Source organism: Pseudomonas sp. P5_109 (genome assembly GCF_034009455.1).
In the GTDB taxonomy this organism is placed as follows: Bacteria; Pseudomonadota; Gammaproteobacteria; order Pseudomonadales; family Pseudomonadaceae; genus Aquipseudomonas.
This window is the reverse complement of sequence record NZ_CP125380.1, coordinates 1-57140: the sequence shown is the minus strand read 5'-3', so window position 1 is coordinate 57140 and position 57140 is coordinate 1. Positions and strand designations below refer to the sequence as shown.

The window sequence follows — 57140 nt, the reverse complement described above, 5'->3', positions numbered from 1 at the left end:
TAGTGACCATGCCGAGCGTGGCGATGATCGGCCATTTGCTCTGGGCGGGAACGTAATAATGTTCATGAGTTGCCATTTATTGTTCTCCTTATCGGGCACGCTCAGCCGCCAGTGTTTACAGCTACCGGTGGATGTCGGGCGGTGATATCGAACAGCGTGTAAGACAGCGTCAGGTGCTTCACATCCTTGGGCATGTCACGGTCAACGATGAAACGTACCGGCATCTCGATCCGCTGACCGGGCTGCAGCACTTGCTGGGTAAAGCAGAAACATTCGGTCTTGTGGAAGTACGCCGCCGCGGTGCTAGGCGCGATACTCGGCACGGCTTGCGCACTCATCGGCTTATCGGTGGGGTTGTGGGCGATGAAGATCATTTCGTTCACCGCCCCGGGGTTGGCCGTCAGTTCATCGTGCTTGGGATAGAAATCCCAAGGCATGTCGGCAGTGTTGGTCGACAGAAACTGCACGCGCACCTGCCGCGAGGTATCGACCGTTTGCTCACCCTCGTACTGCCCGCCGGTCTTGCCATTGATGCCGAAAGCCTTGCACATCACGTCGTAGATCGGCACCAACGCAAACCCGAACACAAACATCGCCACCACCGCGATCAGCAAACGCGTGACCAGTTTCTTCAACGAAATTGAGTCAGCCATGATTCCAAACCTCTACGCATAACCCTGTAGGAGCCGGCTTGCTGGCGATGCAAACACCTCGGTGTATCGGCAACACCGCGTTATCGTTCATCGCCAGCAAGCCGGCTCCTACGAGGGCTTTGTTCATTTCACTTCCGGCGGCGTGGTGAAGGTGTGATACGGCGCTGGCGACGGGATGCTCCACTCCAGGCCTTCAGCCCCATCCCACGGTTTGGCCGGTGCTGGCGGACCGCCGCGAATGGTCTTGATCACTATGAACAGGAAGAAGATCTGCGTCGCACCGAACATGAATGCGCCGATCGACGACACCATGTTGAAGTCGGCGAATTGCAGGTTGTAGTCCGGAATCCGCCGCGGCATGCCCGCCAGGCCCACGAAGTGCATCGGGAAGAAGGCCATGTTCATGCCGATGAACGACAGCCAGAAATGCAACTTGCCGAGGGTTTCGTCGTACATGTGGCCGGTCCATTTCGGCATCCAGTAATAGGCCGAGGCGAAGATCCCGAAGATCGCCCCCGGCACCAGCACATAGTGGAAGTGCGCGACCACGAAGTAGGTGTCCTGGTACTGGAAGTCCGCCGGGGCGATGGCCAGCATCAACCCGGAGAAACCGCCAATGGAAAACAGGATCACGAACGCCACGGCGAACAGCATCGGCGTCTCGAAGGTCAGCGAGCCTTGCCACATGGTGCTGGCCCAGTTGAACACCTTCACGCCCGTTGGCACCGCAATCAGCAGCGTGGCGTACATGAAGAACAGCTCGCCCACCAACGGAATGCCGACCACGAACATGTGGTGCGCCCAGACGATGAACGACAGGAACGCGATACTCGCCGTGGCGTAGACCATCGAGGTGTAGCCGAACAATGGCTTGCGCGAAAACGCCGGAATGATCGAGCTGACGGCACCGAACGCCGGCAGGATCATGATGTACACCTCGGGGTGACCGAAGAACCAGAACACATGCTGGAACAGCACCGGGTCACCGCCACCGGCGGCACTGAAGAAGCTGGTGCCGAAGTGGATGTCCATCAGCATCATCGTCACGCAACCGGCCAGTACCGGCATCACCGCAATCAACAGGAACGCGGTGATCAGCCAGGTCCAGACAAACAGCGGCATTTTCATCAACGTCATGCCGGGGGCGCGCAGGTTGAGGATGGTCGCGATCACGTTGATCGCCCCCATGATCGAACTGATCCCCATCAAGTGAATGGCGAAGATGAAGAAAGTCACGCTTTCCGGCGCGTAGGTCGTCGACAGCGGTGCATAGAAGGTCCAGCCGAAGTTCGGCCCGCCGCCAGCGGTGAACAGGGTCGAAACCAGCAGCAGGAACGCCGCCGGCAACAGCCAGAAGCTGAAGTTGTTCATCCGCGGCAAGGCCATGTCCGGCGCGCCGATCATCAGCGGAATCATCCAGTTGGCGAGACCGACGAAGGCCGGCATCACCGCACCAAAGACCATCACCAAGCCGTGCATGGTGGTCATCTGGTTGAAGAATTCCGGCTGGACGATTTGCAGCCCGGGTTGGAACAACTCGGCGCGAATCACCATCGCGAACGAGCCGCCGAGCAGGAACATGGAGAATGCAAACCACAGGTACAGCGTACCGATGTCCTTGTGGTTGGTGGTCAGCACCCAGCGCATCAGGCCTTTGGCGGGGCCATGGGCGTGGTCGGTGGCGGTATGAACATGTTCATCGATTACAGCAGTCATGTCCTGTCTCCTGCAAACAGATGGGCTGGGCAGGCCGGGATGCATAGCCCCGACCGGTTCCTTACGTGCGCAATAGACCGGGTCATTTGCTTTCCGCCTGTTTCAGCTCCAGCACTTCTTTAGGCGTGACCATGTCGCCCTTGTTGTTGCCCCAGGCATTACGTTCATAGGTCACGACTGCCGCGATATCGACTTCCGAGAGTTGCTTGCCGAACGCCGCCATCGCGGTGCCGGGCTTGCCGTGGAAGACAAGGCTCAGGTGAGCGTCTTTCGGTCCGGTGGCGATTTTCGAGCCCTTGAGCGCCGGGAACATCGGCGGCAGGCCCTGGCCTTCGGCCTGGTGACAGGCCACGCAGGTGGTGTGGTAGATCTTGTCGCCGCGATCCTTGAGCTCGTCGAGCGTCCATTCCTTGCTGGTCAGCTCTTTGAGCTGCGCAGCCTCGACCTTGCGATCGGCCAGCCATTTTTCGTAATCGGCCTTTTCCTTGACCTCGACCACGGTCGGCATGAAGCCGTGATCCTTGCCGCACAACTCGGCGCACTGGCCACGGTAGATGCCGGGCTTGTCGATGCGGGTCCAGGCTTCATTGACGAAGCCCGGGATCGCATCGCGCTTGACCGCGAAGGCCGGCACCCACCAGGAGTGGATCACATCGGCGGAGGTCACCAAAAAGCGCACCTTGGTGCCGACCGGCAGCACCAGGGGCTTGTCGACTTCGAGCAGGTAGTGCTCGCCCTTGGTTTCCTTGTTGTGGATCTGGTCTTGAGGAGTGGTCAGGTTGCTGAAGAACTCGACGTCCTGGCCCAGGTACTTGTAGTGCCACTTCCACTGATAGCCGGTGACCTGGATATCGATTTCCGGCTCGCTGGCGTCGTACATCTTGATCAGGGTCGCGGTAGCGGGAACCGCCATGGCCACCAGGATCAGGAAGGGCACGATGGTCCAGAGGATTTCAACGGTGGTGCTTTCATGAAATTTTGCGGCCACCTGCCCGGTCGAGCGGCGGTGGAGAATCATCGACCAGAACATGGCACCAAAAACGATGATGCCGATCACCACACAGATCCAGAAAATGGTCATGTGCAGGTCGAATACTGCGTGACTGATTTCAGTCGCTCCAGGCGCCATATTCACAGTCCAGGCCGCTTGCGCCTGACTGAAAATCGACCACAACAGGAGGCCCATCCAGACATGTGGATGTCGCATCATTGCGGGTTCCCCTTATCGTTCTTGTTATCCCGCCGGCTTTCACCTGCGGCAAGGGAGCGGCTGCATCAGACTACGAACTTGAATCGCCGGGCCTTGCTGCACATGCAGTCGGGCGTCATCAGCTAACTCCATTCCACCCCGAGTATAGACAGCACCTCCGACCTCGCAACGCGAAGGCGTAAATCATCTGAAACAGCATTAACTTGCATTGCAGGGCACGAATGGAGAAGGATGCAGACGAGTGGTGGCAAATCGATATAACGGGGGCGTCTCAAGGATGAAATAATTATGACAAATGCGTCTTAGCATTTTTCGTAAGCCAGCTAAGTTATGTCTTCCCTATTTCATTGCCTTGTTCCCTGGAGTTTTCATGAACACCGCCGCATTGCGCGAGCAGATCCAAAAAGCCCAACAACACGAAGCCGAGACTGGCCTGCTGACACGTCAGCTGGAAAGCAAACTGCCGCATCTACACCCGTCGATCCAATTGCCGGAGACCGATACCAACGGCGTGCTGACGCGATTTGTCGCCGCCTACATCGAAGAAGTGCCCGATCTGCTGGACGCAGCCAATGAAGTCGCCAGGGAAGCGGGCATTGAGTCACAGATCAAACCGGTGCTGAAAATCGCCGAGCAGTACTTCCTCCAGCCGCCAGCCATCATGGCCGGCCATGTCGGGCTCGACAGCCTGCTGGACGAGGCCTACCTGGCACATCGGTTTGTCGAAGAGGTCAACGACCTGTACATCAAGCATTTCGGCCAGCCACTGATCCCCCTGGACATGACTGTCGCCAACTTGATTGCTCACCAATTGATCGGTGAGTCGTTCGCCAACCAACTGGACGAAGTCGTGCATCACGCCTTCGAAGAGATGCTCAATGACGAAAACTTCGCCCTGGAATCGGTAGAAGCCTACCGTGACAAGCTCAATAGCCCGGACACCGGCGCCGCGTGGAAACGCTGGCCGTGCATGTCCCGCCGCCTGGGCGTAGGCCTGAAGCTGGATCAGCCAGCGGCTTGATCCATCGATAAACACAATCCCCCTGTGGGAGCGGGCTTGCTCGCGAAGAGGGAGTGTCAGACGACATCAATGTTGCCTGACCCACCGCTTTCGCGAGCAAGCCCGCTCCCACACTGTTATCTACCCGGCCGCGCCGACGCCGGTGTTCGTTCGCACGCGTCCCTCGAGCCTGCGCTTCAATCCCCGCGACTCAATCAACAGCCTCGACCCCTTGGCTGCATTCGCCCGTCCCCACTCTTCCAGCAACTCCAGACACGAGTGATCGATGTAGCTCAGGTTATTGAGCGGCACATGCACTGTCGTGCCCGGAGCAATACTGCCCAACACCCGGGTCAGCGCCGGCACCTTGAGGAAGGTCGCCGCACCCATCAGGCGCAACTCCATTTGCCCTTCCTGAGGCAGGTCGATCAGGCTGATTTTCAAGCGAGAGGCTTTCAGCGCCAGTTTCACCAGCGTCAGGCCGAAGCCAATCAGCACGCCGGTCAGCAGGTCCGTGAAAACGATGGCGAGCGCAGTTGCCGCATAAGTGAACATCGGCGCCCGACCATACCGGCCCAAACCACGCAAGACCTTGAGATCCACCAATTTGAAGCCGGTGTACACCAGTACGCCCGCCAGGCTTGCCACCGGAATGCTTTGCAGCACGCTGGACAGCAACAGCACGAACGCCAGCAGCCAAAGGCCATGGAAAATGGTTGAAAAACGCGTGGTTGCTCCCGCCTGAACATTCGCCGAACTGCGCACGATAACGCCCGTCATCGGCAACGCCCCAAGCAGGCCACACAACATGTTGCCGATGCCTTGCGCCGAGAGTTCCCGGTCGAAGTCCGAACGCTGGCCGCTGTGCATGCGATCCACCGCCGCGGCTGAAAGCAAGGTTTCGGCACTGGCGATGAAGGCCACGGCAAATGCGGCAATCAGCAGGGCCGGATCAGCCAGGTTGAGCAGATCCGTCGGCTTCAGCCAGTCGATGGCTTCCGCCAGGTTGGCCGGCACCTGGACCCGTTTGACCTGCAACGTCAACACCAGGCTGGCAAGCGTAGCCAGGCCGACGCCCAGTAGCGCCCCGGGAATGAAGCGCAGGGATTGTGGACGGAGTTTTTCCCACAGCCACATGACGGCAATCGTCGACAAACCTAACAAGCCCGCTTGCCAACCAAACGTGGGCAACGCCTGAGCCAGCGCTGCCGGGAAGGCTGCCAGGTTATCCAGCCCCGAGGGTTTGGGCACGGCATCCAGCATCACATGCACCTGAGACAGGACGATCAACACGCCAATCCCGGCCAGCATGCCGTACACCACCGCAGGCGCCGTCACCCGAAACCAGCAGCCCAGCTTCAAGCGACCGGCCACCAGTTGCAGAAACCCCGCCAACAACAATATGGGCCCGAGCATGGTGATACCGTGCTGGCGGACCAGTTCGAATACCAGAACGGCCAGCCCAGCCGCCGGGCCACTGACCTGTAGCGGCGAGCCGGCCAGCCAACCGACGACCAGACCACCGATGATGCCGGTGATCAGACCTTTGGCCGGCGGCAGGCCAGAGGCAATCGCGATGCCCATGCATAGGGGCAGGGCGACCAGAAACACAACCACCGAAGCCAGCAGCTCCCGTGGCAGAACAGCTTTGAGTCGAGCAGCACGCATGGTGAGTCTCCCGAAGTTTTCTTCAGGCATGGCAAAGCCAGGCTGCCTGAACGGCAGCCTCGGCTGAACCACACAACGATTTAGGAGGATTTAGAAGCGCGCTTTGGGCGTCGCCACGGGAATGGGCAGGCTGCCATTGAGCGGCAGGAAACAGCCTTGATCAGCGTCGTAGGCTTTGATTTCGCTGGTTTCGATGTTGTAGACCCAGCCGTGGATAAACAGCTGACCGTTGGCCATGCGCGAGGCCACCGACGGATGGGTGCGCAGATGCTGCAATTGGGCGATCACATTCTCTTCGGTGAGGATGTGCATGCTTTCGCTTTCACTAGAGCAGTTGCAGTTCTCCTGCACCATGGTCTTGGCCACTTCGGCATGACGCAGCCAGGCTTTGACCGTGGGCATTTTTTCCAGACTGTCCGGGTTGAGCACCGCGCGCATGGCGCCGCAGTCGGAATGCCCGCAAATGATGATGTGATGCACCCCCAAAGCCAGTACGGCGTACTCGATGGCCGTGGAAACACCACCGTTCATTTGCCCGTAAGGCGGTACGACGTTACCGACGTTACGGGTCACGAACAGGTCGCCAGGGGAGCTTTGGGTAATCAACTCGGGAACGATGCGCGAATCGGCGCAGGCGATGAACATCGCTCGTGGCCGCTGGGCCGTGGCGAGTTTCTTGAAGAGCTCTTCCTGCTGGGGAAAGATCTCATGATGAAAATGCAAAAAGCCGTCAACGATGTGCTGCAACGCTGCATCGGCGGTTTCAGCCTCGGGTTGGGCTGAAGCCGACGCAGCCAACGGCTGTTTATCCTTGTCACTCATGAATTCATCCTCATTGGCGGGCTCGGAAAGTCATCCCGTGGGGTCCGGTGTGGAGCCAGTGGCTGGTTAAAAAACATCCGGGCCAAACATCTCGACCCATCAGTCACTCGATGAACAAGGTAGCGGCCGAATCTTAATTGAAACTGAATAAAACGCTCTAGAATGCGTGTTACAGGTCACAAAAAACGTGACCAGCCTAATGCGTGAGCGCACTCTTCAGTACTCAACCATAGGCCAATTGTCCTCAAATCAACGACATTTGGCGACCCGGCGGACAAAAGGCGTCGCAGTCCAGATTGAACCCCTCCCGGTGATTGATACCCAGCCGTTTGATCGCTTTGGCAAAGCGCTGTGCCAGCAAGTCCGCAAACGGACCTTCGCCGCGCATTCGAGCGCCAAAGCGGCTGTCATAAAGTTCACCGCCACGGCTCTGGCGAATCAGGCTCAGTACGTGCGCGGCCCGTTGCGGATAATGGGCGCCCAGCCATTCCTCGAACAGCGGCGCCACTTCCAACGGCAAGCGCAACATCATGTAGGCAGCGCTTTGCGCCCCGGCCGCATGGGCCTCGTTCAGCAGGTTTTCGAGCTCGCTGTCGTTGATCATGGGGATCATCGGTGAACACAGTACGCCCACCGGAATGCCTGCCTCGCGCATGACCCGGATCGCCCGCAACCGTGCCTTGGGCGCTGCAGCGCGGGGTTCGAGGATGCGCTTGAGTTCGTCGTCGAGGGTGGTCAGGCTGATCATCACCGCCACCAGCCTCTGCCGGGCAAGTTCGGCCAGCAGGTCCAGGTCGCGCAGAATCAGCGAGCCCTTGGTGACGATGGTCACCGGATGTCGATAGCGCAGCAGCACCTCAAGTGTCTTGCGGGTGATCTGGTATTCGCGCTCGATCGGCTGGTAAGGGTCAGTGTTGGAACCGAGGTTGATCGGCGCACATTGATAACCACGTTTAGACAGCTGCTCCTCAAGCACATCCACGGCGTTGGTCTTGGCGATCAGTTTTGTCTCGAAATCCAGCCCCGGCGACATGTCCCAATAGGCGTGGCTTGGCCTTGCGTAGCAGTAGATGCAACCGTGCTCGCAACCGCGATAGGGATTGATCGAACGATCGAAGGGCAGGTCCGGCGACGTATTGCGGGTGATGATGGTTTTCGCGGTCTCGATGCGCACCTCGGTGCCCTGGGTGACCGGCACTTCCTGGTACCAACCATCGTCTTCAGCCACCGAACGGTTCGGGGCGAATCGGTTGTGCGGATTGGTCGCGGTGCCGCGGCCACGTGGGGGCAATGGCGTGTGCATGGGGGGGAATCCTGATTGCTGTATGCCCATACAGTATAACGACAATGATCTGCCGGCCAGTGCCGTTCGGCATTTAGCTCGCCGTCGAGTCTTGGAAGAGAATGAAGAGCAATCAAGAGATACACATTACAACTGGCCACTCAATATTAATCATCGCTATCGTTACCTCCCCAACAAACACAAACATGGATATTAATTAAAAGGATTTAATAATGTCGTTTTTCAATCTTCGCGGTATTTTCCTGCAAAAACTTGGCCCAACAATAGTCGACCCCGATGAAGTGCTTGTATCAATGCAGTTCGCATTGAAAGAAGAAGGATGGGATGCTGAAAACAACGTGCAGACGACAGCGTTGCTGGACTCTACCACCTTCATCGCATCGTCTTACGACGGTGGCCAATCGTTCAGCCTCGGCGGTATCAGCAAGGATATCGATGGTGACGGCGATATTGATGCCAATGACAAGGCCAAACTTCTGGCCTTGGCCAAAGCCTATGCCAGCATCGTCAATCCCTGATCAATACTTATTGAAATAGAATATCCAACAAGCGCCGGTAGAACTTAACACTCGGCCGGCGTATTTTTTTGCGTGTACTTATTGGAATATATTTAGAACACTTTCACATTGATCGACGACACCAATACCGTCTGCTTCACGATTCTTTGACGATCAGCTCACGGGCCGTTGACCGGGCAAAGCTCATTCTTGCCAGCATCTCCCGTCCCTTTACTGAACGGTCGCCCGAGCATGCAATTACCACGCTTTATCCCTGCGGTGTTTCTTTCACTGATCGCAGTTTTCAACCTGGCCCCAGTCGTTGCTGACGACAGCGCTCCGATTCGTCCGGCGGAATGGGCCCAACCGGTCGAGAAGCAGTACAACCTCTTCCAGATGTCGCCGACGCTCTATCGCAGTGCGTTGCCGGACAAGGGTGCCGTGCCGCTGCTGGAAAAACTCAAGGTCGGCACGGTGATCAACTTCCTGCCTGAGGCAGACTCCAGCTGGTTGGCCACGCCAGGCATCACGCAAGTACAGCTGCCTTATCGCACCAACCATGTGGACGACGCCGAGGTGCTCAAGGCCTTGCGCGCCATCAAGTCTGCCGAAGCCAAGGGCCCGGTACTGATGCACTGCAAACACGGCTCTGACCGTACCGGCCTGATGGCGGCCATGTACCGGGTTGTCATCCAGGGCTGGAGCAAGGAAGAGGCCCTTAACGAAATGACCCAGGGCGGCTTTGGTGACAGCACCCATTTCAAGGACGGCATTCGCTACATGATGCAGGCCGACGTGGAAAAACTGCGCACGGCCCTGGCCAACGGCGATTGCAGCACCACCCCGTTCGCCGCGTGCTCGATGAAGAGCTGGCTCAAATCCGCTCATATCGAATAAAAAAGTTCTTCACGCATTCCCGGGAAACTGTAGGAGCCGGCTTGCTGGCGATGGACTCCAGTGCGCCGCGTTTATCCAGTTCATGCGCGTAATCGTTAACGACCATCGCTGGCAAGCCAGCTCCTACAAGGGACCGCGTCCTGGTCGAAATGATGTGAACGCCAAATTGTAGGAGCCGGCTTGCTGGCGATGACCTCCAGTGCGCCGCGTTTATCCAGTTCATGCGCGTAATCGTTAACGACCATCGCTGGCAAATCAGCTCCTACAAGGGACCGCGTCCTGGTCGAAATGATGTGAACGCCAAATTGTAGGAGCCGGCTTGCTGGCGATGGACTCAAGTGCGCCGTGTTTATCCAGTTCATGCGCGTAATCGTTAACGACCATCGCTGGCAAGCCAGCTCCTACAAGGGACCGCGTCCGAGTCGACAATGAGGGGTCCTCCAAACCCGTGAAAGTCCCAAAAAAAGCCCCCGTTGCATGGCGCGCCGGGGGCTTTATGTCACTCAGGCTTTTTTTTCAACTTCGGGTTCGGGAAGAACTGAACAGCCTGAACCTTGGTGTCGGCTGGTTTGAGTGCGCTGGTAGTAACCCGCGTACCCAACTCCTTTGGCACCGACAGCCCTTGCTCATTGAGTGTGTCGGAGTAGCCGCAGGCCACGCACTCTCGGTGCGGGACCTGGTCCTCATTCCACATCATCAGCTTGTCCGGCTCGCTACATGCCGGGCAGACCGCCCCGGCGATAAAGCGTTTCTTGGTAATCACAGGTCCCTCGCTCATGCTGCCGCGTCCTCACTCAGGCCGCTGTGGCGCAAGAGTGCGTCAATCGATGGCTCGCGACCACGGAAGTCGACGAACAGCACCATCGGCTCCTGGGAACCGCCCCGTGCCAGGATCGCTTCACGGAAGGCGCGACCGGTGTCGGCGTTGAGTACGCCTTCTTCTTCAAACTTCGAAAACGCATCGGCCGAGAGCACTTCAGCCCATTTGTAGCTGTAGTAACCCGCGGCATAACCGCCAGCGAAGATGTGCGCAAAGCTGTTGGGGAAGCGGTTGTAAGCCGGCGGACGCATCACCGAAACCTCGTCACGCACGCCTTCGAGCACTTGCAGCACGCTGCGGCCGTCGCCGTGGGTGGCGTGCAGTTCGAAGTCGAACAGCGAGAATTCCAGTTGGCGGACCATCATCAGGCCGGACTGGAAGTTTTTCGCCGCGAGCATTTTCCCGAGCAAATCCTGAGGCAGCGGTTCGCCGGACTCGTAGTGACCGGAAATCAGCGCCAGGCCTTCCGGCTCCCAGCACCAGTTTTCCATGAACTGACTTGGCAGTTCGACGGCATCCCAGGCCACGCCGTTGATGCCGGACACGCCAGCATGCTCGACGCGGGTCAGCAGGTGATGCAGGCCGTGACCGAACTCGTGGAACAGGGTGGTGACTTCGTCATGGGTCAGCAATGCAGGCTTGCCGCTGTCGGCCGGGGTGAAGTTGCACACCAGGTTCGCCACCGGGCTTTGCAGCACACCGTCAGCGGTGCGACGACGGTCGCGGGCGCCATCCATCCAGGCACCGCCACGCTTGTTGGCGCGGGCATAGAGGTCGAAGAAGAAGCGGCCGACGTGCTGGCCGTTTTCCTTGATTTCAAACAGGCGGACATCCGGGTGCCAGGTATCGAAACCTTTCTGCTCGGCAATCTCGATGCCGTACAGGCGCTGGACGATGGCGAACAGGCCGCTGAGCACCTTGTCGATCGGGAAGTAGGCGCGCAGTGCTTCCTGGGCGACGCTGTAGCGTTGTTCGCGGAGTTTTTCGCCGTAGAAACCGCTGTCCCAGCTTTGCAGGTCCGGGCAACCTTGCTCGGCGGCATAGGCCTTGAGCTGTTCCAGATCCTGAGCGGCGAACGGCTTGCTGCGCGTGGCCAGGTCGCGCAGGAAACTCAGCACCTGATCGCTGGATTCGGCCATTTTGGTCGCCAGGCTCAACTCGGAGAAACTGCTGAAACCCAACAGCTTGGCCAGCTCCTGACGCAGGTCGAGGATTTCTTCCATGACCGGGCCGTTGTCATTCTGACCGGCATTCGGCCCTTGGTCCGACGCACGGGTGCAGTAGGCCGCGTAGACTTCCTCACGCAGCGCGCGATCCTGGGCGTAGGTCATTACCGCGTAGTAGCTTGGGAATTCCAGGGTGATCAGCCAGCCGTCCAGGTCCTTGGCCTGTGCCGCGGCAGCCATTTGCGCCTTGGCCGAATCGGTCAGGCCGGCGAGGGCGGCTTCATCGGTGACGTGCTTGGTCCACGCCTGGGTGGCATCGAGCAATTGGTTGGAGAAACGGCTACCCAGCTCGGACAGCTTGCTCTGCACTTCGGCGTAACGCTTCTGTTCGGCTTCCGGCAGGTCGATACCCGACAGACGGAAGTCACGCAGGGAGTGTTCCAGGATAGTTTTCTGCGCCACGTCGAAACCGGCGGCCTCCGGGCTGCTGGCCAGGGCTTCGAAGGCCTGGAACAGTTCGCGGTTCTGGCCCAGCTCGGTGGAGTAGGCGCTCAAGGCCGGCAGGCACGACTCGTAGGCTTCACGCAGTTCGGCGCTGTTGCACACGGCATTGAGGTGGCTGACCGGGCTCCAGGCGGCGCCCAGGCGGTCGTTGAGCTCGTCCATCGCCAGGACCAGGCCGGCCCACGATGGCTGTGTGGCCTGGGTCTTGAGGATCTCGACGATGGCGGCACGGTTGTCAGCCAGGATCTGTTCAATGGCCGGTTGTACGTGTTCGGCGCGGATGGCGGAGAACGGCGGCAGGTCGTAGGACTGCAAAAGAGGGTTGTTCACGCTCACGGTTGATACCTTGGCTGGAGAAACATGCAGCCATCTTAATTACAATCGACGTTCACCGCAGCTATCAGCAACAGAGAGAAACCCTATCGTGAACCTTCGCAAGTATCAGAACCACACGCCATTGCTGGGTAAAGGCGCTTTTGTCGACGGCTCGGCAGTGGTGATCGGCGACGTTGAAATTGGCGAAGACAGTTCGGTCTGGCCGCTGACAGTGATCCGTGGCGACATGCACCGCATCCGCATCGGCGCGCGCACCAGCGTGCAGGATGGCTGCGTGCTGCACATCACCCACGCCGGGCCGTTCAACCCCGATGGCTTTCCATTGCTGATCGGCGACGACGTGACCATCGCCCACAAGGTCATGCTGCATGGCTGTTCGGTGGGCAGCCGGGTGTTGATCGGCATGGGCAGCATTGTCATGGACGGTGCGCAGGTCGACGATGATGTGATCATTGGTGCCGGCAGCCTGGTGCCGCCGGGCAAGCATCTGCAAAGCGGCTTCCTGTATGTGGGAAGCCCGGTGAAGCAGGTCCGTCCGCTGAATGACAAGGAGCGCGCGTTTTTCACCTACAGCGCGGCAAACTACGTGAAGCTCAAGGACCTGCATCTGGCCGAAGGCTACGACCAGCTCTGACCCGGCCCCTTACTTTCAGGATTCAACATGCATTACCAAAGCGTTTTATTCGACCTCGATGGCACCCTGACCGACCCGCGCGAGGGCATTACCCGTTCGATCCAGTTCGCCCTGGGCAAACTGGGTATCGATGAGCCGGACCTGGCCAAGCTCGAACACTTCATCGGCCCGCCGCTGTTGCAGGCATTCATGCAGTTCTACGACTTCGACGAAGCCAAGGCGTGGGACGCGGTGAATTTCTATCGCGAGCGCTTCAAGGTCACCGGCCTTTACGAAAACCGGGTGTTCGATGGTGTCACGCCGCTGCTGGAAACCCTGGGCGGACAAGGCCGGCAGCTGTACATCGCGACCTCGAAACCGTGGGTGTTCGCCCGGGAGATCGCCCGGCATTTCGACTTTGCCAAACACTTCAAGGTGATTTACGGCAGCGAACTGGATGGCACCCGGACCAACAAAGTCGAGCTGATCGCTCACCTGATGGCCGAAGAAAACCTGGACCCGGCCAACACCCTGATGATCGGCGACCGCAAGCACGACCTGATCGGCGCGCGCAGCAACGGCCTGGACGCGGCGGCAGTGGGTTACGGGTTCGGCAGCCACGAAGAGTTGAGCGTCGAAGCGCCGGCGTATCACTTTGAAACGCTGGCTGAGCTGCATCAGGCGTTTTTGCAGCGCTGATAAGGCCGATACAAATCAACTGTGGGAGCGGGCTTGCTCGCGAAGAGGGAGTGTCAGTCGACATCAATGTTGTCTGATACACCGCCTTCGCGAGCAAGCCCGCTCCCACAGGGGGAATGCGTAATTCTTCAAGGTCTGGGCGGCGGGGCCAGCCTCTGCCCTTGCTCGACCGCCCAGTTCACCACCTGCGCGGTCAATTGATCGTTCGCCTGACCGAACCCGGCCACCACCGCCGGGACCTGCACATCACTGATTGGCTGGCGCACTTCAAAGCGGCGGCTGGCGAGCAGGCGCTGGTCATAGCTGCGCACCAGCAATGCATCCAGACGTACGACCACGCTGGCATTCGTGCCCTGGTATTCAGTCTGGAACGCCTGCAGGCTGCCGCCCAATTCAAGATCGGTTTGGAAGATGCTGTCATCGGTGCTCAGCAGCGGCACCCGCCCGTCATGCTGGAAACCTTCCAGCAGGCGATTGCGCACCAGCACCGGTGCCGGGTCGCTCCAGCGTGAACCCTTGTAGTGGCTGATCACATCGCCCTGAGGAATCACGGCGATGTTCGGACTGTTCAATGCTTCGCTGGACTGGAATTTGCTCAGGCGCAACGACCAGCGCTGCGGCGTGCCCTGGCTTGCCGAAGCGTTGCTCTGGGCCGACGGCAACCTATACATCTCGAAGGGCTCGGGTTTTGGCAGGATCGAGCACGAACTGATCAGCGTGAAGCCAGCGAGGAGGGCAATCCGAATCAGCTTCATGGCGTGAATTCCTTAGTCTTTTCACTGCCCAGCAGGTAACCGCTGGGGTTGGCCTCCAGACGCTTGGTAATGGCGCGCAATGAGCTCAGGGTTTCGCGCATCTCGTGCACGGCCGGGCCCAGGCCATTGAGGCCTTGCATGCCACTGTTGAGCGAATCCTGATTGGCGGTGATCAGTTTGTTGAGGGTAGCGCTGCTCTCCTGCAACGACTTCATCGCCTGCTCGGCGCTGCCCAGCGTCTCCTTGCCATGCTCGTTGAGCAGCCCGTTGGCATTGCGCATCAGCGCCGTGGTCTGCTCCAGCATGGTGTTGGCCTGCTTGCCCACCGACGCCAGTTGCTGCATGGCCTGACGGATATCGCCGCGCTGGTCGGCAATGGTCCCGGTGGTTTGCTCCAGGTGCTCAAGGGTATTGCTGATGCGCTCGATGTTTTCCGTGGAAAACATCAGGTTGGCGTTATGCATCAGGGTGTTCACCCCGGCCATCAAATCGTTGCTGTCATTGAGTAGGCGGGCGATAGGCGAGGGTGAGGCGACGATGGTCGGCAGGTTGCCGCCCTTGCCCTTGAGCGTCGGACTCTGTGGCGTGCCGCCGCTGAGCTGGATGATCGAGGTCCCCGTGACGCCGGTCAGGGCCAGCTTGGCATTCGTGTCCTCCTTGACCGGGGTATCGCCGGCCAGGCGAATTCGCGCCAGCACCCGGCGCGGGTCCTTCGGATCCAGGCGCAACGAAATCACGTCGCCGACCTTGATCCCGCTGTACTGCACCGAACTGCCCTTGGACAAACCACTGACCGCCTCGTTGAACACGACTTCGTAGTCCTTGAACTCGGTATCGACACTGGACTTGGCCAGCCACAGGCCGAACAGCAGCGCGGCCGTCACCACAATCACGGTGAACAGGCCGATCAGTACATGATGGGCTCGGGTTTCCATGTCAGACCTCGTTGAGCTGTTGGGCGGCTGTCAATGCCGCGCGGCCGCGTGGGCCATGGAAGTATTCGTGAATCCACGGATCGTTGGTTTCCGAGACCTTATCGATGGCGTCGGCCACCAACACTTTCTTCTGCGCCAACACCGCCACCCGGTCGGTGATGGTGTAGAGCGTGTCGAGGTCATGAGTCACCAGGAAAACGCTCAGGCCCAGGGCATCGCGCAGGGTCAGGATCAATTGGTCGAACGCGGCGGCGCCGATCGGGTCGAGACCGGCGGTAGGCTCGTCGAGAAACAGGATGTCCGGGTCCAGTGCCAGCGCCCTGGCCAATGCGGCACGCTTGATCATGCCGCCCGACAGCGATGCTGGATACTTGTCCGCCGCCGACAGCGGCAACCCGGCCAGGGCCATTTTCACCGCCGCCAGGTGCTCGGCATCGTTGCGGCTCAAGCCGGCATGTTCGATCAGCGGCAGGGCGACGTTCTCGGTCACCGTCAGCGAGGAAAACAGCGCGCCCTTCTGGAACAGCACGCCAAAGCGCCGCTCCACCAACGAACGCTCGTGCTCGGACAAGGTTGGCAGGTTCTTGCCGAAGACTTTCACCACGCCTTCGCTCGGCTGGCGCAGCCCGACAATGCTGCGCAGCAACACCGATTTACCACTGCCGGAACCGCCGACCACGGCGAGAATTTCGCCCTTGTACAAATCCAGGTCGAGGTCCTCGTGCACGCTCTGGCGGCCAAAGCGATTGCACAGCCCACGCACTTCAATCACTGCCTCGGAGGGCGCTCGGGGTACTCGACTCACCAACCCATCTCCATGAAAAACATCGCGGCTATCGCATCCATCACGATCACCACGAAAATCGACTGCACCACGCTCGACGTGGTGTGGGCACCGACGGACTCGGCGCTGCCGCTGACCTTGAAACCTTCGAGGCACCCAATCGCGGCGATCAGGAAAGCGAAGACCGGCGCTTTGACGATCCCCACCAGAAAGTGTTGAACGCCAATGTCCGATTGCAGCAACGATATGAACATCGCCGGCGAGATATCCAGTTTCACCGCGCAGACCACCGCACCGCCGATGATCCCCGACAGCATCGCCAGAAAGGTCAGCATCGGCAGGGCAATCAGCAATGCCAGGACCCGCGGCACCACCAGCAATTCCACGGGGTCGAGGCCCAGGGTGCGGATGGCGTCGATTTCTTCGTTGGCCTTCATCGAACCAATTTGCGCCGTGAACGCACTGGCGGTGCGCCCGGCCATCAGGATCGCCGTCAGCAACACGCCGAACTCGCGCAGGAAGGCAAATCCCACCAGGTCCACGGTGAAGACCGTGGCGCCGAAAGTGGCCAGTACCGTCGACCCGAGAAACGCCACCACGGCGCCCACCAGAAAAGTCAGCAATGCAACGATGGGGGCGGCGTCGAGCCCGGTCTGTTCGATATGGGCGATCGTCGACGTGACACGCCAGCACTTGGGACGGAACAGGCCTCGGGCAATGGTTTCGATGATCAGGCCAACGAAACCCAGCAGTTGCAGGGTGTCCTGCCAAACGATGTCCACCGCGCGGCCGATGCGGGTCAGCAACTGCACGGTAACGCTGATTTCCGGTTCCTTGATCGGTACGCAGAAATCGGTCAACGAGCAGTAGACGGTTTGCAGCAACGCGCGGTCGGCAGCGGAAAGCGTGCAATCCGGATGTTCAGCGGAGCGGCCGAGGCGCTCGGAGCCGAGTAGCTCGACCAACAGCGAGGCGCCGGCGGTGTCGAGCGCGCCGAGACCATTGAGGTCAATGGGGGTGTTGGCGTCGTACTGGCCGTGGAGTTTTTCGCTCAACAGCTTGAGGTCAGCGTAATGGGCAAGCGTCCAGTCGCCCGTCACCCGCAACCGTGCAGGGGTGATCGACGTGTCCAATCGGGCGTTGCCGGCCATCGTGCTGCTGATCATAAGCTCCGTGCTAGTTCAGTGATAACAAGCTCTACGTAATAGCACGAACCTGACTACTTTTCTTTGATCGCTGTGCTGTCCTTGACCTCGAAGCGCAGCACGCCGATGACCTGGCCATCTTCGGTCAGCACCCGAACCTGCCATTTGCCGGCCGGGTTGCCCGGGAAGTTCTGCTTGTGGGTCCAGGCCCGGTAACCTTCCTTGCGCCCGCCGTGGATATCCAGCGCAATACGGTCGACCTCTTTTCCGTTGAACTGCCAGACGTGATAGATCCGTTCGTCCAGGCCACGCGGGGCATTGATCGCGGTGTATGCGTAGAGCCCGCCATTGCGAATCTGCTCGGCGCTGACTTCATCGAGGCTGGCGCCCGGTGTGCGGTCTTGCATTTGCGTGCTGATGGCCACGTCGGTCATCCACAGCGTTGCCGGTGGCACCCACGAACGCAGCTCCCAACCGACCGCACCGATGCCCAGGGTGATGCTCAAGATCGCCAACGCATTGCGTACCGTACGAATCGGGAAGATCGACGCCAGGCTCGGGAACGACAGCAGCACCGAGATACCCAGCGCCCATTTGAAACTTTGCGACGTCGTCAGGTGCATGATCACCGGCAACGCGGTGAGCAGCGCGGCGAACAGGGTCAGGGTGTGCAGGGCCAGAAACGCCCAGCGCCGTGGCGCCAGCCACTTGTAGTAGAGCGGGTCGATGATCGAAATCAGCGCCGCGATGCCCAGCAGCCCGGTGAAAAACAACTGGCCGCTGTTCCACGTCGTGGTGATGAAGAAGAACGGCAGGACAAAGAACAGGCTTTCCTGATGGATCATCTGCGTTGCGTAACGCAGCAACGGTTCCGGGATTTCGCGCTTGAAAACGCGCGCGAACAGCTTGGTCAGGCTGTTTTCCAGCATCAGCCAGATCCAGCTGATCAGCATGATGGTGGTGATCCAGCTCGCCAGGCCTTGCTGGCGATCGACCAGAATGAAACTGCCTACCCCGGAGATGAAACCAGCGAGCGCAATGACCCCAGGGTAGCGCTTCATCAATTCGAGGATGCGCTGTACGAAACGGGTCAGGTTTTGCATTCGGCGGGTTCACAGTAGTCGTAGGAAAAAACCTCGACAGGTTACCGCTGGCGCGGCCCCGTGGCGAGGGGGCTTGCCCCCGTTGGGTCGCGAAGCGGCCCTAAAATCCGTAATTCCAATACTTCAGATGAATTGCAGTAGTCAGTTTCACGACTGCTTCGCAGCCGAACGGGGGCAAGCCCCCTCGCCACAGTTAGTCGCTCGCCAGTTGGAGTGGTTACTTCCTGCGATGCAAACGCCAGCCCACCAACATCAACACGATCAAGCCCACCCCGCCGACCACCAGCCACATCAACTGGTCATAACTGAACAATGACTTCTCGATCCGCAAATACCCCGGCTGCAACAGCAGTTCACGCACAGCCTTGTTCGCCTCCTGCAGCGTCACCCCTTGCAGCTCCCGGGTCGGGTTGGTGAAACGGCCGTCTTCGTAGTCGCCGATGGCGCTCCAGTAGTAGTCCGCCAACGCGCTGTTGCCTTGTACGGCCCAGGCCTGGCGGGCAATCGCGGCCTGTTTGAGGCGGTTGAAGGTGTCGGCATTGAGGCCGTCCCTGAGCAATTCGGCCTTCAAGTCATCAAGCACTTGTTCGGCCTCGGACACGTCGTCGCGTTCAAGGTCGGCGTTGAGGCTCATGAAACCCACGCCGCCGAATACCTCGCGTTCCGCCCAAGGGCCATAGGACAAACCGTGAGCCAGGCGCAATTGGCGATAGAGCGCCCAGTCCAGATAATCCTTGAGTAAATCGAAGGTTTGATCGTGCCCGTCTTCCAGTACCGGCTCCGGCACCAGCCAGTGCAATTTGGCGCCGTTGCCGACCAGACCGTGGGTCAGGGTGCGCTCGTGGGCGGCACTGGCCTGGATTTGCGGCAGCGGCGGATGCTCGCCCGGGGTGATCGCCTCCAGCACGCCATACGCACGCTCCAGATAGGCCGGCAGCAACTTGTCGAGGTCGCCGACCACGATCAGGGTCATGTTGTTTGGCGCATACCAGTCCTTGCGTACCTGCTCCAATTGCTCACGGGTCAGGTCATCGACTTGCGCGCGCTCCGGGCATTTGAGGCCCAGTTCCACGGCCAACTGGTTGCTGGCCGTGTGGCCGAGGTCCTGTCGATCGAGCCAGCGTTGCAGGTGCGAGTAGTGGCCGCCATCTTCGCGCTCGACCACTTGTTTGGCCGCATTGATGGCGTTGTCGTCGAAACGGGTCTGGGTCAGCAGCGCCAGCAGCAGGTCGAGCACCTTGCGCTGGTTTTTCGCCGGGGCTTCGATGACGAAGGTTGTATCGGCGTTGCTGGTGAAGGCGTTCCACTCGCCGCCCAGGGCCTGCATGCGCTCTTCCAGGCCACCTTCGCCGCTGGCGTCGATGCCGCTGAACAGCAGGTGTTCCAGCAGATGCGGCAATTCCTTTTCCTCGCAGCCGAAATCGTCCAGGCCAACGCCGACCACCAGCCGGATAGCCACATGCCCGCGGTCAGTGCCAGGCTTGAGCAGCAACTGCAAACCGTTGCGCAGCGTGTAGCCCTCGACCTGAAAGCGATCCAGGGCGAATGACGGGAATGAACCAAGCAACAGGCAGGCGAACAACAGACAACGCATAACGGGTTTCCATACGGCGGATTGGAGGTCCGTGTCGTCAGTCAGGCCGTCTTCGCGAGCAAGCCCGCTCCCACAGACCCACGGAGATCCCTGTGGGAGCGGGCTTGCTCGCGAATGACCTTCCGGCTGAATCAGTAGTACTGACTGGCTACGGTGCCAGACGTTCAAGGTGAATGCGTAATGTCCGTCAAATCGTCGACCACCAGCGCGCCGGTGTCGGATGTTTCCAGCACCACATAGGCACTGCTGCAAAACAGCGAATTCAGGCGCTTCATGTCGGCGATCAGCTCCAGGTGCAACGAACTGGTTTCGATACTTTGCACGATTTTACGTTGCAAGCGGCTGACATGGGCATGAGCCAGGCGCCGCTCCTGTGCGCGGAAACGACGTTTCTCGCGCACCAACTGGCGAGCGCTTTCCGGATCGGCGCTGAGAAACACCGACATCCCGAGCCGCAGGTTGGAAATCAACTGAGTGTGCAAACCGGCCAATTCATCCAGCCCGACTTCGGAAAACGACCGGCGCTGCGAGGTTTTCTGCTGCTGAATTTTGCGCAACATGCGTTCGATCAAGTCGCTGGCGAGTTTCAGGTTGATCGCCAGCTCGATGATTTCCGCCCAGCGCCGGCTGTCCTGATCGCTGAGGTCCTCCCGGGGCATTTGCGCCAGATACAACTTGATCGCGCTGTAGAGCGCTTCGACATCGTCGGACAGGCGGCGCACTTCCTGGGTGACGGCGGTTTGCTTGCCGCGCAACACGTCGAGCATGGCTTCGAGCATGCTGTCGATCAGGTCGCCCATGCGCAGGGTTTCCCGCGCCGCGTTGGCCAACGCCAAACCGGGCGTGACCAATGCCGTGGGATCAAGATGCCGGGGCTTGGCCGTGCCGTTGGCCAGCGGGCGCTCCGGCAGCACCCAGGCACAAAACCTGGCCATCGGTCCGAGGCTGGGAAGCAGGATCAGGCAGCGCACGGTGTTGTAGAGCAGGTGAAAGCCGATAACCATTTCCTGAGGGCTGAAATCGAGGCCATCGAGCCAGTGCACCAGCGGATCGAGCACTGGAATGATCAATAAAAGACCAATCAGTTTGTACAGCAGGCTGCCCAACGCCACTTGGCGCCCGGCGGCGTTCTGCATGCTGGTGCTGAGGAAGGCGAGTACGCCACTGCCGATATTGGCGCCGATCACCAGCCCAATGGCCACCGGCAGGCTGATGACGTTGGCCCCTGCCAGGGTCGCGGTCAGCAGCACAGCGGCCAGGCTGGAATAGGAAATCATCGCGAACAGCGCCCCGACCAGGGCATCGAGCAGGATGTCGCCGGTGAGCGAGGCGAAAATCACCTTCACCCCTTTGGCATGGGTAATCGGATGCGCCGCTTCAACAATCAGTTGCAGCGCCAGAATGATCAATCCCAAGCCAATGGCGACACGGCCAAGCTGCCCGAGCCGGGTCTGCTTGCGCGACAGAAAGAAAATCACCCCGACAAAGATCAGCAACGGCGACAGCCACGACAGGTCGAACGTCAGCACCCGCGCCATCAACGCCGTACCGACGTCCGCGCCAAGCATGGTGGCCAGTGCCGGGGTCAGCGCCATCAAGCCCTGGCCGACAAAGGAGGTGACGAGCATGGCGGTGGCGTTGCTGCTCTGGACCATCGCCGTCACGGCGATCCCGGAGGCGAAAGCCAGCCAGCGTTTGGACATGTTATGGCCAATGACATGGCGCAGGTTGGTGCCGTAGACCCGCAGGATGCCGGTTCGGACGATGTGCGTGCCCCAGATCAGCAGGGCCACGGCGGAAAGCAAATTGAGCAGGGTGAGCATACCGACCCCCTGTGGTGTAGCGCCCCAAAGGAGCAAATTGACGGTGCCGCGCGACGTTCTACGTTCTGTACTTAAGCTGTAGTTGGCTAACGGTCTGCGCGCCAGCATCGCATAGCCAAAGAAGGGATTGAAACAAAACTGTCATGAAATCCGGTTTATGTGACCAGCCGAAAACAAAGTGGGAGCGGGCTTGCTCGCGAAGGCGTCGGGTCAGTCGACATTAACGTTGTCTGACACAGCGCTTTCGCGAGCAAGCCCGCTCCCACAGGGTATTACGTACGACCCGATTACTGGCCCGGAATGTCCTTGCGCAGCTTTACCGGATCCTGCTGTTTCTTCTTTTTCGCGATAGCGGTGCGCATCTTGATGTTGATCGCTTCCACCGCCAGCGAGAACGCCATGGCGAAGTAGACGTAGCCTTTTGGCACGTGCACGTCCAGGGATTCGGCAATCAGGACAGTACCGACAATCAACAGGAACGACAGCGCCAGCATCTTCAGCGATGGGTGCTTGTCGATGAACTCACTGATGGTGCCGGATGCCCACATCATCACCAGTACCGCCACGATGATTGCCGCGACCATGACCGGAACGTGGGAGACCATGCCGACCGCGGTGATCACCGAGTCGAGGGAGAACACGATGTCGATGATCGCGATCTGGATGATGGTGTAGAGGAAGTTGCCGCCCTTGCCCGAAGGCTCTTCGTTGGTTTCGTCTTCACCTTCCAGCGCGTGGTACATCTCTTGCGAGCTCTTCCACAGCAGGAACAGACCACCGAAGAACAGGATCAGGTCGCGTCCGGAGATGCCCTGGCCGAACACTTCGAACAGGTCGGCGGTGAGGCGCATGACCCAGGTGATCGACAGCAGCAGCAGGATTCGCGTGATCATGGCCAGCGCCAGACCGAAAATCCGGGTGCGCGCCTGCATATGTTTAGGCATGCGGCTGACCAGGATCGAAATCATGATGATGTTATCGATACCCAGGACGATTTCCAGGGCGGTCAGGGTAAAGAAGGCAACCCAGATTTCAGGGTTGGTCAGCCATTCCATGTGTATTCCTTTGAACGATTGTTAAACCACAAAGGGCCCGGGCTTCAAACAGCGAAGCCTGGACCCGAAGTGGTGAGTCTTGGGCTTATAGAGTGCTGAACATCGGGAAAGTCCCCAACAGCAGTGCAGCAATCAGTATGCAGATACAAACCAGCACTGCCCACTTCAGGGTGAAGCGCTGGTGGTCACCGAAATCGATACCGGCCAGGGCCACCAACAGATAGGTCGATGGAACCAGCGGGCTCAACAGGTGGACGGGCTGACCGACGATCGAGGCACGCGCCATTTCCACCGCGGTTATACCGTAATGGCTTGCGGCTTCGGCAAGTACCGGTAACACGCCGTAATAAAATGCATCGTTCGACATGAAGAAGGTGAACGGCATGCTTACCAGCGCCGTGATCACCGCCAGGTACGGGCCGAGGAAATCCGGGATCACCGACAGCAGGCTTTTCGACATGGCATCGACCATGCCGGTGCCCGACAGGATACCGGTGAAGATGCCGGCGGCAAAGATCAGCCCGACCACTGCCAACACGCTACCGGCGTGGGCCGCGACGCGATCCTTCTGCTGTTGCAGGCAAGGATAGTTGACGATCATGGCGATACTGAACGCCACCATGAACAGCACCGGCAACGGCAACAGGCCGGCGATCAGGGTGCACATCAGGCCCAGGGTCAGGGCGCCGTTGAACCAGATCAACTTCGGACGACGGGCATCCGGGAACTGCGAAACGCTGATTTCGCTGTGGTCGATCTCATCGCCCACCAGGTGCAATTCACCCAGGCGCGCACGTTCACGTTTGCCGTAGAAGTAAGCAATGGCCAGGATCGCCACTACACCGGCCGCCATCGCGGGAATCATCGGTACGAAGATGTCGGACGGGTCCACATGCAACGCACTGGCTGCGCGAGCGGTCGGGCCGCCCCATGGGGTCATGTTCATCACGCCACCGGCGAGGATGATCAGGCCGGCCATGATTCGCGGGCTCATGCCGATACGGCTGTAGAGCGGCAGCATGGCGGCCACGCAGATCATGTAAGTGGTCGCGCCGTCACCATCGAGGGAAACGACGAGCGCCAGTACGGCGGTGCCGACCGAAACTTTCAGCGGGTCGCCCTTGACCATTTTGAGGATCTTGCGCACGGCCGGGTCGAACAGGCCGGAGTCGATCATCAGGGCGAAGTACAGAATCGCGAACATCAGCATCACGCCGGTCGGCGCGAGCTTGGTGATGCCTTCGAGCATCATCGGGCCGATTTTCGGGCCGAAGCCGCCGAACAGGGCGAAGATGATTGGAATGAGGATCAGGGCGATTAGCGCGGACAGGCGCTTGGTCATGATCAGGAACATGAACGTGATGACCATGGCGAAGCCAAGGAAAGTCAGCATGGGAATACTCCAGGCGTAGCGCGGCTAGGGAATGGGCGGACCGGGTGGGATCAGCGCAGAACGGGAAGCACGAGAGGTACGGACGGAGTTGCAGCGAAGTGGCGGGTAGAAGAGGACATCAGAATCACCATTGTTGTTGTTAAATGGGCTGTGCGAGCGATAAAACGCTGGCATTGGCCGACCGGTCTGTTGCCGGTAGTGGGGGCGATCCTAATCGGGGAAGCTTTCAGCCAGCTTTCGGGAATGAAAGCGTTGACCAGAAGTACAACCGGTCGTCGGACTGGGGCATGCAGGTGAACCGGTTTATGGCCTTCGCGAGCAAGCCCGCTCCCACATTGGTTTTGAGTACGACACAGGTCCAATGTGGGAGCGGGCTTGCTCGCGAAGGCGTCGGTAGTTACACATCAGGAGGAATGCCATGAACAAAATCCACACCGGCGGCTGCCACTGCGGCCAGCTGCGCTATCAGTTCAGCGGGCCACTGCACGATATCGTCCATTGTCATTGTTCGATTTGCCGACGGGTCAGCGGCGGCATCGTGACGACCTGGATCACCGTGCCGACCTCCGCCTTTGAATGGCTGGCCGGGACGCCGGCGCGGTACGATTCCTCCACCACCTGCGCGCGATATTTCTGCGGTCACTGCGGGGCGCAACTGGCGGTGGTCACGCACCTGAGCCCGGGCACCATCGACCTGACCATCGCCACCCTCGACCATCCCGAGCAAGCACCGGCCGAGCGGCACATCTGGACCGACAGCCGCTTGCCGTGGCTGCATCTGGACGAACACTTGCCCGGTGAGGCTGAAGAAACACTCTGATCAAAAAATAGACAGGTCCAGCGGCCGAATCGCGCCCATCCAGATGGCGTGCTCGGTGTGGTCGCGCAGATCGTCGCCGGTGTCCGGGTGTAGAAACACCACCAGGCCGTTGCGATTGAGCGCCAGCCACGGCAGCACATCGCCCAGCACCTGCGGCTCGAAGGCCAACTGGCAGCTCCAGTCCGGGTGCGGACCAACCGGGCGCTCGTGCACGCGACCCATTTTCAGCGCAAACAGTTGCGTTGCCTGCTCACACAGGGCCCGCGCCTGGCCGATGGTGCTGGCGTCGAAATAGACATGGGCGTGGTAGCCCGATATGCGTTGCATTTGAAATCCTCTAAATCCGGTTGAGCAGAGCACACGGCACAGGTTTCGATCTTTTCATGTTTCATACCGCAATCGAAGGCAATGACAACCCCGACAGCGACTCCGCACTGCTGGCCTGCTCGGCCATCAACCAGTCCACAAACTGCTGGATCAACGCTCCACGTCGTTTGCGCTGGGGCAGGACCACGTAGTAACCCAACCTCGACATCGCCGTTTCGGCTATCGGTCGGCACAACAGCCCTTGTGCCAGCAAGTTATCCACAAGGTGGCGCCAGCCGATGGCCACGCCCTGGCCGCCAATCGCCGCCTGAATCAGCAGGGTGTAATTGTCGAAGCGCAATTGCCCTGGCGCCGGGGGCGAGGTGATGCCCAGCTCACGAAACACACCACTCCAGTCGAACCAGTTACTGCTGTGTTCCCCACGCAGGTGCAGCAATGGAAACTCCAGCAATGCCTGGACCGGCAAGGGCAGGGTACGCTCGCCCAACAACTGCGGGCTGCACACCGGAAACACTTCTTCGCTGAACAGCCAATGGCTTTCACCCTGCTTGAAGCGGCCATCGCCAAACAGCACCGCCACATCGATATCGGTACGTAGCATGTTATGACTGCGTTCACTGGTGACCAGGCTGACATCCACCTGCGGATTGGCCGCATGAAAGCGGTGCAGACGCGGCATCAACCAATAGGCGGCGAAGGCAAAATCCGTGGCGACCTGCAACACCTCATGCTGTTGCTGTGCGCTGATTGCGCTCAATCCTGCGTCGATATTCTGCAAACCAAGCTGAACCTGCTCGAAAAGAATCTGCCCGGCCTCAGTCAACTCGATACCGCGATAAATGCGGTCGAACAGGCGTGTTGCCAGTTGTTCTTCCAGGCGCTTGATCTGCTGGCTAATAGCTGGTTGCGTTGTGCCCAGCTCGACTGCCGCCGCGGTGAAGCTGCGCTGACGGGCTGCGGCTTCGAAGGCACGAAGCAGATCCAGTGACAGGTCACCAAGGGCGTCATACATAAGCTGTGCTTATCCTAGTCATTGCCGCGCGTGGGCTTTACCGCAAGATGCTGGGGTTTCATTCTCGAAGCCAGCACTCTCGCATAAACATCCACTATGGAATGCCGCGATCACATGAAGCGCAAGAACATTCTTTTCATCATGGCCGATCAAATGGCCGCGCCAATGTTGCCGTTCTACGGCCCATCGCCCATCAAACTGCCCAATCTCAGCCGCCTCGCCGAACAAGGCGTGGTGTTCGACTCCGCCTATTGCAACAGCCCCCTGTGCGCGCCGTCGCGTTTCACCCTGGTCAGCGGCCAGTTGCCGAGCAAGATCGGCGCCTACGACAACGCCGCCGACTTCCCCGCCGACGTGCCGACCTACGCCCACTACCTGCGCCGCCTCGGCTATCGCACCGCTCTGTCGGGCAAGATGCACTTCTGCGGGCCAGACCAGCTGCATGGCTACGAAGAACGCCTGACCAGTGACATCTACCCCGCCGACTACGGCTGGGCAGTGAACTGGGATGAACCGGACGTGCGCCCGAGCTGGTATCACAACATGTCGTCGGTGCTGCAAGCCGGTCCGTGCGTGCGCACCAATCAGCTGGATTTCGACGAAGAGGTGGTGTTCAAGGCCCAGCAGTACCTGTTCGACCATATTCGCGAGGATGGCGACCAGCCGTTCTGCCTGACCGTTTCGATGACTCACCCACACGACCCGTACACAATTCCCAAGGCTTTCTGGGATCTGTACGACGATGCCGACATCCCGCTTCCTGCAACGCCGAATCAACATGAACTCGATCCGCACTCGCAGCGTTTACTCAAGGTCTACGACCTGTGGGACAAGCCGCTGCCTGTGGACAAGATCCGCGATGCCCGCCGCGCCTATTTCGGCGCCTGCAGCTATATCGACAGCAACGTCGGCAAACTCCTGAAAACACTCGAGGAAACCGGGCTGATCGATGACACCATCATCGTGTTTTCCGGTGACCACGGCGACATGCTCGGCGAACGCGGCCTCTGGTACAAAATGCACTGGTATGAAATGGCCGCCCGGGTGCCCCTGTTGATAAGTGCACCGGGGCAATTCGGCGCCGGCCGGGTTAGCGCCAGTGTATCCACGGCGGACCTGTTGCCGACCTTCGTCGAGCTGGCCGGTGGCTCGCTGGAACCGGGCTTGCCGCTGGACGGCCGCTCGCTGGTCCCGCACCTGCAAGGGCAGGGTGGCCACGATGAAGTGTTCGGCGAATACATGGCCGAAGGCACCATCAGCCCGCTGATGATGATTCGCCGTGGCGCCTACAAGTTTATCTACAGTGAAGACGACCCTTGCCTGCTCTTCGATGTAGACAATGACCCTCGCGAACAGGAAGAACTCAGCCATTCGCCACAACATCGCCAGTTGTTCGACGATTTTCTCGCCGAAGCGCGGACCAAATGGAACATTCCAGCGATTCACCAGCAGGTGCTCGCCAGCCAGCGACGCCGGCGTTTCGTGGCCGAGGCGCTGACCCTCGGCAAGCTGAAGAGCTGGGATCACCAGCCGCTGGTGGACGCCAGTCAGCAGTACATGCGCAACCACATCGACCTCGACGATCTGGAGCGTAAAGCACGTTATCCACAACCCTGCCAAAACCAATAATGTTAAGGGGAAGTCCATGCAAAGGTTATCCACAGTACTGACGGTCGGGCTCCTGGCCCTGGGCAGCGCATCGGCGTTTGCCGATCAGAGTTGCGAGACGGTGAAGATGGCCGACCCGGGTTGGAGCGACATCGCCGCAACCAACGCCATCACCGGGTTTCTGCTGGACGGCATGGGCTACAAGGCCAAGGTCGACACCCTCGCGGTACCGATTACCTTTGGCGGCCTCAAGGATGGCCAGGTCGATGTGTTCCTGGGTAACTGGATGCCGGCGCAGCAGGGTTTCTACGACAAGTTCGTCGCCAACGGCGACGTCACGCAACTAGCGAAAAACCTCGATGGCACCGAATTCACCCTCGCGGTTCCGGACTACGTGTGGGACGCGGGTGTGCACAACTTTGCCGACCTGAACAAATACGCGGACAAGTTTGACCACAAGATCTACGGTATCGGGTCCGGCGCTCCGGCGAACATCTCGCTGCAGGAAATCATCAAGAAAAACGATTTCGACATGGGCCAGTGGAAACTGGTCGAATCCAGCGAGCAGGCCATGCTGGCGGAAGTGTCCCGCGCGGTGAAGAAACAGAAATTCGTGACCTTCCTCGGCTGGACCCCGCACCCGATGAACGTGCAACTGAAGATGCATTACCTCAAGGGCGGCGAGAAATACTTCGGTGACACCGGCAGCGTCCACACCCTGACCCGCAAGGGTTATGCACAGGCCTGCCCGAACGTCGGCAAACTGCTGACCAACCTGAGTTTCACCCAGGACATGGAAAACAGCATCATGGCCGAGGTGGTGAACAAGAAAGTCAGCAATGCCGACGCGGCAAAAGCGTGGATCAAGGCCAACCCGGCGGTGCTGGACAAGTGGCTCGATGGCGTGAAGACCGTGGACGGGCAGGATGCGTTGCCGGCGGTTAAAGCCAAACTCTGAACCTGAGTCAGAACCGGTTTATCTGGCAAAGGGGCTTCCTGTGGCGAGGGGGGCTTACCCCCGTTGGACGGCGCAGCCGTCCCAAAACCATTGAATGTGGGTAATCAGTTAGATCGCATTCAATGGTTTTACGATCGCTTCGCAATCGAACGGGGGCAAGCCCCCTCGCCACAGTAAGCTGCCTGGCCACAATGATTGTGTTGTCCTGCTACCCTTGCGCAAAATCCCCGACCGAGAGGACCCATGGCCCTTCCCAGCCGCCATTCACTCTTCCCTTTCCTCACCTGGCTACCCCGGCAAACCCGCGCCAGCGTCGGGCGTGACCTGATCGTTGGCCTCAGCGGCGCGATTCTCGCGTTGCCGCAATCCATTGCCTACGCGCTGATTGCCGGCCTCCCACCAGAATACGGCCTCTACGCCGCAATCATCCCGGTGCTGATCGCCTGCCTCTGGGGTTCGTCGTGGCATTTGATCTGCGGTCCTACAGCGGCCATCTCGATTGTCCTGTACGCCAGCGTCAGTCCGTTGGCCGTTCCGGCGACGCAGGACTACGTCACCGTGATCCTGTTGCTCACCTTCCTGGCCGGGATTTTCCAGTGGCTGCTGGGATTGCTGCGCTTCGGCGCCCTGGTGAATTTCGTCTCGCACTCGGTGGTACTCGGCTTCACCCTGGGTGCTGCCGTGGTGATTGCCATTGGTCAATTGCCTAACCTGCTGGGGCTGGATTTGCCCAGCCAGGCCACCGCGCTGGATAGCTTCATCATGTTGTTGCGCCATCTCGGCGAAATGGACAAACCTTCGCTGGCGCTAGGGCTGGCGACAGTGGTGGTGGGCGTGATCCTCAAGTTGTGGTTGCCACGCTGGCCGACGCTGTTGATCACTCTGGTGCTTGGCGCATTGCTGGTCTGGCTTTGGCCATCGATGTTCGGCCACGTGCAACTGGTCAGCGCCTTCACCGGCAAGCTGCCACCTTTCAGTCCGTTGCCGCTGGATCTCGATCTGATCCTGCGCCTGCTGCCCAGCGCAGTGGCGGTCGGCATGCTCGGGCTGGTCACCAGCCTGTCGATTGCCCGCTCGATCTCGGCACGTTCGCAGCAATTACTCGAGGCCAACCAGGAAGTTCGCGCCCAGGGCCTGTCGAACATCGTCGGTGCGTTTTTTTCCGGATCGCTGTCGGCAGGCTCTTTCACCCGCTCAGGCCTGAGCTATGAAGCGGGGGCCTGTTCGCCCCTGGCCGGGATTTTTTCGGCGTTGTGGGTGGCGCTGTTTGCGATCTTCGGCGCGAGCCTGATCGCGCACATCCCGATTCCGGCGATGGCCGGGAGTATTCTGCTGATCGCCTGGGGACTGGTGGACCATCGCGGCATTCGCGCGTTGTTGCGGGTCAGCCGCGCCGAATTTGTAGTCATGGCCCTGACCTGCGTCGCCACGCTGCTGCTGGAATTGCAGACGGCGATCTACGCCGGCGTGCTGGCCTCGCTTTTTTTCTACCTCAAGCGCACATCGCAACCACGGGTGCAGCATGTGCGAGATGGCGAGGAAGACATACTGCGAGTGGGCGGTTCGATCTTTTTCGGCGCCAGCCATTACCTGCAAGTACGCCTGCAACGCATGCATGGCGCGCGGGTAGTGATAGAGGCGCAGCAGATCAACTTCATCGACTATTCAGGGGTAGAGATGCTGCATCAGGAAGCGCGACGCCTGCTGCGTCAGAATCGCAGCCTGACCTTGCGCCGGGCCCGGCCGCAGGTGGTGGAAGAGTTGAGGAAGCTGGAAGGGGCGCAGAAATGCCCGATCCGGTTTGAGGATTGAAACACCGCCCTCTGTAGGAGCGAGCTTGCTCGCGAAAAACCTGAGGGCGCCGCTGGGCATCTGGTTTTGCGCGTTATCGTTCACGACCTTCGCGAGCAAGCTCGCTCCTACAGTAGGTTATAGGGCCAACTGCCGGCGAAGTTCAGCCAGCACCGGCGCCGTATCCGGGCGCACTCCGCGCCACAGGAAGAACGCCTCCGCCGCCTGCTCGGCCAGCATCCCCAGACCATCCATCGCCACCGCAGCCCCGTGTTCGCTGGCCCAGCGGCAGAACGAAGTCGGCTCCTTGCCGTACATCATGTCGTAGCACACCGTCTTGCCCGGTTCGATCAGGCTGGCAGCAATCGGCGGCACATCGCCCGTCAGGCTCGCGGAGGTCGCATTGATGATCAGGTCTACAGACTCCTGCAACCAGTCGTAACCACTGGCCGAGACAGGCCCCAGATCGCAGAACAACTCGGCCAGCAACTCGGCCTTTTCCACCGTGCGGTTGGCGATGATCACCGATGCCGGTTGCTCGCCCAGCAACGGTTCGAGGGCACCGCGCACCGCGCCGCCAGCGCCGAGTAGCAGGATGCGTTTGCCCTTGAGGCTGAATCCGGCGTTGACCGTCAGGTCGCGCACCAACCCGGCACCGTCGGTGTTGTCGCCCAGCAGACTGCCATCAGCCAGTTTGCTCAAGGTATTGACCGCGCCGGCGCGCTGCGCCCGCGCCGTCAGGCTGTTCGCCAATCGATAGGCCTCTTCCTTGAACGGCACCGTCACATTGGCGCCGCGCCCTTCGAGGAAAAATGTCCTGGCACAGGTGGAAAAGTCGTCGAGTGGCGCAAGCAGCGTGTTGTAGTCCAGCTTTTGCGCGGTCTGCTCGGCGAACAGGCGATGGATCAACGGCGACTTGCTGTGGCCGATCGGGTTACCGAATACGACATAACGGTCCATCGGGATTCCTCGTTCAGGCTTCGGCCAACCAATCGCGGTCTTGCAGGAAGTACTCGGTCAGGCGCGCTTCTTCGCTGCCGGGTTCGGCCTTCCAGTCGTAACCCCAGCGTACTTGCGGTGGTAGAGACATCAGAATCGATTCGGTACGCCCGCCCGATTGCAGGCCAAACAGCGTGCCACGGTCGTAGACCAGGTTGAATTCAACGTAACGACCACGGCGGAACTCCTGGAACTCGCGCTGTTTTTCAGTAAACGCATCGTTCTTGCGGCGCTGCACGATCGGCAGATAGGCGTCGATGTACGCGTCACCGATGGCACGCATGAAAGCGAAACTGGTATCGAAGTCCCACTCGTTCAGGTCGTCGAAAAACAGCCCGCCGATGCCGCGCGGTTCGTGGCGGTGCTTGATGTGGAAGTAGCTGTCGCACCAGGCCTTGTAGCGCGGGTAGACGTCCGCGCCGAATGGCGCGCAGGCCTGTTCGGCGACACGGTGCCAGTGGATGCAGTCTTCTTCATTGCCGTAGTAAGGCGTCAGGTCGAAGCCGCCCCCGAACCACCAGACCGGTTCTTCACCTTCTTTTTCGGCGATGAAAAAGCGTACGTTGGCGTGGGAAGTCGGCACATGCGGGTTGTGCGGGTGAATCACCAGCGACACGCCGAGGGCTTCAAAGCCACGGCCGGCCAGTTCCGGTCGATGAGCGCTGGCAGACGGTGGCAGACCGCTGCCGAAGACGTGGGAAAAGTTCACGCCGCCCTTTTCAATCACTGCGCCGTTTTCGATCACGCGGGTGCGACCGCCACCGCCGGCCGGCCGGGTCCAGGCGTCTTCGACGAATTGCGTGCCACCGTCTTCGGCTTCCAGGGCGGCGCAAATACGGTCTTGCAGGTCGAGCAGGTAGGCTTTTACGGCCTCGGTGCGGGTCGTCATGTCATCACCTTGAATCGGGCAAAACTACGCGGCGCTCCATTGGAGCGGGGGGCCAGCGCAAATGGGCCCGTAGCATACCATCGCAAGTCACCCCGTCGCAGTTGACGAAGATCAAGCTTAGGAGTCCGATAGGGAGCTTGGTAAAACGACCTATGGAGAGTTCTGATGGCAAAGCGAATCCAGTTCCGCGCCCATGGCGGTCCCGAAGTGCTCGAGTATGTGGATTACCAACCCGCCGAGCCCGGCCCGAAGGAAGTGCGCGTGACCAACAAGGCCATCGGCCTGAACTTCATCGACACCTACTACCGCAGTGGTCTTTATCCGCCGCCGTCCCTGCCGTCGGGTGTCGGCTCGGAAGGTGCCGGCGTAGTCGAGGCGGTGGGCAGCGACGTGACCCGCTTCAAGATCGGCGATCGCGTGGCCTATGGCAGCGGCCCTCTGGGCGCCTACAGCGATGTTCACGTCTTGCCCGAGGCGAATCTGGTGAAACTGCCGGACGCCATCAGTTTCGAACAGGCCGCTGGCGTGATGCTCAAAGGCCTGACCGTGCAGTACCTGCTGCGTCAGACTTATGAACTCAAGGGTGGCGAAACCATCCTGTTCCACGCCGCGGCCGGCGGGGTCGGTTCCCTGGCGTGCCAATGGGCCAGGGCCTTGGGCGTGAAGCTGATCGGTACGGTCAGCTCGGCGGAGAAAGCCGCACTGGCCAAGGCCAACGGTGCCTGGGCGACCATCGACTACAGCCATGAAAACGTCGCTCAGCGTGTGCTGGAGTTGACCGATGGCAAAAAAGTCCCGGTGGTGTACGACGGCGTTGGCAAGGACACCTGGCTGACTTCACTCGACAGCGCCGCGCCGCGTGGGCTGGTGGTGAGTTTCGGCAATGCGTCCGGCGCGGTCGACGGCGTGAACCTGGGGATCCTGGCGGGGAAAGGCTCGCTGTACGTGACCCGGCCAACCCTGGGCACTTATGCGAACAACGCCGAGAACCTGCAACGCATGGCCGACGAGTTGTTCGAGATGATCATCAGCGGCAAGCTGACCGTGGAGATCAGCCAGCGTTATCCACTGGCTGACGCGGCGAAGGCGCAGACCGAGTTGTCGGCGCGGCGCACGACAGGCTCGGTTGTTTTGTTGCCCTGAGATTTTCGCTGACTGTCAGGGCCCCTTCGCGAGCAAGCCCGCTCCCACAATAGATCTCCAGTGAACATAGAGTTTATGTTCGACACAGATCAAATGTGGGAGCGGGCTTGCTCGCGAATGGCCTCAATGCAGTATCAGTCCGGGCGCACGACGGTGCCGGTCGCCAGATCGCGAATCACGCTCGGGTTCTTGCGTCCGCCCAACATCCCGCCGAGCACCAGATCGACCTGGCCACGGAAATACTGCTCGACGCGAATCCGCGTACGCGCTGCCGGGCGCCCCTGCGGGTTGGCCGACGTCGACACCAGCGGCCCGACCAGCGCGCACAAGTCCCGCACCTGCGGGTGATCGCTGACCCGCAGCGCCACGGTTTCATGCACCCCGGTAATCCACTCGGGCAGCAGGTTCTGGTGCGGCACCAGCCAGGTGTTCGGCCCCGGCCAGGTGCTGGCCATGCGGTCCATCCACAATTCGGGGAAGTCTTCGAAGAGGAAATCGAACTGACGGATGTTGTCGGCGACCAGGATCAGTCCTTTATCCACAGACCGGCCCTTGATCAGCAGCAGACGCTCCACCGCTTCCTCGTCCCACGGGTCACAACCCAGGCCCCAGACTGCTTCGGTTGGGTAGGCAATCACCGCCCCTGCGCGAATTGCTTGCGCGGCTTGTTGCACACGCCAACTGTTGACCATGAAAAACTCTCCAGAATAAGGCTCTGCGCAGTTTACCGATCTTGCTCATAAAACCTAGCTCACCCGTGCAAACCAGCGCCCGCTTTCGCAAACGGCATGACCGTCCATTTCCAGTTCCGTCAGCGCCGCCAGCACTTTCGGCAAGGCCCAGCCGCTTGCGCCTGCCAGTGCTTCACTGGTCAGAGGCGCGGCATGCAGCAACTTCAACAGAGGGTGAGTCGTTTCAGCGGTGAAGGACTCTGTGGATAACGGCAGCCGTTGCCAGCCGCGCAAGGCCTCGAGAATATGTTCGATGGTTTCCACCAGCACCGCACCATCTCGGATCAATTGATGGCAGCCGCGGGCGCCGGGATGATGGATCGACCCGGGAATCGCAAATACCTCGCGTCCGTGTTCGCCGGCCAACCTCGCCGTAATCAGAGAACCACTGGCGACACTGGCCTCGACCACCAGCACGCCAAGGGACAAGCCGCTGATGATCCGGTTGCGTCGAGGGAAGTTGCTGGCGGTTGGGCCTGCATCCAACGGGAACTCCGAAAGCACGGCACTGCCCGAGGCAATCATCGCGTCCGCCAGGCGCCGATTACGCTGTGGATAAAACTTTTCAAGTCCCGTGCCAAGTACACCGACCGTTTGCCCGCCAACGTCCAGGGCGGCCTGATGTGCGGCAGCGTCGATGCCCAGGGCCAGGCCGCTGGTGATGACAAAACCGGCGCCGGCCAGGCTGCGGGAAAACGCGGCAGCGGTGTCCATGCCCGGGCGCGATGCGCGACGACTGCCGACCATCGCCAATTGCGGCTTTTCCAGGATGCCCGGATTTCCGGCAACGAATAACAGTGGCGGCGCATCGCTGATTTGCGCCAGCAGCGCCGGGTAGTCAGGCTGGTCCCACATCAGTAAATGCTGGGCCGGACGCTCTAGCCAAGCCAATGCGTGGGCGGCGCCATCACGGGTTTCAGTGCTGCGTCTGGCCTCCGTACACGCCAGAGGTAAACCCAGCGCGCGCCAGGCACTGGCCGGTGCACTGATCGCTTTGGACGCCGAGCCAAAGGCTTCAAGCAGCTTCTTGAACCGTGCCGGGCCGAGCTCAGGCAGGCGATGCAAACGCAAACGGGCTTCCAGTTCCGCAGGGGAAACCGGTGTAACGGCAGACAGAGACATGGATCATCCTTGATCGTTATGAGCACCCGTACAAACGGGAATAAGCTGTGGATAACTCTGTTGGTAACTTGTGAAGCAAACTTACGGATTTCGCACCTTGTCCATCACCGACAGCGAGCGCGAAGCACTCAGCACCAACCCATAACTGAGTTTGTCGTAGGTACGGAAAACCATCAGCAGACCGGCGCGCTCATCGGGAATTTTCAACGGCTGGCCGGTGATCCGGTCACGCACGGTTTCGCCGGTCTTCATCACTGCCAGCAGGTTGCCTTCGGCCAGTCCGTCGCGCTGCCCCTTGTTCAGCGTAACCACGTCCAACTCGCCGATCTGCGTGACCCCGCGCGGCACATCGATGATCAAACCGCTGATTTCGTGGCTCGGTGCGCTGGGTGTGAAGGTCGAGTTGATCGAGCGCTCTTCGCCACTGAACAGGCGGTCGCCGAGGCGGACTTCCTGGGTCGTACGTTGCAACGCCAGCGTGGCGACGTCACCTTCGATGGCCACGACCTCACTTGCGCCGATTTCGTCGGCGTTGACCCCCAGGATTTCCTTGCTCTGCGGATCGGTGTAAACCTTGCCCTGGCGGAAGATGCCGTACACCGGCTGCGCCGGATCGAAATGGCCGCGGGCAAAGATGCGGTCACCCGCGCCGCTGAGTACGCGTTCGGCATCGCCGGCAACGATATAGGGCGCCTTGTCGAAATCCTCGGTCTTGTCGACGATGCGGTTGTTCAGCAGAAAGCTGTTGATCGATTTCAGCGCGATGCTGGGGATAGCCTCGGTCACCGGGCTGCTGCGCACCTGGGGCGACAGCTTTATGGTGGGAATATCTTCCCGAAGTTGCACTTGCCCGTACGCCAGACCGGCCGAGACCAGAAGCGGCAGGGCGAGTAGTGATTTCCTCATGCGGTGAATCCCTTTATTATGTGCGTTCGCGTGAAACGCCAGAGCCCTCGGTGGCTCGCTCCCGGCTTGCTTATCGAAAGAAGGGAGCTACGTTTTACAACGGTAGCCTGCAATTCTTCGGACCCGCCAGGCCATCGACCCGACCTTACTTCACACGTGCACTAATCAAGCTTATGGCCATTTTAAACATCCTCGAATTCCCTGATCCGCGTCTGCGCACTATCGCCAAGCCAGTGGCCGTAGTGGACGACGAAGTGCGTCAGTTGGTCGACGACATGTTTGAAACAATGTATGAAGCGCCTGGCATCGGCCTCGCCGCGACCCAGGTCAACGTGCACAAACGTATCGTCGTGATGGACCTCTCCGAAGACCGCACTGAGCCTCGCGTGTTCATCAACCCCGAGCTCGAACCGCTGACCGACGACATGGGCCAGTATCAGGAAGGCTGCCTGTCGGTGCCGGGCTTCTACGAAAACGTCGATCGCCCGCAACGGGTCAAGGTCAAGGCGCTGGACCGCGACGGCCAGCCATACGAACTGATCGCCGACGATTTGCTCGCGGTGTGCATCCAGCACGAATGCGACCACCTCAACGGCAAATTGTTCGTCGATTACCTGTCCACGCTCAAACGCGACCGCATCAAGAAGAAACTGGAAAAGCTTCATCGCCAGAACGCCTGATGCCCATCTTCAAAGGCTTGCTGCGGCAAGCCTTTTTCTTTTCAAGAGACGTCACCCATGACTGAGCCACTGCGCATTGTCTTTGCCGGCACCCCGGAATTCGCCGCCGAACACCTCAAGGCCCTGCTGAGCAGCCCTTATGAGATCGTCGCGGTCTACACCCAACCGGATCGTCCGGCCGGTCGCGGGCAAAAACTGATGCCGAGCCCGGTCAAGCAGCTTGCTCTGGAGAACAACATCCCGGTGTTGCAGCCGCCCACCTTGCGCAACGAAGACGCGCAAGCTGAACTGGCTGCACTGAAACCGGACTTGATGGTGGTGGTCGCCTACGGCCTGATCCTGCCGCAAGTGGTGCTGGATATTCCGCGCCTGGGTTGCATCAACAGCCACGCCTCGCTGCTGCCGCGCTGGCGTGGTGCGGCGCCGATCCAACGCGCCGTGGAAGCGGGGGACGCCGAAAGTGGCGTGACCGTGATGCGCATGGAAGCCGGCCTCGATACCGGGCCGATGCTGCTGAAAGTCACCACGCCGATCAGCGCCGCAGACACCGGCGGCAGCCTGCACGATCGACTGGCCGAAATGGGCCCGCCGGCCGTGGTCCAGGCGATTGTCGGCCTCGCTGCCGGCACCCTGGAAGGCGAAGTGCAGGACGACAGCCTGGCCACCTACGCGCACAAACTGAACAAGGATGAAGCACGCATCGACTGGAACCGCCCGGCGGTTGAGCTGGAGCGTCTGGTCCGTGCCTTCAACCCGTGGCCGATCACCCACAGCACCTTGAACGGCGAAGCCCTGAAAGTGCTGGCCGCGCAACTTGTCGAAGGCAAAGGCGCTCCGGGGGAAATCCTCGGCGCCAGCAAGGACGGACTGATCGTCGCCTGCGGCGAACAGGCCTTGTGCCTGACCCGTCTGCAATTGCCCGGCGGCAAGGCGCTGAACTTCAGCGATCTGTTCAACAGCCGCCGTGAGAAATTCGCCACCGGCACTGTCCTCGGTCAAGCGGCGGACGCTCAATGAATCCGCGTCTGGCCGCCGCCAAGGCACTCGCCGCTGTCCTGAGCGGCAAAGCCTCGCTCAACAGTTCGCTGCCAACGCAACTGGACAAGGTCGAGGACCGTGATCGCGGCTTCACCCAAGACCTGGCGTTCGGCACCGCACGCTGGCAACCACGCTTGTCGGCACTGGCGGCCAAGCTGCTGCAGAAACCGTTCAAGGCTGCCGATGCCGATGTCGAGGCGCTGCTGCTGGTCGGTCTCTATCAACTGCTCTACACCCGCGTCCCGGCCCATGCCGCCATCGGTGAAACCGTCGGTTGCGCCGACAAGCTGAAAAAGCCCTGGGCCAAGGCGTTGCTCAACGCTGTGCTGCGTAATGCTCAGCGCGAAAGCGAAACGATTTTCGCCGAGCTGGAGCGCGATCCAGTGGTGCGCACCGCTCACCCACGCTGGCTGCAGAAATCCCTGAAGGCGTTCTGGCCAGAGCAATGGGAAGCCATCTGCGCCGCCAACAACGCGCATCCGCCGATGATCTTGCGGGTCAACCGTCGCCATCACACCCGCGATGCCTACCTCGGTTTGCTGACTGATGCCGGCATTGCCGCCACAGCGTGTGTCTACAGCCGCGACGGCATCGTGCTCGAAGCGGCCACCGATGTGCGCAGCCTGCCGGGTTTCGCCGAAGGCTGGATCAGCGTGCAGGACGAAGCCGCGCAACTGGCCGCCGATCTGCTGGATCTCGCGCCGGGCCAACGGGTGCTGGACGCCTGCTGCGCACCGGGTGGCAAGACCTGCCATATTCTCGAAGCCGAGCCGAAACTGGCCGGCGTAGTAGCGGTGGACCTGGAAGCCAAGCGCCTGGTGCGGGTGCGGGAAAATCTCGAACGCCTGAAACTCAGCGCCGAACTGATCGCCGCCGACGGCCGCGACATCCAGGTATGGTGGGACGGCAAGCCGTTCCAGCGCATCCTGCTGGACGCACCATGTTCGGCCACCGGTGTGATCCGTCGTCATCCGGACATCAAGCTGACTCGCCAGCCCGACGACATCGCCGCGCTCGCGCTGCTGCAAGGCGAACTGCTCGATGCCATGTGGACCACGTTGGAGGTGGGCGGCATTCTGCTGTACGCCACTTGCTCCACGCTGCCGACCGAGAACACCGAAGTCATCGCAGCCTTCCTTGCCCGCACGCCGGGTGCCCGTGAACTGGACCTCGCCACGGCGGCCGGCATCAAGCAGCCCCATGGTCGCCAGTTGCTGGCCCAGGAAGGTGGCCACGACGGGTTCTACTACGCCAAGCTGATCAAGATCGCCGCCGCTCGCGGTTAAACGGATTCAATGGAGTGACTGGATGAAAATCATCATCCTCGGAGCAGGGCAGGTCGGTGGTTCGCTGGCGGAACACCTGGCCAGCGAAGCCAACGACATCACCGTGGTCGACACCGATGGCGAACGCCTGCGCGACCTTGGTGACCGCCTGGACATCCGCACGGTGCAGGGTCGTGGTTCGTTCCCGACCGTGCTGCGCCAGGCCGGGGCCGATGACGCCGATATGCTGGTCGCGGTGACCAACAGCGATGAAACCAACATGGTCGCCTGCCAGGTCGCCCACACGCTGTTCCACACGCCGACCAAGATCGCCCGGGTGCGCGAAGCGGCGTACCTGACCCGCGAAGAGCAGTTGTTCCAGAACGAAGCTATTCCGGTGGACGTGCTGATCAGCCCCGAACAGGTGGTCACCAACTACATCAAGCGCCTGATCCAGCATCCGGGCGCCTTGCAGGTGATCGACTTTGCCGAAGGCAAGGCGCAACTGGTGGCAGTGCGGGCTTATTACGGCGGACCGCTGGTAGGCCAGCAACTGCGGCAGTTGCGTGAACACATGCCGAACGTGGAAACCCGCGTTGCAGCAATTTTCCGTCGTGACCGGCCGATCCTGCCCCAGGGCGATACGGTGATCGAGGCCGACGACGAGGTGTTTTTCATCGCCGCCAAAGCGAACATTCGCGCGGTGATGAGCGAAATGCGCCGTCTCGACGAAACCTATAAACGCATTGTCATCGCCGGCGGCGGACAGATCGGCGAGCGTCTGGCCGAGGCCATCGAAAGCCGTTATCAGGTGAAAATCATCGAGATGAACCCGGCACGCTGTCGTCATCTCTCCGACACACTGGACAGCACGGTGGTGTTGCAGGGCAGTGCTTCGGACCGCGACCTGCTGATGGAAGAGAACATCGCCGATGCCGACCTTTTCCTGGCCCTGACCAACGACGACGAAGCCAACATCATGTCGTCGCTGCTGGCCAAGCGCCTGGGTGCAAAGAAAGTGATGACCATCATCAACAACCCGGCCTATGTCGACCTGATCCAGGGTGGCGACATCGACATCGCCATCAGCCCGCAACTGGCGACCATCGGCACCTTGCTGGCCCACGTGCGCCGGGGTGACATCGTCAGCGTGCACTCACTGCGCCGGGGTGCGGCAGAAGCCATCGAGGCGATTGCCCATGGCGATGCGAAATCGAGCAAGGTGATCGGCAAGGCCATCGAGAACATCGGCCTGCCGCCGGGCACCACCATCGGTGCGATTATCCGCGACGAAGAAGTGATCATCGCCCACGATGACACCGTGATCGAAGCGGGCGACCATGTGATTCTGTTCCTTGTGGATAAAAAGCATATTCGCGATGTGGAGAAGTTGTTCCATGTGGGGTTGAGCTTCTTCTGATCCTGATTTTGTGTTGGCCTGCCTTTGTAGGAGCGAACTCTGCTCGCGATGGTCGTAAACGATAATGCTGGAAACCAGACACCCCGTGTCGCTCTCAGGTTCATCGCGAGCAAGCTCGCTCCTACATGAAATCAACACCTGACGCCCCAAAGAAAAGGAACCACCCATGATCGAATCCCTGGAAAAAATGCTCGCCAAGGGTGTGGATAACTCCTTGCTGCGCTTCGGCCTGGGCAAGGGTTATCTGGATCTGGGGGAGAACACCAAGGCCGCGGAGCACTTCCAGCGCTGCGTCGAATTCGATCCGAAGTATTCGGCGGCGTGGAAACTACTGGGCAAGGCCCATCTGGCGCTGGCGGACTTTGCAGCCGCGCGGCAGGCCTGGGAACAAGGCCTGGAAGCCGCTCGCGGCCATGGCGACAAGCAGGCAGAGAAGGAAATGACCGTGTTCCTGAAGAAACTCGAGCGTCAGGCGCACTGATCAGAGATAACGCAAACCGATGCCCTCGGCATCCACCAGCACCACTTCCATACGCACCCGCGGCGCGCCTGTGGGTAAGTCTTGCACCTGGCCGTAGACCACCGTGCCCCGGGGCAGCGCCGACAGTTGCGGATGCTTGACGTAGACACCGGTGGTCGACAGGTTGCGGGTCTGGCCCAGGCAATCGCCGATGCTTTCGTGACTGATCTTGATGCGAAATGATTTGCGGTGTTCGGACATCTTCTGCGCCCTTGAATGAACGGCTGTGGATACGTGTAGGAGCGAGCTTGCTCGCGATGAATGCAAGGGCGCCGCGTTCAACCTGGCAGCCCACGTCATCATTAACGTCCATCGCGAGCAAGCTCGCTCCTACAGGTTATCCACAGAGTGTGCCAAGTAAGTCAGTACCAGCGCTCTTCACCCGGTGGACGCTTCTTGAAGCGCTTCATGCTCCACATGTACTGGCTTGGGTAGGCCCCGACATAACGCTCGACCACTTTGCTCATGGCCGCACAGGACTCTGCCGTATCGGTGCTGTACATGGCCTCGGGCGCGGCTTCGAGGATCACTTTGTAGCCCGAACCGTCCGGCAGGCGCAGGGCATGCAGGAACACGCCAACCGCTTTGCCGCCGGCGAGCATGTTCGGCACGAACTTGCTGGTCAGTGCCTGGGTGGCGAAGAACGGCACGAAGATCCCGGCGGATTCGGACGGTTCCGGGTCAGCGGGGATGCCCACTGCACCACCTTTGCGCACTTCCTTGATGACACTGAGGATGCCTTCCTTGGTGGAGGCGGCGACCTTGTTACCCAACTGCACCCGCTGCTTTTGCAGCAATTCATCCACCGCCTTCAACTTTGGCGGACGATAGAAAATAATCGGTTTGCACTGACTGCAATAGAAGTGGTTGAGCACTTCCCAGTTGCCCAGGTGACTGGTGATGCCGACCACGCCTTTGCCGGAGGCGAGGGCGTCCTTCAACACGTCGAGGCCTTCGACCTCGCGCACCAGGTCGATGGAGCGCTGTGCCGGCCAGATCCAGGCGCAGGCGCTTTCGGTCAAGGACTTGCCGATGTCCTTCAGGCTTTGGCCCACCAGGCGTTCACGCTCGGCGGGGTCCATGTCCGGAAAGCACTTGGACAGGTTGATCCGTACCACGTCACGGGAACGATTCGGGGTTTTCCACATGACCCAGCCAATCGCCGAGCCCACGGCTTGCACGGCCCGCCACGGAAGCAGGGCAAACAGCCGCAGAGCGCCTACCAGCAAGGCGCCTTTCAACTTATCCACAGGTCACTCCTGATCTTGTGCTGTGCGCGAGGCGGCTATTCTAACCGCCGTTCGCCAACTGCGCGTAGCGGTCGCAATCGCGGGTGTGATCCATGACCATGCCCGAGGCCTGCATCAGCGCGTAGCAAATGGTTGGCCCGACGAAGGTGAAACCGGCTTTTTTCAGGCCTTTGCTCATCTCGACGGCAATCGGCGTGACGGCCGGCACTTCGCTGCGATCCTTGAAATGATTGATCACAGGCTTGCCACCGATGAACGACCAGAGAAACGCCACCGGGTCCTCCAGCGCCAGCCAGGCCTGGGCATTGCGCCGGGCCGCGTTGAGCTTGAGGCGGTTGCGGATGATCCCGGGATCGAGCATCAACTCGTCGATTTCGGCATCGCTCATCTGCGCCACGCGCTGGACATCAAAACCAAACATCACCTGACGATAATGCTCGCGTTTGCGCAGCACGGTGATCCAGGAAAGCCCGGCCTGGAACCCTTCGAGCAAAAGCAACTCGAACAATCCCTGCGCATCGCGTAGCGGCGTGCCCCACTCCTGATCGTGATAAGCCATGTATAGCGGATCTTCGGAACACCAAAAGCAGCGTGGCATAAGGCTCCAGGGGGCGTGCGCAGCCATGAATCGGGTATACTCCCGCTCTTTAAATCGCAGCCCAAGAAACAGGTGAATTTCGTGAGCCAGCCTACGCCAGCCGTGCGTACCTTCCAAGACTTGATCCTCGCCCTCCAGCAATACTGGGCCGAGCAAGGTTGTGTGGTACTTCAGCCCTACGATATGGAAGTAGGCGCCGGCACTTTCCACACTGCAACATTCCTGCGCGCCATCGGCCCGGAAACCTGGAACGCCGCCTACGTGCAGCCAAGCCGTCGTCCGACTGACGGCCGCTACGGCGAAAACCCGAACCGCCTGCAGCACTACTACCAGTTCCAGGTGGTCCTGAAGCCGAACCCGGACAACTTCCAGGAACTGTACCTGGGCTCCCTCAAGCATGTCGGCCTGGACCCGCTGGTCCACGACATCCGCTTCGTCGAAGACAACTGGGAATCGCCGACCCTCGGCGCCTGGGGTCTGGGCTGGGAAGTCTGGCTCAACGGCATGGAAGTGACCCAGTTCACCTACTTCCAGCAAGCGGGCGGCATCGAGTGCTACCCGGTGACCGGCGAGATCACCTACGGTCTCGAGCGTCTGGCCATGTACCTGCAAGGCGTGGACTCGGTCTACGACCTGGTCTGGGCTGACGGTCCGTTCGGCAAAGTGACCTACGGCGACGTGTTCCACCAGAACGAAGTGGAGCAATCGACCTACAACTTCGAACACGCCAACGTCGACAAGTTGTTCGAACTGTTCGATTTCTACGAAAGCGAAGCGAAGCGCCTGATCGAGCTCGACCAGCCGCTGCCGTTGCCGAGCTACGAAATGGTGTTGAAGGCTTCCCATACCTTCAACCTGCTGGATGCGCGCCGGGCGATCTCGGTGACCGCGCGTCAGCAATACATCCTGCGTGTACGCACCCTGGCGCGTTCCGTTGCGCAAGCCTACCTGCTGGCTCGCGCCAAGCTGGGCTTCCCGATGGCGACCCCGGACCTGCGTGATGAAGTACTGGCCAAGCTGGAGGCTGCACAATGAGTGCTCTGGATTTTCTGGTTGAACTGGGCACTGAAGAACTGCCACCCAAAGCCCTGAACACCCTGGCCGAGGCGTTCCTCGCCGGTATCGATAAGGGTCTGCAAGCTGCCGGCCTGAACTACGAAACCAAAACCGTTTATGCCGCCCCGCGCCGCCTGGCCGTGCTGATCACCGCACTGGCCACCCAGCAGCCGGACCGCAGCATCAACCTCGATGGCCCGCCACGTCAGGCCGCGTTCGATGCCGAAGGCAACCCGACTCAGGCAGCCCTGGGGTTTGCCAAGAAGTGCGGCGTCGAGCTGAGCGAAATCGATCAGAGCGGCCCGAAACTGCGCTACAGCCAGAGCATCGCCGGCAAGCCGACCGCGAGCCTGCTGCCGACCATCGTCGAAGATTCGCTGAACGACCTGCCGATCCCGAAACGCATGCGTTGGGGTGCACGCAAGGAAGAGTTCGTGCGTCCGACCCAATGGCTGGTGATGCTGCTCGGTGACCAGGTCATCGACTGCACCATCCTCGCGCAGAAGGCTGGCCGTGACTCCCGTGGCCACCGCTTCCATCACCCGGAAAACGTGCGCATCGGTTCGCCGTCCAGCTACCTGGCCGACCTGCGTGCCGCCTACGTGCTGGCCGATGCCAACGAGCGTCGCGAGATCATCAGCAAGCGCACCGAAGAACTGGCTACCCGTCAGGAAGGCACGGCAATCGTACCGCCAGCCCTGCTCGACGAAGTGACCGCACTGGTCGAATGGCCAGTGCCGCTGGTGTGCTCGTTCGAGGAACGCTTCCTCGACGTGCCGCAAGAAGCCCTGATCACCACCATGCAGGACAACCAGAAGTACTTCTGCCTGCTGGATGCCGACGGCAAGTTGCTGCCACGTTTCATTACCGTGGCCAACATCGAAAGCAAAGACCCGCAGCAGATCATCGCCGGTAACGAGAAAGTGGTTCGCCCACGCCTGACCGACGCCGAGTTCTTCTTCAAGCAAGACAAGAAGCAGAAACTCGAGGACTTCAACCTGCGCCTGCAGAACGTGGTGTTCCAGGAAAAACTCGGCAGCGTCTACGACAAGGCCGAGCGCGTATCCAAGCTGGCCGCGTTCATCGCCCAGCGCATCGGCGGCAACGCTGCGTGGGCAGCCCGCGCTGGCCTGCTGTCCAAGTGCGACCTGTCGACCGAGATGGTCGGTGAGTTCCCGGAGATGCAAGGCGTCGCCGGTTACTACTACGCCCTCAACGACGGCGAGCCGGAAGATGTCGCCCTGGCCCTGAACGAGCAGTACATGCCGCGCGGTGCTGGCGCTGAACTGCCGTCCACCCTGACCGGTGCGGCCGTGGCCATCGCCGACAAGCTCGACACTCTGGTCGGCATTTTCGGTATCGGCATGCTGCCGACCGGCAGCAAGGACCCGTATGCCCTGCGCCGTGCGGCACTGGGCGTGTTGCGCATCCTGATCGAGAAAAAACTGGATCTGGACCTGACCGACGCCGTGGCTTTCGCCGTGGATGCGTTCGGTACCAAGGTCAAGGCTGCCGGCCTCAATGACTCGGTGCTGGAGTTCATCTTCGACCGTCTGCGTGCCCGTTACGAAGACGAAGGTGTCGACGTCGCCACCTACCTGTCGGTACGTGCCCTGAAGCCAGGCTCGGCCCTGGACTTCGACCAGCGCGTGCAAGCGGTAGAGGCCTTCCGCAAATTGCCGGAAGCCGCTGCCCTGGCCGCGGTGAACAAGCGCGTGTCGAACCTGCTGAGCAAGGTCGAAGGCTCGGTGCCTACCGTCGTGGAAGCCAAGTACTTCGACAATGCCAACGAGTTCTCCCTGTACTCGGCGATCCAGCAGGCTGACCAGGCTGTACAGCCAATGGCCGCCGCGCGTCAGTACAGCGAATCCCTGGCACGCCTGGCTGCACTGCGCGAGCCGGTGGATGCGTTCTTCGAAGCCGTGATGGTCAACGCGGAGGACGCAAAAGTCCGCGCCAACCGTTATGCGTTGCTGGCGCGCCTGCGTGGGTTGTTCCTCGGCGTCGCCGACATTTCGCTGCTGGGTTGAGGGACTGCTGTTGAAACTGCTGATTCTCGATCGGGACGGGGTGATCAATTACGACTCCGACGCTTACATCAAGTCGGTGGAGGAGTGGATTCCGCTCCCTGGATCGATCGAAGCCATCGCGCAGTTGAGCAAGGCCGGCTGGACGGTAGCGGTCGCTACCAACCAGTCGGGCATCGCTCGCGGCTATTACGACCTCGCCACTCTGGATGCCATGCACGAGCGCTTGCGCGCGCTGGTGGCGGAGCAGGGCGGTGAGGTCGGGCTGATCGTCTACTGCCCCCACGGGCCGGACGAAGGCTGCGATTGTCGCAAGCCGAAACCCGGGATGTTGAAAACCATCGCCGCTCATTACAACGTGTCGCTGACCAATCTCTGGTTCGTCGGCGACAGCCTTGGTGACCTGGAAGCCGCCAAAGCCGTCGATTCACAGCCAGTTTTGGTAAAGACCGGGAAAGGCGAAAAGACTTTGGGCAAGACCCTTCCGGCAGGCACATTGATTTTCGACGATTTGGCGGCGATTGCCGCAGAACTTATCCACAATTAAAGTGCTTCGATTGTTCCTGACCAAGGATTGATCGGGAGTGCGCTTTATATAAGGCGGGCAATTCCCGCAACGGTAAACGTCACCATGTCGATATTGCAGGCGATCAGAACCTTCCTCTTTTACCTGCTGCTGGGCACCAGCTCCTTGCTGTGGTGCAGCCTGAGTTTTTTTATCGCGCCGTTCCTGCCCTTCAAGGCACGTTATCGCTTCATCAACGTCTACTGGTGTCGCTGTGCCTTGTGGCTGAGCAAAGTGTTTCTGGGTATCCGCTACGAAGTGAAGGGTGCCGAGAACGTGCCTGAACGGCCTTGCGTCATTCAGTCGAACCACCAGAGTACGTGGGAGACATTCTTTCTCTCTGCTTACTTCTCACCGCTGAGCCAGGTGCTCAAACGTGAACTGCTCTATGTGCCGTTCTTCGGTTGGGCCATGGCCATGCTGCGACCGATCGCCATCGATCGCGACAACCCGAAAGCCGCACTCAAGCATGTGGCGAAGAAGGGCGATGAACTGCTCAAGGACAATGTCTGGGTGCTGATCTTCCCTGAAGGCACGCGTGTTCCTTTCGGCACCGTCGGCAAGTTCTCCCGCGGTGGCAGTGCATTGGCGGTCAACGCCGAATTGCCGGTGCTGCCGATTGCGCACAACGCCGGCAAGTTCTGGCCGAAAACCGGTTGGGCGAAGAAGCAGGGCGTCATTACCGTGATCATTGGCGAGCCGATGTATGCCGCAGGCACCGGACCGCGAGCCATTGCTGAATTGAACGACCGGGTCCAGGCGTGGAACGAGCAGATGCAACGGGAAATGGGCTCGCTGCCACCGGCTCCGCAAGCACCGGTTTCAAACGATCAGGTGACTGTCTGAGATTCTGTGGATAACCTGTGTACCGTTTCATCGAAAACCGTCGTTTTTTACACGTAACTTTATGATTCTTTTACATATTTCTTTGAATGATAAAAATCATAAAAACGTGCATAAGTTTTTTTAGGACGTAAAAAAACCGGCTGATATAGCCGGTTTTTTTATGTCCGGAGCAATCCGCCGATTGTCGATATGACAGCGCGACCCGAACGTGCGCTTTCATTCAGTAAACAGCGGGAATTGCAGCTTGAATGTCGTGCCCCGACCCACCTCGCTCTGACACTCGATTCGCCCACCGTGCCGATCCACAACGGCTTTGACCATCGACAATCCCAACCCCACGCCATCGATACCCTGGGCAGAAGAAAAGCGCCGGTACTGGCTGAACAATTCAGGTAACTCCTCAGCGGCGATGCCTTTGCCCTGATCGATGAGCTCACAGGTCAGCCAGCCGTCGCGTTGGCTGACGCGCAAACGGATGCGAGTACCTGAAACACTGTACTTGATGGCATTTTCCAGCAGATTGAACAACGCCCGAGTCAGCAGCGCCTGATCCGCCAAAACCAGGCTTTCCTGTGCCTCCTCTTCCACCTGATGAACCAGTTCGATCTGTTTCAACTGCGCGATGGGCAGCGCTTGATCGAACACATCCAGCACCAGCATCGCAAACAGGCTCGGTTGAAACTGATAAGCCTCGGACTCGGCTCTCGCCAATTGAACGAAACCGTCAGTCAGTTCCAGGGCCCGGCGTACCTGTAGCTCGATTTGATCAAAGAGCGGCGAATCACCGCCCACTTGATGACGATGGACGTCGAGCAAGGCGAGAATGGCCGAGTGAGGCGCCCGCAGGTCGTGAGACAGGAACCGCAACAGGACCGCGCGCTGCTCCTCCGCATCGCGCTCGACACTCAAATCAGTCAGGTTCCATAGCCAGCCAACCGGAATCTCGCCGTCTACCGGTAACAGCTCGGCACGCTCCAGACGCAGACTGCGCTCCTTGAGGTCGCGAAACTCCAGCAGGGGAAGGGACGATAAAGACGAGCCCGCCCCACGGCTCATATCTGGATAACCGAGCTGTTCAAGTCGCTTGAGTACATCATCACCAACCAGATCCCCGCCAAACAGGTCACGGGCCTTGCGGTTGCCAAGCAGAATCTGCCCCTGTGGATCGGTGATCAACGTGGCCACCGGCAAGTATTCCAGGCCGTCGGCGATGAATCGATGGGTATCGCGGGTCAGGCTCATGGCTTGTTCCAGCGCGATGATCTGTTTCTGCAAACGGTCGCCACCGGGATACCGGGCACGGCGGCGCTCCGGAAACACTTTCGGCTCGCTGTCCAGCCGCGCCAACTCCCAACCGAAATAGGTCAGCACCACACTCAGGCGCCGCCAGTTCCAGATCAGATAACCAAACAGCATCCCCAACACCGCAGGTGTCGGTGACCACCACCAGCGCTTGAACTCTGCAAGGCCGGCACTGGTCAGCAACGCACACGCCATTCCCGTGAGCGTCAGCCACAGCGCCAGTCTCGGGCGCCACAGCAACAGCCCGAGCACACATGTCACCAGACCAAGGGAAAGCAATGCGCTCAAGCCTGGGGAAACATCGCCCAGGTTGATTTGCGCGCGATAGGACAGCAACGTCGTCAGCGGCAGCAGCACAAGACTTATCCACAACCACTCGCGCACCAATTGCCGAAACAATCGCTGTACCTGGCTGGGTTCTCGGCTTTCACGGCGGCGTTGGTCAAACATGGCCAGCAGGGCAGGGCGGGGGGAATGGTTTCATGGTTCCTACGTCTGAGGCATCGACCCAAAGAATCATAGCGGACGCTGCGACCAACGGCGGGCCACTTGCTTTCACTGTATCGATTGAGCCGCTATCGTCGATAAAGAGCTGCCCAAGCGACAAGGAATCACCGTGTATGCGTGTTGCGATTCTGGACGATGAGCCCGCCGAACTGCGCCGGGTCGAACAAACCCTGCAACAGATGGCCGAAGCCGGAGAGCAGCCATGGTCGCTGCACAGCTTCGAACGGGGCGAAGACCTGTTGCGCCAGCTGCGCCGGGAAACCTTTGACCTGCTGATCCTCGACTGGCAACTGCCCGACCTCACGGGATTGTTATTGCTGCAATGGACTCGCGAACACATGGACGCTCCTCCAGCGGCGATCATGCTCACCAGCCGCGACGGCGAAAGCGATATCGTTCAGGCCCTGAATGCAGGCGCCGATGACTACGTCAGCAAACCATTCCGCCCTAATGAACTGAAGGCCCGTGTTGGCGCAGTCCTGCGCCGCCATGGCCAGCAGCGCCTGGCTGCTGAAGTGTTGAGCTTCAATGACCTGGTTTTCGACGACGCCGAACTGACCGTCACTCGCGACGGCAAACCAATCGTCATGACCGAACGCGAATACCGCCTGGCGCATTGCCTGTTCAGCAACCTCGGCCGACCGCTGTCGCGGGATTACCTGTATGAACGATTCTGGCCACATGAGGAAATGTCGTCGTCACGGCCGCTGGACACCCACATCTATCGCCTGCGCAACAAGCTCGGCCTGACAGCGGATCGCGGTTGGCAGTTGCTGACGATTTATGGGTATGGGTACCGGTTGGAGAGTGTGGCGTCGGCGAGCGAGTGAAACGCTGGCCCTGACAATCCCTGGAAACACAGATGCCGCAAAACCTGTAGGAGCCGGCTTGCCGGCGATGGACCCAAGTACGCCCTGTTTACCCAATTAACACGCGTTATCGCTAACGATCATCGCCAGCAAGCCGGCTCCTACAAGGACGCTGCCCAGGCTGAAAATGAACTGACCAAAAAAAAGGCCAATGCAAATGCATTGGCCTTTTCGTGGCACCGACCTGGATCAGAAGTCCAGGTTGGACACCGCCAGGGCGTTGCTCTCGATGAAGTCACGACGAGGTTCGACCGCATCACCCATCAGGGTGTTGAAGATCTGGTCCGCGCCAATGGCGTCTTCGATGGTCACTTTGAGCATCCGGCGCTGACTTGGGTCCATGGTGGTTTCCCACAGCTGATCCGGGTTCATTTCGCCCAGACCTTTGTATCGCTGGATGGTGTGACGCTTGGTGCTTTCCGCCATCAGCCATTCAAGGGCTTCCTTGAACTCGGTCACCGGCTTCTTGCGCTCGCCACGCTGGATGTACGCGCCGTCGTCGAGCAGTGTGCTCAGTTGAGCGCCTAGCGAAACGACAGTCTTGTAATCATTGCTACCGAAGAAGTCGCGATTGAAGGTGACGTAGTTCGACAGGCCGTGGGAGATCAGTTCGACCTCTGGCAGCCAGACGTTACGTTCACGGTCTTCACGCAGGCTGGCTTTGTAAACCAGGCCGGACTTCTCGACGGTGCGCAGGCGAACTTCGTACTGAGCCAGCCAATCTTGCATTGCTGCGTGATCGGACAGTTGTTCCATGCTCACCGCTGGAAGGTAGATGAAGTGCTCGGTCAGTTCCTGTGGGTACAGGCGCGACAGACGCTTGAGGGTCTTCATCACCAGACGGAAATCAGTCACCAGGCGCTCAAGCGCTTCACCGGAGATGCCAGGAGCTTCTTCGTTCAGGTGCAGGCTCGCATCTTCCAGGGCCGACTGCGTCATGTACTCTTCCATGGCGTCATCGTCTTTGATGTATTGCTCTTGCTTGCCTTTCTTGACCTTGTACAGCGGTGGCTGGGCGATGTAGATGTAGCCGCGCTCGATCAGTTCCGGCAACTGACGGAAGAAGAAGGTCAGCAGCAGGGTACGGATGTGCGAACCGTCGACGTCAGCATCGGTCATGATGATGATGTTGTGGTAACGCAACTTGTCGATGTTGTACTCGTCACGGCCGATACCGCAGCCCAGCGCGGTGATCAAGGTGCCCACTTCTTGCGAAGAGATCATCTTGTCAAAACGCGCCTTTTCGACGTTCAGGATCTTGCCCTTCAGCGGGAGGATGGCCTGGGTCCGACGGTTACGCCCCTGCTTGGCGGAGCCGCCAGCAGAGTCACCTTCCACGAGATACAGTTCGGACAGGGCAGGGTCTTTTTCCTGGCAGTCAGCCAGTTTGCCCGGCAGGCCGGCGATATCCAGCGCGCCTTTACGACGGGTCATTTCACGGGCTTTACGCGCCGCTTCACGAGCACGCGCCGCATCGATCATCTTGCCGACAACCAGCTTGGCTTCGTTCGGGTTTTCCAGCAGGAAGTCGGAGAAGTACTTGCCCATTTCCTGTTCGACCGCGGTCTTCACTTCGGAAGACACCAGCTTGTCTTTGGTCTGGGAGCTGAACTTCGGATCCGGCACTTTCACCGAAATGATCGCGGTCAGGCCTTCGCGGGCATCGTCACCGGTGGTGGCGACTTTGTGCTTCTTCGCCAGGCCTTCCGCTTCGATGTAGGTGTTCAGGTTACGCGTCAGCGCGGAACGGAAACCCACTAGGTGAGTACCGCCATCGCGCTGTGGAATGTTGTTGGTGAAGCACAACAGGTTCTCGTTGAAGCTGTCGTTCCACTGCAGGGCGATTTCCACGCCGATGCCGTCTTCGCGCTGGATGTTGAAGTGAAACACCTGGTTGACCGCAGTCTTGTTGGTGTTCAGGTATTCAACGAACGCACGCAGGCCGCCTTCGTACTTGAACAGTTCTTCCTTACCGCTGCGCTCATCCTTGAGGACGATGCCGACACCGGAGTTGAGGAACGACAGTTCACGAATCCGCTTGGCCAGGATGTCCCAGCTGAAGTGGATGTTCTTGAAGGTTTCAGCCGATGGCTTGAAGTGAATCTGCGTACCGGTTGTCTCGCTCTCACCAACGATTTTCATCGGCTCTTGCGGAACACCGTGGACGTAAGTCTGTTCCCAGATCTTGCCGCTGCGGCGCACCGTTAGAACAAGCTCTTTGGACAGGGCGTTCACCACCGACACACCTACACCGTGCAGGCCGCCGGATACTTTGTAGGAGTTGTCGTCGAACTTACCGCCGGCGTGCAGCACGGTCATGATGACCTCGGCTGCCGAAACGCCTTCTTCCTTGTGCACGTCTACCGGGATGCCACGGCCGTTGTCGCGAACGGTGATGGACTCATCCGGGTGGATGATGATGCTGATGTCGTCGCAGTGGCCGGCGAGAGCTTCGTCGATCGAGTTATCGACCACTTCGAACACCATGTGGTGCAGACCGCTGCCATCATCGGTGTCACCAATGTACATACCGGGACGTTTGCGTACGGCATCCAGGCCTTTCAGCACTTTAATGCTCGTTGAGTCGTACGTATTTTCTTCGCTCAATGCCTTCACTCCCGATGGTCGTGGGTCTGGGTGATACGGCCCTGTTCCACGTGGAACAGAGCGACTGGCGTTTCCGTCTGCCAGCCTTCCCTCAATAATTCGTGATCTACACAGGTGATAAATACCTGGCAGCGTAAGTCTTCCAACAAGCGGCAAAGCGCGCGACGGTGGTGCTCGTCCAGCTCGGACGGCAAGTCATCCACCAGATAAATACACTGACCGCGCCGAGCCTGGCTGACCAGGTGCCCCTGGGCAATCCGTAATGCGCAAACCACCAACTTCTGCTGGCCACGGGACAAGATGTCCGCGGCATTGTGTGCGCCCAGTCTGAGGCGCAAATCAGCACGTTGTGGTCCGGCCTGGGTATGCCCTATTTGCTGGTCTCGTTGCAGAGATCCGGCGAGCACAGCACTCAGTTCACGGTCCTTGTCCCAGCCGCGGTAATAGCTGAGCGTCAAGCCTTCAAGCTCAACCAGTTCGCTCAAGGTTTGTTCAAAGACTGGTTTCAAGGCTTTGATATAAGCGCGGCGGTATTCATCAATTTCGGCGCTGGCCTGGCACAATTCCCTGTCCCAAACCGCTTGCGAAACGGCGTCAAGTGTACCATGCCGCAGCCAAGAGTTTCTCTGGCGCAGGGCCTTCTGCAAGCGCTGCCAGGTTGACATGAAGCGCGGTTCCACGTGGAACACGCCCCAGTCGAGAAACTGTCGGCGAATCTTCGGCGCACCTTCCAGCAGCCGGAAGCTGTCGGGGTTAATCAGTTGCAGCGGCAAGATCTCGGCCAGTTGCGCGGCGCTGCGCGCATTCTGCCCATCGATACGGATCTGAAATTCGCCTTGGCGATCCCGTGAAATGCCCAAGGCGCTATGCCCGCCCTCCGCCAGCTCAACCTGGCCAAATACCGTACAGGCCAGCTGCTCGTATTGAATGACCGGCAATAGACGGGTGCTACGAAACGAACGGGCAAGCCCCAGCAGATGGATGGCTTCCAGAACACTGGTTTTGCCGCTGCCGTTGGCGCCGTAAAGAATATTGATGCGGGGGGAGGGGGAGAGGGTCACCGGGTGCAGATTGCGCACCGCGGTGACCGAGACGCGACTTAAGGACATCTAGCTTCTGCTGAGCATGATTACAGACGCATCGGCATGACGACGTAGGCCGAGTCGTCGTTATCCGATTCCTGCACCAGCGCACTGCTGTTGGAGTCGGACAGGATCAGACGAACCTGCTCGGTGGTCATCACGCCCAGTACGTCGAGCAGATAGCTCACGTTGAAGCCGATTTCCAGGGAGCCGCCGTTGTATTCAACGCCCACTTCCTCTTCCGCCTCTTCCTGCTCCGGGTTGTTCGCCTGGATCTTCAGCTGACCGCTGGCCAACTGCAGACGGATACCACGGTACTTCTCGTTGGACAGAATCGCGGTACGGCTGAACGCTTCGCGCAGGGCCTGGCGATCGCCAAGTACCAGTTTGTCGCCGCCTTTTGGCAGAACGCGTTCATAGTCCGGGAATTTGCCATCAACCAGCTTCGAGGTGAAGGTGAACTCACCGGTGGTGGCGCGGATGTGGTGCTGACCCAGCACGATGCTGACATTGCCGTCCGGCTCGGTGAGCAGGCGTGCCAGTTCGAGGATACCTTTGCGCGGCACGATGACCTGATGCCGATCCGGCTGACCGATATCGGCCTGCATCGAGCACATGGCCAGACGGTGACCGTCAGTGGCCACGGCGCGGATCACGCCTGCGGAAACTTCCAGCAGCATGCCGTTGAGGTAGTAACGCACGTCCTGCTGGGCCATGGCGAAGCTGGTGCGTTCGATCAGACGACGCAACTTGCTTTGCTCCAGGCTGCAGGTCAGCGAACCCGGGCCTTCTTCCACGGTAGGGAAGTCGTTGGCCGGCAGCGTCGACAGGGTAAAGCGGCTACGGCCAGCCTTGACCACAAGCTTCTGCTCATCGACCTTGATATCGATCAGCGCATCGTTCGGCAGGCTCTTGCAGATGTCCATCAGCTTGCGCGCCGGCACGGTGATGGAACCCGGATCCGCCGGCTCTTCGAGTTGAACACGACCGACCAACTCGACTTCCAGGTCGGTACCGGTCAGCGACAATTGCTGGCCTTCGACAACCAGCAGCACGTTGGAGAGCACCGGCAAGGTCTGGCGGCGTTCGACGACGCCTGCGACCAGTTGCAGGGGTTTCAACAGGGCTTCGCGTTGAATGGTGAAATGCATGGTCTAGTCCCTTGCCTTAATTAGCTGCGCTGGTGTTCATCAAGTGGTCAGTGTACGCAGCAGGTTCTTGTAGTCCTCGCGGATGTCCGCGTCGGATTCCTTAAGTTCGTTGATCTTGCGGCAGGCGTGCAAAACAGTCGTATGGTCGCGGCCGCCAAACACATCGCCGATTTCCGGCAGGCTGTGGTTAGTCAACTCTTTGGACAAGGCCATTGCAACCTGACGCGGACGTGCGACCGAGCGAGAACGACGCTTGGACAGCAAGTCGGAGATCTTGATCTTGTAGTACTCGGCGACCGTGCGCTGAATGTTATCCACAGAGACCAGTTTATCCTGCAACGCCAACAAGTCCTTAAGGGATTCGCGAATTAGCTCGATGGTGATATCGCGGCCCATGAAGTGCGAGTGGGCGATCACGCGCTTGAGCGCGCCTTCCAGCTCACGGACGTTGGAGCGAATGCGTTGGGCGATGAAGAACGCGGCATCGTGAGGCAGCTCGACTTTGGCCTGATCGGCCTTCTTCATCAGGATTGCCACGCGGGTTTCCAGCTCCGGCGGCTCGACCGCTACGGTCAGGCCCCAGCCAAAGCGGGATTTGAGGCGTTCTTCAAGACCTTCGATTTCTTTCGGGTAGCGGTCACTGGTGAGAATGACCTGCTGGCCACCTTCGAGCAGGGCGTTGAAGGTGTGGAAAAACTCTTCCTGGGAACGCTCCTTGCGGGCGAAGAACTGAATGTCATCGATCAGCAACGCATCGACCGAACGGTAGAAACGTTTGAACTCGTTGATCGCGTTCAGTTGCAGGGCCTTGACCATGTCCGCCACGAAACGCTCGGAATGCAGGTAGACCACCTTGGCATTCGGATTCTTCTTTAATAGATGGTTACCCACAGCGTGCATCAAGTGAGTTTTACCCAGGCCGACGCCACCATAAAGGAAGAGCGGGTTGTAACCGTGCTTGGGGTTGTCCGCTACCTGCCAGGCGGCGGCACGCGCCAACTGGTTGGATTTACCCTCAACGAAGTTCTCGAAGGTAAAGGTGCGGTTCAGGTAACTGGTGTGCTTGAGCGCACCTTCGACCTGCACGGTACGTTGCTCGGCGCGCACCGGGGCCTGTTGCGAACTGGCGCCGGCCATTGGGTCGAAACTGTCACGGGAAGGCTCTTCCTCGGTGACTTCAGCCACTTTTTGCGTGGCGCGCTTGGTCGACGCTGCGGCAAGTGCTGGCGGCGGACTGGCGGGCGCTTGAGCAGCCTGGGCCTGGGAAGCCGCGGCAGCCAGGGGAGCATTGGGCGCGGCACGCGGTGCCGAACTGCGTTTGCTGCCTATTAATAAGGAAAGCGCAGGCGCCATGCCATCGCCGTGCTCATCGAGCAATTCGAGAACACGCCCCAGGTATTTTTCGTTGACCCAGTCCAGAACAAAACGATTGGGCGCATAGACACGCAACTCGTCGCCTTCGGCTTCGACCTGTAGTGGACGGATCCAAGTGTTGAATTGTTGGGCAGGCAGCTCATCGCGCAGAAGCTCCACGCACTGCTGCCAAAGTTCCACTGACAC

The 57140-nt window shown here is 59.9% G+C and carries 53 protein-coding genes (1 of these 53 running past the window's edge); 20 read left to right on the top strand and 33 right to left on the bottom strand.

Annotated elements, in window-relative coordinates; all coding sequences use genetic code 11:
• From QMK54_RS00275 to coxB, 4 genes are all read right to left on the bottom strand, one after another.
• Positions 1–76, bottom strand: the beginning of a protein-coding gene (locus tag QMK54_RS00275; RefSeq protein ID WP_223596160.1) for a cytochrome c oxidase subunit 3. Its footprint begins 812 nt before the window's first position; 76 of the gene's 888 nt are visible here — the first part of the coding sequence; it begins with the start codon at positions 74–76; its stop codon lies off the left edge, out of view.
• A gap of 25 nt (positions 77–101) precedes the next feature.
• Positions 102–653 (bottom strand): cytochrome c oxidase assembly protein, encoded by a 552-nt coding sequence (locus QMK54_RS00270; RefSeq protein ID WP_110660182.1) that lies wholly within the window; start codon positions 651–653, stop codon positions 102–104.
• Positions 654–776: 123 nt separating this feature from the next.
• On the bottom strand, positions 777–2369 hold the full coding sequence (gene ctaD / locus QMK54_RS00265) for a cytochrome c oxidase subunit I (RefSeq protein ID WP_110660183.1): 1593 nt from the start codon (positions 2367–2369) through the stop codon (positions 777–779).
• Positions 2370–2451: 82 nt separating this feature from the next.
• Positions 2452–3579, bottom strand: coding sequence for a cytochrome c oxidase subunit II (gene coxB / locus QMK54_RS00260; protein ID WP_110660184.1), 1128 nt, complete (start codon positions 3577–3579; stop codon positions 2452–2454).
• A 370-nt stretch (positions 3580–3949) separates the two neighbouring features.
• Between coxB and QMK54_RS00255 the strand changes: the two genes are divergently transcribed.
• Entirely contained in the window at positions 3950–4600 is a 651-nt protein-coding gene (locus QMK54_RS00255; protein ID WP_223596157.1) for a hypothetical protein, read from the top strand.
• Between the two features lie 120 nt (positions 4601–4720).
• On the opposite strand, the gene QMK54_RS00250 is transcribed toward QMK54_RS00255, so the two are convergent.
• From QMK54_RS00250 to QMK54_RS00240, 3 genes are all read right to left on the bottom strand, one after another.
• Positions 4721–6247 carry a SulP family inorganic anion transporter gene (locus QMK54_RS00250; protein WP_110660187.1) on the bottom strand — a complete coding sequence of 509 codons (1527 nt, stop codon included), beginning with the start codon at positions 6245–6247 and terminating at the stop codon, positions 4721–4723.
• A gap of 90 nt (positions 6248–6337) precedes the next feature.
• Positions 6338–7069, bottom strand: a complete 732-nt coding sequence (locus QMK54_RS00245) for a carbonic anhydrase (protein WP_008045785.1) — start codon at positions 7067–7069, stop codon at positions 6338–6340.
• Positions 7070–7313: 244 nt separating this feature from the next.
• Entirely contained in the window at positions 7314–8372 is a 1059-nt protein-coding gene (locus QMK54_RS00240) for a PA0069 family radical SAM protein (RefSeq protein ID WP_223596155.1), read from the bottom strand.
• Positions 8373–8584: 212 nt separating this feature from the next.
• Between QMK54_RS00240 and QMK54_RS00235 the strand changes: the two genes are divergently transcribed.
• Positions 8585–8890 (top strand): hypothetical protein, encoded by a 306-nt coding sequence (locus QMK54_RS00235; protein WP_110660189.1) that lies wholly within the window; start codon positions 8585–8587, stop codon positions 8888–8890.
• A 231-nt stretch (positions 8891–9121) separates the two neighbouring features.
• Complete coding sequence (locus QMK54_RS00230) at positions 9122–9766, top strand: dual specificity protein phosphatase family protein (RefSeq protein ID WP_110660190.1); 645 nt, start codon at positions 9122–9124, stop codon at positions 9764–9766.
• A 499-nt stretch (positions 9767–10265) separates the two neighbouring features.
• Here QMK54_RS00230 and QMK54_RS00225 read toward each other — a convergent pair whose 3' ends face one another.
• Together QMK54_RS00225 and prlC are read right to left on the bottom strand one after the other, a co-directional pair.
• Positions 10266–10544, bottom strand: a complete 279-nt coding sequence (locus QMK54_RS00225) for a YheV family putative zinc ribbon protein (RefSeq protein WP_110660191.1) — start codon at positions 10542–10544, stop codon at positions 10266–10268.
• Positions 10541–12592 (bottom strand): oligopeptidase A, encoded by a 2052-nt coding sequence (gene prlC, locus QMK54_RS00220; protein WP_110660192.1) that lies wholly within the window; start codon positions 12590–12592, stop codon positions 10541–10543. The genes QMK54_RS00225 and prlC overlap by 4 nt, the downstream gene beginning before the upstream one ends.
• A gap of 88 nt (positions 12593–12680) precedes the next feature.
• On the opposite strand from prlC, the gene QMK54_RS00215 reads away from it, so the two are divergent.
• On the top strand, positions 12681–13226 hold the full coding sequence (locus QMK54_RS00215; RefSeq protein WP_110660193.1) for a gamma carbonic anhydrase family protein: 546 nt from the start codon (positions 12681–12683) through the stop codon (positions 13224–13226).
• Positions 13227–13253: 27 nt separating this feature from the next.
• Positions 13254–13904: an HAD family hydrolase gene (locus QMK54_RS00210; protein ID WP_320401843.1), complete on the top strand. Its 651-nt coding sequence runs from the start codon at positions 13254–13256 to the stop codon at positions 13902–13904.
• 128 nt (positions 13905–14032) lie between these two features.
• Here the strand turns inward: QMK54_RS00210 and QMK54_RS00205 are convergent, their stop codons facing one another.
• The 9 genes from QMK54_RS00205 to QMK54_RS00165 all read right to left on the bottom strand — a co-directional run bounded on the left by QMK54_RS00205 (position 14033) and on the right by QMK54_RS00165 (position 24491).
• A complete protein-coding gene (locus QMK54_RS00205) occupies positions 14033–14659 on the bottom strand; it encodes an ABC-type transport auxiliary lipoprotein family protein (RefSeq protein WP_320401842.1) in 627 nt (208 codons plus the stop codon).
• Positions 14656–15594, bottom strand: a complete 939-nt coding sequence (locus QMK54_RS00200; protein WP_320401841.1) for an MlaD family protein — start codon at positions 15592–15594, stop codon at positions 14656–14658. The genes QMK54_RS00205 and QMK54_RS00200 overlap by 4 nt, the downstream gene beginning before the upstream one ends.
• A 1-nt stretch (position 15595) precedes the next feature.
• The gene (locus tag QMK54_RS00195; protein ID WP_110660197.1) at positions 15596–16399 is read right to left on the bottom strand and encodes an ABC transporter ATP-binding protein; all 804 of its coding nucleotides are present in this window, start codon (positions 16397–16399) and stop codon (positions 15596–15598) included.
• Entirely contained in the window at positions 16396–17544 is a 1149-nt protein-coding gene (locus QMK54_RS00190) for an ABC transporter permease (RefSeq protein ID WP_223590195.1), read from the bottom strand. The genes QMK54_RS00195 and QMK54_RS00190 overlap by 4 nt, the downstream gene beginning before the upstream one ends.
• A 53-nt stretch (positions 17545–17597) precedes the next feature.
• On the bottom strand, positions 17598–18626 hold the full coding sequence (locus QMK54_RS00185) for a DUF5924 family protein (RefSeq protein ID WP_223590193.1): 1029 nt from the start codon (positions 18624–18626) through the stop codon (positions 17598–17600).
• A 217-nt stretch (positions 18627–18843) separates the two neighbouring features.
• Positions 18844–20220: a M16 family metallopeptidase gene (locus QMK54_RS00180; RefSeq protein ID WP_223590191.1), complete on the bottom strand. Its 1377-nt coding sequence runs from the start codon at positions 20218–20220 to the stop codon at positions 18844–18846.
• 164 nt (positions 20221–20384) lie between these two features.
• On the bottom strand, positions 20385–22043 hold the full coding sequence (locus QMK54_RS00175; RefSeq protein WP_110662875.1) for a Na/Pi cotransporter family protein: 1659 nt from the start codon (positions 22041–22043) through the stop codon (positions 20385–20387).
• 287 nt (positions 22044–22330) lie between these two features.
• Entirely contained in the window at positions 22331–23098 is a 768-nt protein-coding gene (locus QMK54_RS00170; RefSeq protein ID WP_110660932.1) for a TerC family protein, read from the bottom strand.
• Between the two features lie 85 nt (positions 23099–23183).
• Entirely contained in the window at positions 23184–24491 is a 1308-nt protein-coding gene (locus QMK54_RS00165; protein WP_110660931.1) for a CitMHS family transporter, read from the bottom strand.
• Positions 24492–24909: 418 nt separating this feature from the next.
• Here QMK54_RS00165 and QMK54_RS00160 point away from each other — a divergent pair, with 418 nt between their 5' ends.
• Complete coding sequence (locus tag QMK54_RS00160; protein ID WP_110660929.1) at positions 24910–25311, top strand: GFA family protein; 402 nt, start codon at positions 24910–24912, stop codon at positions 25309–25311.
• Here QMK54_RS00160 and QMK54_RS00155 read toward each other — a convergent pair whose 3' ends face one another.
• Both QMK54_RS00155 and QMK54_RS00150 read right to left on the bottom strand, forming a co-directional pair.
• Positions 25312–25638, bottom strand: coding sequence for a DOPA 4,5-dioxygenase family protein (locus QMK54_RS00155; RefSeq protein ID WP_110660928.1), 327 nt, complete (start codon positions 25636–25638; stop codon positions 25312–25314).
• A 61-nt stretch (positions 25639–25699) separates the two neighbouring features.
• On the bottom strand, positions 25700–26650 hold the full coding sequence (locus tag QMK54_RS00150) for a choline sulfate utilization transcriptional regulator (RefSeq protein WP_110660927.1): 951 nt from the start codon (positions 26648–26650) through the stop codon (positions 25700–25702).
• Between the two features lie 114 nt (positions 26651–26764).
• Between QMK54_RS00150 and betC the strand changes: the two genes are divergently transcribed.
• The 3 genes from betC to QMK54_RS00135 all read left to right on the top strand — a co-directional run bounded on the left by betC (position 26765) and on the right by QMK54_RS00135 (position 31028).
• The gene (gene betC / locus QMK54_RS00145; RefSeq protein ID WP_320401840.1) at positions 26765–28279 is read left to right on the top strand and encodes a choline-sulfatase; all 1515 of its coding nucleotides are present in this window, start codon (positions 26765–26767) and stop codon (positions 28277–28279) included.
• Between the two features lie 16 nt (positions 28280–28295).
• Positions 28296–29216: a choline ABC transporter substrate-binding protein gene (gene choX / locus QMK54_RS00140; RefSeq protein ID WP_110660925.1), complete on the top strand. Its 921-nt coding sequence runs from the start codon at positions 28296–28298 to the stop codon at positions 29214–29216.
• Positions 29217–29459: 243 nt separating this feature from the next.
• Entirely contained in the window at positions 29460–31028 is a 1569-nt protein-coding gene (locus tag QMK54_RS00135; RefSeq protein WP_320401839.1) for a SulP family inorganic anion transporter, read from the top strand.
• A 117-nt stretch (positions 31029–31145) separates the two neighbouring features.
• Here the strand turns inward: QMK54_RS00135 and aroE are convergent, their stop codons facing one another.
• A complete protein-coding gene (gene aroE, locus QMK54_RS00125) occupies positions 31146–31967 on the bottom strand; it encodes a shikimate dehydrogenase (RefSeq protein ID WP_320401838.1) in 822 nt (273 codons plus the stop codon).
• Between the two features lie 13 nt (positions 31968–31980).
• On the bottom strand, positions 31981–32895 hold the full coding sequence (hemF, locus tag QMK54_RS00120; RefSeq protein ID WP_223590181.1) for an oxygen-dependent coproporphyrinogen oxidase: 915 nt from the start codon (positions 32893–32895) through the stop codon (positions 31981–31983).
• Positions 32896–33060: 165 nt separating this feature from the next.
• On the opposite strand from hemF, the gene QMK54_RS00115 reads away from it, so the two are divergent.
• Positions 33061–34038 carry an NADPH:quinone reductase gene (locus tag QMK54_RS00115; RefSeq protein WP_320401837.1) on the top strand — a complete coding sequence of 326 codons (978 nt, stop codon included), beginning with the start codon at positions 33061–33063 and terminating at the stop codon, positions 34036–34038.
• Positions 34039–34172: 134 nt separating this feature from the next.
• On the opposite strand, the gene QMK54_RS00110 is transcribed toward QMK54_RS00115, so the two are convergent.
• From QMK54_RS00110 to QMK54_RS00100, 3 genes are all read right to left on the bottom strand, one after another.
• Positions 34173–34730, bottom strand: coding sequence for an L-threonylcarbamoyladenylate synthase (locus tag QMK54_RS00110; protein WP_103396118.1), 558 nt, complete (start codon positions 34728–34730; stop codon positions 34173–34175).
• Positions 34731–34784: 54 nt separating this feature from the next.
• The gene (gene dprA, locus QMK54_RS00105) at positions 34785–35891 is read right to left on the bottom strand and encodes a DNA-processing protein DprA (protein ID WP_223590177.1); all 1107 of its coding nucleotides are present in this window, start codon (positions 35889–35891) and stop codon (positions 34785–34787) included.
• 81 nt (positions 35892–35972) lie between these two features.
• A complete protein-coding gene (locus QMK54_RS00100) occupies positions 35973–36797 on the bottom strand; it encodes a peptidoglycan-binding protein (RefSeq protein ID WP_110660646.1) in 825 nt (274 codons plus the stop codon).
• A 173-nt stretch (positions 36798–36970) separates the two neighbouring features.
• On the opposite strand from QMK54_RS00100, the gene def reads away from it, so the two are divergent.
• The 5 genes from def to QMK54_RS00070 all read left to right on the top strand — a co-directional run bounded on the left by def (position 36971) and on the right by QMK54_RS00070 (position 41681).
• Positions 36971–37477, top strand: coding sequence for a peptide deformylase (gene def / locus QMK54_RS00095; RefSeq protein WP_110660645.1), 507 nt, complete (start codon positions 36971–36973; stop codon positions 37475–37477).
• A gap of 57 nt (positions 37478–37534) precedes the next feature.
• Complete coding sequence (gene fmt / locus QMK54_RS00090; protein ID WP_320401836.1) at positions 37535–38494, top strand: methionyl-tRNA formyltransferase; 960 nt, start codon at positions 37535–37537, stop codon at positions 38492–38494.
• Positions 38491–39801: a 16S rRNA (cytosine(967)-C(5))-methyltransferase RsmB gene (rsmB, locus tag QMK54_RS00085; protein ID WP_320401835.1), complete on the top strand. Its 1311-nt coding sequence runs from the start codon at positions 38491–38493 to the stop codon at positions 39799–39801. The genes fmt and rsmB overlap by 4 nt, the downstream gene beginning before the upstream one ends.
• A 22-nt stretch (positions 39802–39823) precedes the next feature.
• Positions 39824–41200 carry a Trk system potassium transporter TrkA gene (gene trkA, locus QMK54_RS00080; protein WP_008045725.1) on the top strand — a complete coding sequence of 459 codons (1377 nt, stop codon included), beginning with the start codon at positions 39824–39826 and terminating at the stop codon, positions 41198–41200.
• A gap of 166 nt (positions 41201–41366) precedes the next feature.
• Positions 41367–41681: a tetratricopeptide repeat protein gene (locus tag QMK54_RS00070; RefSeq protein ID WP_320401834.1), complete on the top strand. Its 315-nt coding sequence runs from the start codon at positions 41367–41369 to the stop codon at positions 41679–41681.
• Here QMK54_RS00070 and QMK54_RS00065 read toward each other — a convergent pair whose 3' ends face one another.
• From QMK54_RS00065 to QMK54_RS00055, 3 genes are all read right to left on the bottom strand, one after another.
• The gene (locus QMK54_RS00065) at positions 41682–41921 is read right to left on the bottom strand and encodes a PilZ domain-containing protein (protein ID WP_110660642.1); all 240 of its coding nucleotides are present in this window, start codon (positions 41919–41921) and stop codon (positions 41682–41684) included.
• A 161-nt stretch (positions 41922–42082) separates the two neighbouring features.
• The gene (locus QMK54_RS00060) at positions 42083–42970 is read right to left on the bottom strand and encodes a lysophospholipid acyltransferase (protein WP_110661925.1); all 888 of its coding nucleotides are present in this window, start codon (positions 42968–42970) and stop codon (positions 42083–42085) included.
• A gap of 40 nt (positions 42971–43010) precedes the next feature.
• Positions 43011–43568 carry a DNA-3-methyladenine glycosylase I gene (locus QMK54_RS00055; RefSeq protein WP_103396110.1) on the bottom strand — a complete coding sequence of 186 codons (558 nt, stop codon included), beginning with the start codon at positions 43566–43568 and terminating at the stop codon, positions 43011–43013.
• Positions 43569–43649: 81 nt separating this feature from the next.
• Between QMK54_RS00055 and glyQ the strand changes: the two genes are divergently transcribed.
• The 4 genes from glyQ (at position 43650) to QMK54_RS00035 (ending at position 48062) form a co-directional block, all read left to right on the top strand.
• Positions 43650–44603 (top strand): glycine--tRNA ligase subunit alpha, encoded by a 954-nt coding sequence (gene glyQ, locus QMK54_RS00050; RefSeq protein WP_003187265.1) that lies wholly within the window; start codon positions 43650–43652, stop codon positions 44601–44603.
• Positions 44600–46654, top strand: a complete 2055-nt coding sequence (gene glyS / locus QMK54_RS00045; protein WP_110661926.1) for a glycine--tRNA ligase subunit beta — start codon at positions 44600–44602, stop codon at positions 46652–46654. The genes glyQ and glyS overlap by 4 nt, the downstream gene beginning before the upstream one ends.
• A gap of 4 nt (positions 46655–46658) precedes the next feature.
• Positions 46659–47198: a D-glycero-beta-D-manno-heptose 1,7-bisphosphate 7-phosphatase gene (gmhB, locus tag QMK54_RS00040; protein ID WP_181432122.1), complete on the top strand. Its 540-nt coding sequence runs from the start codon at positions 46659–46661 to the stop codon at positions 47196–47198.
• 84 nt (positions 47199–47282) lie between these two features.
• Positions 47283–48062, top strand: a complete 780-nt coding sequence (locus QMK54_RS00035; protein WP_110661928.1) for a lysophospholipid acyltransferase family protein — start codon at positions 47283–47285, stop codon at positions 48060–48062.
• Between the two features lie 216 nt (positions 48063–48278).
• Here QMK54_RS00035 and QMK54_RS00030 read toward each other — a convergent pair whose 3' ends face one another.
• Positions 48279–49814 (bottom strand): PAS domain-containing sensor histidine kinase, encoded by a 1536-nt coding sequence (locus QMK54_RS00030; protein WP_320401833.1) that lies wholly within the window; start codon positions 49812–49814, stop codon positions 48279–48281.
• Between the two features lie 170 nt (positions 49815–49984).
• Between QMK54_RS00030 and QMK54_RS00025 the strand changes: the two genes are divergently transcribed.
• Positions 49985–50701 carry a response regulator transcription factor gene (locus tag QMK54_RS00025; RefSeq protein ID WP_320401832.1) on the top strand — a complete coding sequence of 239 codons (717 nt, stop codon included), beginning with the start codon at positions 49985–49987 and terminating at the stop codon, positions 50699–50701.
• 228 nt (positions 50702–50929) lie between these two features.
• On the opposite strand, the gene gyrB is transcribed toward QMK54_RS00025, so the two are convergent.
• The 4 genes from gyrB to dnaA are packed head-to-tail and all read right to left on the bottom strand — an operon-like array spanning position 50930 to position 57140.
• Entirely contained in the window at positions 50930–53347 is a 2418-nt protein-coding gene (gyrB, locus tag QMK54_RS00020) for a DNA topoisomerase (ATP-hydrolyzing) subunit B (RefSeq protein WP_095943029.1), read from the bottom strand.
• Between the two features lie 5 nt (positions 53348–53352).
• On the bottom strand, positions 53353–54456 hold the full coding sequence (recF, locus tag QMK54_RS00015) for a DNA replication/repair protein RecF (RefSeq protein WP_320401831.1): 1104 nt from the start codon (positions 54454–54456) through the stop codon (positions 53353–53355).
• Positions 54457–54476: 20 nt separating this feature from the next.
• Positions 54477–55580, bottom strand: a complete 1104-nt coding sequence (dnaN, locus tag QMK54_RS00010) for a DNA polymerase III subunit beta (protein ID WP_007969885.1) — start codon at positions 55578–55580, stop codon at positions 54477–54479.
• A 39-nt stretch (positions 55581–55619) separates the two neighbouring features.
• A complete protein-coding gene (gene dnaA, locus QMK54_RS00005) occupies positions 55620–57140 on the bottom strand; it encodes a chromosomal replication initiator protein DnaA (protein ID WP_320401830.1) in 1521 nt (506 codons plus the stop codon).

What these genes read in the sequence shown, in the direction of transcription:
- QMK54_RS00270 (WP_110660182.1), bottom strand. Translation starts at nt 653, where the DNA reads ATGGCTGACTCAATTTCGTTGAAGAAACTGGTCACGCGTTTGCTGATC.
- ctaD (WP_110660183.1), bottom strand. Translation starts at nt 2,369, where the DNA reads ATGACTGCTGTAATCGATGAACATGTTCATACCGCCACCGACCACGCC.
- coxB (WP_110660184.1), bottom strand. Translation starts at nt 3,579, where the DNA reads ATGATGCGACATCCACATGTCTGGATGGGCCTCCTGTTGTGGTCGATT.
- QMK54_RS00255 (WP_223596157.1), top strand. Translation starts at nt 3,950, where the DNA reads ATGAACACCGCCGCATTGCGCGAGCAGATCCAAAAAGCCCAACAACAC.
- QMK54_RS00250 (WP_110660187.1), bottom strand. Translation starts at nt 6,247, where the DNA reads ATGCGTGCTGCTCGACTCAAAGCTGTTCTGCCACGGGAGCTGCTGGCT.
- QMK54_RS00245 (WP_008045785.1), bottom strand. Translation starts at nt 7,069, where the DNA reads ATGAGTGACAAGGATAAACAGCCGTTGGCTGCGTCGGCTTCAGCCCAA.
- QMK54_RS00240 (WP_223596155.1), bottom strand. Translation starts at nt 8,372, where the DNA reads ATGCACACGCCATTGCCCCCACGTGGCCGCGGCACCGCGACCAATCCG.
- QMK54_RS00235 (WP_110660189.1), top strand. Translation starts at nt 8,585, where the DNA reads ATGTCGTTTTTCAATCTTCGCGGTATTTTCCTGCAAAAACTTGGCCCA.
- QMK54_RS00230 (WP_110660190.1), top strand. Translation starts at nt 9,122, where the DNA reads ATGCAATTACCACGCTTTATCCCTGCGGTGTTTCTTTCACTGATCGCA.
- QMK54_RS00225 (WP_110660191.1), bottom strand. Translation starts at nt 10,544, where the DNA reads ATGAGCGAGGGACCTGTGATTACCAAGAAACGCTTTATCGCCGGGGCG.
- QMK54_RS00210 (WP_320401843.1), top strand. Translation starts at nt 13,254, where the DNA reads ATGCATTACCAAAGCGTTTTATTCGACCTCGATGGCACCCTGACCGAC.
- QMK54_RS00205 (WP_320401842.1), bottom strand. Translation starts at nt 14,659, where the DNA reads ATGAAGCTGATTCGGATTGCCCTCCTCGCTGGCTTCACGCTGATCAGT.
- QMK54_RS00200 (WP_320401841.1), bottom strand. Translation starts at nt 15,594, where the DNA reads ATGGAAACCCGAGCCCATCATGTACTGATCGGCCTGTTCACCGTGATT.
- QMK54_RS00190 (WP_223590195.1), bottom strand. Translation starts at nt 17,544, where the DNA reads ATGATCAGCAGCACGATGGCCGGCAACGCCCGATTGGACACGTCGATC.
- QMK54_RS00185 (WP_223590193.1), bottom strand. Translation starts at nt 18,626, where the DNA reads ATGCAAAACCTGACCCGTTTCGTACAGCGCATCCTCGAATTGATGAAG.
- QMK54_RS00180 (WP_223590191.1), bottom strand. Translation starts at nt 20,220, where the DNA reads ATGCGTTGTCTGTTGTTCGCCTGCCTGTTGCTTGGTTCATTCCCGTCA.
- QMK54_RS00175 (WP_110662875.1), bottom strand. Translation starts at nt 22,043, where the DNA reads ATGCTCACCCTGCTCAATTTGCTTTCCGCCGTGGCCCTGCTGATCTGG.
- QMK54_RS00170 (WP_110660932.1), bottom strand. Translation starts at nt 23,098, where the DNA reads ATGGAATGGCTGACCAACCCTGAAATCTGGGTTGCCTTCTTTACCCTG.
- QMK54_RS00165 (WP_110660931.1), bottom strand. Translation starts at nt 24,491, where the DNA reads ATGCTGACTTTCCTTGGCTTCGCCATGGTCATCACGTTCATGTTCCTG.
- QMK54_RS00160 (WP_110660929.1), top strand. Translation starts at nt 24,910, where the DNA reads ATGAACAAAATCCACACCGGCGGCTGCCACTGCGGCCAGCTGCGCTAT.
- QMK54_RS00155 (WP_110660928.1), bottom strand. Translation starts at nt 25,638, where the DNA reads ATGCAACGCATATCGGGCTACCACGCCCATGTCTATTTCGACGCCAGC.
- QMK54_RS00150 (WP_110660927.1), bottom strand. Translation starts at nt 26,650, where the DNA reads ATGTATGACGCCCTTGGTGACCTGTCACTGGATCTGCTTCGTGCCTTC.
- betC (WP_320401840.1), top strand. Translation starts at nt 26,765, where the DNA reads ATGAAGCGCAAGAACATTCTTTTCATCATGGCCGATCAAATGGCCGCG.
- choX (WP_110660925.1), top strand. Translation starts at nt 28,296, where the DNA reads ATGCAAAGGTTATCCACAGTACTGACGGTCGGGCTCCTGGCCCTGGGC.
- QMK54_RS00135 (WP_320401839.1), top strand. Translation starts at nt 29,460, where the DNA reads ATGGCCCTTCCCAGCCGCCATTCACTCTTCCCTTTCCTCACCTGGCTA.
- aroE (WP_320401838.1), bottom strand. Translation starts at nt 31,967, where the DNA reads ATGGACCGTTATGTCGTATTCGGTAACCCGATCGGCCACAGCAAGTCG.
- hemF (WP_223590181.1), bottom strand. Translation starts at nt 32,895, where the DNA reads ATGACGACCCGCACCGAGGCCGTAAAAGCCTACCTGCTCGACCTGCAA.
- QMK54_RS00115 (WP_320401837.1), top strand. Translation starts at nt 33,061, where the DNA reads ATGGCAAAGCGAATCCAGTTCCGCGCCCATGGCGGTCCCGAAGTGCTC.
- QMK54_RS00110 (WP_103396118.1), bottom strand. Translation starts at nt 34,730, where the DNA reads ATGGTCAACAGTTGGCGTGTGCAACAAGCCGCGCAAGCAATTCGCGCA.
- dprA (WP_223590177.1), bottom strand. Translation starts at nt 35,891, where the DNA reads ATGTCTCTGTCTGCCGTTACACCGGTTTCCCCTGCGGAACTGGAAGCC.
- QMK54_RS00100 (WP_110660646.1), bottom strand. Translation starts at nt 36,797, where the DNA reads ATGAGGAAATCACTACTCGCCCTGCCGCTTCTGGTCTCGGCCGGTCTG.
- def (WP_110660645.1), top strand. Translation starts at nt 36,971, where the DNA reads ATGGCCATTTTAAACATCCTCGAATTCCCTGATCCGCGTCTGCGCACT.
- fmt (WP_320401836.1), top strand. Translation starts at nt 37,535, where the DNA reads ATGACTGAGCCACTGCGCATTGTCTTTGCCGGCACCCCGGAATTCGCC.
- rsmB (WP_320401835.1), top strand. Translation starts at nt 38,491, where the DNA reads ATGAATCCGCGTCTGGCCGCCGCCAAGGCACTCGCCGCTGTCCTGAGC.
- trkA (WP_008045725.1), top strand. Translation starts at nt 39,824, where the DNA reads ATGAAAATCATCATCCTCGGAGCAGGGCAGGTCGGTGGTTCGCTGGCG.
- QMK54_RS00070 (WP_320401834.1), top strand. Translation starts at nt 41,367, where the DNA reads ATGATCGAATCCCTGGAAAAAATGCTCGCCAAGGGTGTGGATAACTCC.
- QMK54_RS00065 (WP_110660642.1), bottom strand. Translation starts at nt 41,921, where the DNA reads ATGTCCGAACACCGCAAATCATTTCGCATCAAGATCAGTCACGAAAGC.
- QMK54_RS00055 (WP_103396110.1), bottom strand. Translation starts at nt 43,568, where the DNA reads ATGCCACGCTGCTTTTGGTGTTCCGAAGATCCGCTATACATGGCTTAT.
- glyS (WP_110661926.1), top strand. Translation starts at nt 44,600, where the DNA reads ATGAGTGCTCTGGATTTTCTGGTTGAACTGGGCACTGAAGAACTGCCA.
- QMK54_RS00035 (WP_110661928.1), top strand. Translation starts at nt 47,283, where the DNA reads ATGTCGATATTGCAGGCGATCAGAACCTTCCTCTTTTACCTGCTGCTG.
- QMK54_RS00030 (WP_320401833.1), bottom strand. Translation starts at nt 49,814, where the DNA reads ATGTTTGACCAACGCCGCCGTGAAAGCCGAGAACCCAGCCAGGTACAG.
- QMK54_RS00025 (WP_320401832.1), top strand. Translation starts at nt 49,985, where the DNA reads ATGCGTGTTGCGATTCTGGACGATGAGCCCGCCGAACTGCGCCGGGTC.
- recF (WP_320401831.1), bottom strand. Translation starts at nt 54,456, where the DNA reads ATGTCCTTAAGTCGCGTCTCGGTCACCGCGGTGCGCAATCTGCACCCG.
- dnaN (WP_007969885.1), bottom strand. Translation starts at nt 55,580, where the DNA reads ATGCATTTCACCATTCAACGCGAAGCCCTGTTGAAACCCCTGCAACTG.